The organism is Allobrachymonas chironomi DSM 19884 (assembly GCF_000374625.1).
Lineage (GTDB): Bacteria > Pseudomonadota > Gammaproteobacteria > Burkholderiales > Burkholderiaceae_C > Brachymonas > Brachymonas chironomi.
On record NZ_KB894770.1, the window covers coordinates 1 to 55653 of the forward strand.

The 55653-nt window shown below is 63.4% G+C and carries 56 protein-coding genes and 1 riboswitch (1 of these 57 only partly in view); of the genes, 31 read left to right on the plus strand and 25 right to left on the minus strand.

The features are described from left to right. The 6 genes from C513_RS0107550 to C513_RS0107575 form a co-directional block, all read left to right on the plus strand. A partial coding sequence (locus C513_RS0107550; protein WP_018715440.1) for an integrase core domain-containing protein occupies positions 1 to 238 on the plus strand: 238 nt, incomplete at its 5' end. Between the two features lie 92 nt (positions 239 to 330). Continuing rightward, the gene (locus tag C513_RS0107555) at positions 331 to 651 is read left to right on the plus strand and encodes a heavy metal-binding domain-containing protein (RefSeq protein WP_018715441.1); all 321 of its coding nucleotides are present in this window, start codon (positions 331 to 333) and stop codon (positions 649 to 651) included. Between the two features lie 12 nt (positions 652 to 663). Continuing rightward, positions 664 to 1695 carry an NAD(P)H-dependent flavin oxidoreductase gene (locus C513_RS0107560; protein WP_026320660.1) on the plus strand — a complete coding sequence of 344 codons (1032 nt, stop codon included), beginning with the start codon at positions 664 to 666 and terminating at the stop codon, positions 1693 to 1695. Positions 1696 to 1765: 70 nt separating this feature from the next. Beyond that, positions 1766 to 2182 (plus strand): PaaI family thioesterase, encoded by a 417-nt coding sequence (locus tag C513_RS0107565; protein ID WP_018715443.1) that lies wholly within the window; start codon positions 1766 to 1768, stop codon positions 2180 to 2182. Positions 2183 to 2232: 50 nt separating this feature from the next. After that, positions 2233 to 2802 (plus strand): class I SAM-dependent methyltransferase, encoded by a 570-nt coding sequence (locus C513_RS0107570; RefSeq protein ID WP_033394958.1) that lies wholly within the window; start codon positions 2233 to 2235, stop codon positions 2800 to 2802. A gap of 9 nt (positions 2803 to 2811) precedes the next feature. Then, complete coding sequence (locus C513_RS0107575) at positions 2812 to 3144, plus strand: YnfA family protein (RefSeq protein ID WP_018715445.1); 333 nt, start codon at positions 2812 to 2814, stop codon at positions 3142 to 3144. Positions 3145 to 3148: 4 nt separating this feature from the next. Here C513_RS0107575 and C513_RS0107580 read toward each other — a convergent pair whose 3' ends face one another. From C513_RS0107580 to thiC, 4 genes are all read right to left on the minus strand, one after another. Continuing rightward, positions 3149 to 4342: an FAD-dependent oxidoreductase gene (locus tag C513_RS0107580; RefSeq protein ID WP_018715446.1), complete on the minus strand. Its 1194-nt coding sequence runs from the start codon at positions 4340 to 4342 to the stop codon at positions 3149 to 3151. A gap of 137 nt (positions 4343 to 4479) precedes the next feature. Further along, positions 4480 to 4830: a carboxymuconolactone decarboxylase family protein gene (locus tag C513_RS0107585; protein ID WP_018715447.1), complete on the minus strand. Its 351-nt coding sequence runs from the start codon at positions 4828 to 4830 to the stop codon at positions 4480 to 4482. Positions 4831 to 4853: 23 nt separating this feature from the next. Then, a complete protein-coding gene (locus tag C513_RS0107590) occupies positions 4854 to 5048 on the minus strand; it encodes a YgaP family membrane protein (RefSeq protein ID WP_018715448.1) in 195 nt (64 codons plus the stop codon). 88 nt (positions 5049 to 5136) lie between these two features. Next, positions 5137 to 7029 carry a phosphomethylpyrimidine synthase ThiC gene (gene thiC / locus C513_RS0107595; protein WP_018715449.1) on the minus strand — a complete coding sequence of 631 codons (1893 nt, stop codon included), beginning with the start codon at positions 7027 to 7029 and terminating at the stop codon, positions 5137 to 5139. A gap of 78 nt (positions 7030 to 7107) precedes the next feature. Beyond that, positions 7108 to 7228, minus strand: a riboswitch (TPP riboswitch). 154 nt (positions 7229 to 7382) lie between these two features. Between thiC and thiS the strand changes: the two genes are divergently transcribed. The 4 genes from thiS to C513_RS12975 all read left to right on the plus strand — a co-directional run bounded on the left by thiS (position 7383) and on the right by C513_RS12975 (position 9685). Then, positions 7383 to 7631 (plus strand): sulfur carrier protein ThiS, encoded by a 249-nt coding sequence (gene thiS, locus C513_RS0107600; RefSeq protein ID WP_018715450.1) that lies wholly within the window; start codon positions 7383 to 7385, stop codon positions 7629 to 7631. Positions 7632 to 7634: 3 nt separating this feature from the next. Next, on the plus strand, positions 7635 to 8420 hold the full coding sequence (locus tag C513_RS0107605) for a thiazole synthase (protein WP_018715451.1): 786 nt from the start codon (positions 7635 to 7637) through the stop codon (positions 8418 to 8420). Positions 8421 to 8464: 44 nt separating this feature from the next. Then, positions 8465 to 9034 carry a transcription elongation factor GreB gene (gene greB, locus C513_RS0107610; RefSeq protein ID WP_018715452.1) on the plus strand — a complete coding sequence of 190 codons (570 nt, stop codon included), beginning with the start codon at positions 8465 to 8467 and terminating at the stop codon, positions 9032 to 9034. Positions 9035 to 9202: 168 nt separating this feature from the next. After that, positions 9203 to 9685, plus strand: coding sequence for a hypothetical protein (locus C513_RS12975; protein WP_018715453.1), 483 nt, complete (start codon positions 9203 to 9205; stop codon positions 9683 to 9685). A 56-nt stretch (positions 9686 to 9741) separates the two neighbouring features. On the opposite strand, the gene C513_RS12980 is transcribed toward C513_RS12975, so the two are convergent. The 4 genes from C513_RS12980 to C513_RS0107635 all read right to left on the minus strand — a co-directional run bounded on the left by C513_RS12980 (position 9742) and on the right by C513_RS0107635 (position 13930). Next, the gene (locus C513_RS12980; protein ID WP_018715454.1) at positions 9742 to 11952 is read right to left on the minus strand and encodes a RelA/SpoT family protein; all 2211 of its coding nucleotides are present in this window, start codon (positions 11950 to 11952) and stop codon (positions 9742 to 9744) included. Between the two features lie 177 nt (positions 11953 to 12129). Continuing rightward, a complete protein-coding gene (rpoZ, locus tag C513_RS0107625) occupies positions 12130 to 12333 on the minus strand; it encodes a DNA-directed RNA polymerase subunit omega (protein WP_018715455.1) in 204 nt (67 codons plus the stop codon). Between the two features lie 7 nt (positions 12334 to 12340). Then, the gene (gmk, locus tag C513_RS0107630; protein WP_018715456.1) at positions 12341 to 12979 is read right to left on the minus strand and encodes a guanylate kinase; all 639 of its coding nucleotides are present in this window, start codon (positions 12977 to 12979) and stop codon (positions 12341 to 12343) included. A gap of 15 nt (positions 12980 to 12994) precedes the next feature. Continuing rightward, positions 12995 to 13930 carry a YicC/YloC family endoribonuclease gene (locus tag C513_RS0107635; protein ID WP_026320664.1) on the minus strand — a complete coding sequence of 312 codons (936 nt, stop codon included), beginning with the start codon at positions 13928 to 13930 and terminating at the stop codon, positions 12995 to 12997. Between the two features lie 123 nt (positions 13931 to 14053). On the opposite strand from C513_RS0107635, the gene rph reads away from it, so the two are divergent. Genes rph through hemW form a run of 3 tightly spaced genes read left to right on the plus strand, consistent with a single transcriptional unit; the run spans position 14054 to position 16638 of the window. Further along, positions 14054 to 14785, plus strand: coding sequence for a ribonuclease PH (gene rph / locus C513_RS0107640; RefSeq protein ID WP_026320665.1), 732 nt, complete (start codon positions 14054 to 14056; stop codon positions 14783 to 14785). A 6-nt stretch (positions 14786 to 14791) separates the two neighbouring features. Then, complete coding sequence (gene rdgB, locus C513_RS0107645; RefSeq protein WP_018715459.1) at positions 14792 to 15409, plus strand: RdgB/HAM1 family non-canonical purine NTP pyrophosphatase; 618 nt, start codon at positions 14792 to 14794, stop codon at positions 15407 to 15409. Then, positions 15409 to 16638 (plus strand): radical SAM family heme chaperone HemW, encoded by a 1230-nt coding sequence (gene hemW, locus C513_RS0107650; RefSeq protein ID WP_018715460.1) that lies wholly within the window; start codon positions 15409 to 15411, stop codon positions 16636 to 16638. The genes rdgB and hemW overlap by 1 nt, the downstream gene beginning before the upstream one ends. Before the next feature lie 12 nt (positions 16639 to 16650). Here the strand turns inward: hemW and C513_RS0107655 are convergent, their stop codons facing one another. Both C513_RS0107655 and C513_RS0107660 read right to left on the minus strand, forming a co-directional pair. After that, a complete protein-coding gene (locus C513_RS0107655) occupies positions 16651 to 17133 on the minus strand; it encodes a Fur family transcriptional regulator (RefSeq protein WP_018715461.1) in 483 nt (160 codons plus the stop codon). Positions 17134 to 17201: 68 nt separating this feature from the next. After that, positions 17202 to 18353, minus strand: coding sequence for a GNAT family N-acetyltransferase (locus C513_RS0107660; protein ID WP_018715462.1), 1152 nt, complete (start codon positions 18351 to 18353; stop codon positions 17202 to 17204). Between the two features lie 213 nt (positions 18354 to 18566). Between C513_RS0107660 and C513_RS0107665 the strand changes: the two genes are divergently transcribed. From C513_RS0107665 to C513_RS0107680, 4 genes are all read left to right on the plus strand, one after another. Continuing rightward, entirely contained in the window at positions 18567 to 19988 is a 1422-nt protein-coding gene (locus C513_RS0107665) for a DUF2868 domain-containing protein (RefSeq protein ID WP_018715463.1), read from the plus strand. Beyond that, positions 19985 to 21499, plus strand: a complete 1515-nt coding sequence (locus tag C513_RS12985; protein WP_018715464.1) for a GTPase/DUF3482 domain-containing protein — start codon at positions 19985 to 19987, stop codon at positions 21497 to 21499. Before C513_RS0107665 ends, C513_RS12985 begins: the two co-directional genes overlap by 4 nt. A 68-nt stretch (positions 21500 to 21567) precedes the next feature. Further along, a complete protein-coding gene (locus C513_RS0107675; RefSeq protein ID WP_018715465.1) occupies positions 21568 to 23283 on the plus strand; it encodes an NAD+ synthase in 1716 nt (571 codons plus the stop codon). A gap of 91 nt (positions 23284 to 23374) precedes the next feature. Continuing rightward, positions 23375 to 23713 carry a P-II family nitrogen regulator gene (locus C513_RS0107680; RefSeq protein ID WP_018715466.1) on the plus strand — a complete coding sequence of 113 codons (339 nt, stop codon included), beginning with the start codon at positions 23375 to 23377 and terminating at the stop codon, positions 23711 to 23713. A gap of 6 nt (positions 23714 to 23719) precedes the next feature. Here C513_RS0107680 and C513_RS0107685 read toward each other — a convergent pair whose 3' ends face one another. Genes C513_RS0107685 through C513_RS0107695 form a run of 3 tightly spaced genes read right to left on the minus strand, consistent with a single transcriptional unit; the run spans position 23720 to position 25311 of the window. Further along, positions 23720 to 24319 carry an LOG family protein gene (locus tag C513_RS0107685; protein ID WP_018715467.1) on the minus strand — a complete coding sequence of 200 codons (600 nt, stop codon included), beginning with the start codon at positions 24317 to 24319 and terminating at the stop codon, positions 23720 to 23722. Between the two features lie 12 nt (positions 24320 to 24331). Continuing rightward, positions 24332 to 24751 (minus strand): diacylglycerol kinase, encoded by a 420-nt coding sequence (locus tag C513_RS0107690; RefSeq protein WP_018715468.1) that lies wholly within the window; start codon positions 24749 to 24751, stop codon positions 24332 to 24334. Continuing rightward, positions 24748 to 25311, minus strand: a complete 564-nt coding sequence (locus C513_RS0107695) for an RDD family protein (protein WP_018715469.1) — start codon at positions 25309 to 25311, stop codon at positions 24748 to 24750. The genes C513_RS0107690 and C513_RS0107695 overlap by 4 nt, the downstream gene beginning before the upstream one ends. 337 nt (positions 25312 to 25648) lie before the next feature. Here C513_RS0107695 and C513_RS0107700 point away from each other — a divergent pair, with 337 nt between their 5' ends. The 7 genes from C513_RS0107700 (at position 25649) to C513_RS14605 (ending at position 34829) form a co-directional block, all read left to right on the plus strand. After that, positions 25649 to 27421, plus strand: coding sequence for an acetolactate synthase 3 catalytic subunit (locus C513_RS0107700; RefSeq protein WP_026320669.1), 1773 nt, complete (start codon positions 25649 to 25651; stop codon positions 27419 to 27421). 111 nt (positions 27422 to 27532) lie between these two features. After that, the gene (gene ilvN / locus C513_RS0107705) at positions 27533 to 28024 is read left to right on the plus strand and encodes an acetolactate synthase small subunit (RefSeq protein WP_018715471.1); all 492 of its coding nucleotides are present in this window, start codon (positions 27533 to 27535) and stop codon (positions 28022 to 28024) included. 51 nt (positions 28025 to 28075) lie between these two features. Next, positions 28076 to 29092 (plus strand): ketol-acid reductoisomerase, encoded by a 1017-nt coding sequence (ilvC, locus tag C513_RS0107710; RefSeq protein ID WP_018715472.1) that lies wholly within the window; start codon positions 28076 to 28078, stop codon positions 29090 to 29092. A 148-nt stretch (positions 29093 to 29240) separates the two neighbouring features. Next, positions 29241 to 29882 (plus strand): phosphatidylserine decarboxylase, encoded by a 642-nt coding sequence (locus C513_RS0107715; protein WP_026320670.1) that lies wholly within the window; start codon positions 29241 to 29243, stop codon positions 29880 to 29882. Positions 29883 to 29937: 55 nt separating this feature from the next. Continuing rightward, positions 29938 to 30822 carry a CDP-diacylglycerol--serine O-phosphatidyltransferase gene (gene pssA / locus C513_RS0107720; protein ID WP_018715474.1) on the plus strand — a complete coding sequence of 295 codons (885 nt, stop codon included), beginning with the start codon at positions 29938 to 29940 and terminating at the stop codon, positions 30820 to 30822. Between the two features lie 214 nt (positions 30823 to 31036). Further along, a complete protein-coding gene (locus C513_RS0107725; RefSeq protein WP_018715475.1) occupies positions 31037 to 32578 on the plus strand; it encodes a 2-isopropylmalate synthase in 1542 nt (513 codons plus the stop codon). A 1105-nt stretch (positions 32579 to 33683) separates the two neighbouring features. Continuing rightward, a complete protein-coding gene (locus tag C513_RS14605; protein WP_026320671.1) occupies positions 33684 to 34829 on the plus strand; it encodes a D-alanyl-D-alanine carboxypeptidase family protein in 1146 nt (381 codons plus the stop codon). Positions 34830 to 34910: 81 nt separating this feature from the next. Here the strand turns inward: C513_RS14605 and C513_RS0107735 are convergent, their stop codons facing one another. Together C513_RS0107735 and C513_RS0107740 are read right to left on the minus strand one after the other, a co-directional pair. Next, positions 34911 to 35702, minus strand: a complete 792-nt coding sequence (locus C513_RS0107735; RefSeq protein WP_018715477.1) for an IclR family transcriptional regulator — start codon at positions 35700 to 35702, stop codon at positions 34911 to 34913. Between the two features lie 82 nt (positions 35703 to 35784). Beyond that, on the minus strand, positions 35785 to 36543 hold the full coding sequence (locus tag C513_RS0107740; protein ID WP_026320673.1) for an arginyltransferase: 759 nt from the start codon (positions 36541 to 36543) through the stop codon (positions 35785 to 35787). A gap of 57 nt (positions 36544 to 36600) precedes the next feature. Here C513_RS0107740 and ung point away from each other — a divergent pair, with 57 nt between their 5' ends. Beyond that, a complete protein-coding gene (ung, locus tag C513_RS0107745; RefSeq protein WP_076342724.1) occupies positions 36601 to 37299 on the plus strand; it encodes a uracil-DNA glycosylase in 699 nt (232 codons plus the stop codon). Positions 37300 to 37391: 92 nt separating this feature from the next. Here ung and aat read toward each other — a convergent pair whose 3' ends face one another. From aat to C513_RS0107780, 7 genes are all read right to left on the minus strand, one after another. Then, entirely contained in the window at positions 37392 to 38183 is a 792-nt protein-coding gene (aat, locus tag C513_RS0107750) for a leucyl/phenylalanyl-tRNA--protein transferase (protein ID WP_018715480.1), read from the minus strand. A gap of 88 nt (positions 38184 to 38271) precedes the next feature. After that, complete coding sequence (locus C513_RS0107755) at positions 38272 to 40248, minus strand: peptidase U32 family protein (RefSeq protein ID WP_018715481.1); 1977 nt, start codon at positions 40246 to 40248, stop codon at positions 38272 to 38274. Between the two features lie 82 nt (positions 40249 to 40330). Next, complete coding sequence (locus C513_RS0107760; protein ID WP_018715482.1) at positions 40331 to 41122, minus strand: peptidylprolyl isomerase; 792 nt, start codon at positions 41120 to 41122, stop codon at positions 40331 to 40333. Between the two features lie 21 nt (positions 41123 to 41143). Next, on the minus strand, positions 41144 to 41419 hold the full coding sequence (locus tag C513_RS0107765) for a BolA family protein (RefSeq protein ID WP_018715483.1): 276 nt from the start codon (positions 41417 to 41419) through the stop codon (positions 41144 to 41146). Further along, on the minus strand, positions 41416 to 41958 hold the full coding sequence (locus tag C513_RS0107770) for a septation protein A (RefSeq protein ID WP_018715484.1): 543 nt from the start codon (positions 41956 to 41958) through the stop codon (positions 41416 to 41418). Before C513_RS0107770 ends, C513_RS0107765 begins: the two co-directional genes overlap by 4 nt. 81 nt (positions 41959 to 42039) lie before the next feature. Beyond that, on the minus strand, positions 42040 to 42483 hold the full coding sequence (msrB, locus tag C513_RS0107775) for a peptide-methionine (R)-S-oxide reductase MsrB (RefSeq protein WP_018715485.1): 444 nt from the start codon (positions 42481 to 42483) through the stop codon (positions 42040 to 42042). 73 nt (positions 42484 to 42556) lie between these two features. After that, complete coding sequence (locus C513_RS0107780; RefSeq protein WP_033394967.1) at positions 42557 to 44035, minus strand: protein adenylyltransferase SelO; 1479 nt, start codon at positions 44033 to 44035, stop codon at positions 42557 to 42559. 109 nt (positions 44036 to 44144) lie between these two features. Between C513_RS0107780 and C513_RS0107785 the strand changes: the two genes are divergently transcribed. After that, positions 44145 to 45770, plus strand: coding sequence for a 3-(methylthio)propionyl-CoA ligase (locus C513_RS0107785; RefSeq protein ID WP_018715487.1), 1626 nt, complete (start codon positions 44145 to 44147; stop codon positions 45768 to 45770). 98 nt (positions 45771 to 45868) lie between these two features. On the opposite strand, the gene C513_RS12990 is transcribed toward C513_RS0107785, so the two are convergent. Beyond that, on the minus strand, positions 45869 to 46459 hold the full coding sequence (locus tag C513_RS12990; protein WP_018715488.1) for a hypothetical protein: 591 nt from the start codon (positions 46457 to 46459) through the stop codon (positions 45869 to 45871). 194 nt (positions 46460 to 46653) lie between these two features. After that, positions 46654 to 47412 (minus strand): 3-hydroxyacyl-CoA dehydrogenase, encoded by a 759-nt coding sequence (locus C513_RS0107795; protein WP_018715489.1) that lies wholly within the window; start codon positions 47410 to 47412, stop codon positions 46654 to 46656. Between the two features lie 147 nt (positions 47413 to 47559). On the opposite strand from C513_RS0107795, the gene C513_RS0107800 reads away from it, so the two are divergent. Then, positions 47560 to 48489 (plus strand): patatin-like phospholipase family protein, encoded by a 930-nt coding sequence (locus tag C513_RS0107800; RefSeq protein ID WP_018715490.1) that lies wholly within the window; start codon positions 47560 to 47562, stop codon positions 48487 to 48489. Between the two features lie 195 nt (positions 48490 to 48684). On the opposite strand, the gene C513_RS0107805 is transcribed toward C513_RS0107800, so the two are convergent. Next, positions 48685 to 49254: a C40 family peptidase gene (locus tag C513_RS0107805; protein WP_018715491.1), complete on the minus strand. Its 570-nt coding sequence runs from the start codon at positions 49252 to 49254 to the stop codon at positions 48685 to 48687. Between the two features lie 275 nt (positions 49255 to 49529). On the opposite strand from C513_RS0107805, the gene C513_RS0107810 reads away from it, so the two are divergent. The 4 genes from C513_RS0107810 to odhB all read left to right on the plus strand — a co-directional run. Further along, positions 49530 to 50138: an isochorismatase family protein gene (locus tag C513_RS0107810; protein ID WP_018715492.1), complete on the plus strand. Its 609-nt coding sequence runs from the start codon at positions 49530 to 49532 to the stop codon at positions 50136 to 50138. 122 nt (positions 50139 to 50260) lie between these two features. Continuing rightward, complete coding sequence (locus tag C513_RS0107815) at positions 50261 to 52207, plus strand: propionate--CoA ligase (protein WP_018715493.1); 1947 nt, start codon at positions 50261 to 50263, stop codon at positions 52205 to 52207. A gap of 248 nt (positions 52208 to 52455) precedes the next feature. After that, positions 52456 to 55329: a 2-oxoglutarate dehydrogenase E1 component gene (locus C513_RS0107820; protein ID WP_018715494.1), complete on the plus strand. Its 2874-nt coding sequence runs from the start codon at positions 52456 to 52458 to the stop codon at positions 55327 to 55329. Between the two features lie 56 nt (positions 55330 to 55385). Further along, positions 55386 to 55653: the start of a 2-oxoglutarate dehydrogenase complex dihydrolipoyllysine-residue succinyltransferase gene (odhB, locus tag C513_RS0107825; RefSeq protein WP_018715495.1), read on the plus strand. Its footprint extends 950 nt past the window's final position; only the first 268 of its 1218 coding nucleotides appear in the window; the start codon lies at positions 55386 to 55388; its stop codon lies off the right edge, out of view.

A 55653-nucleotide genomic window follows, 5' to 3' on the forward strand; every position in this document is an offset into this window, starting at 1 on the left:
CAGCTACGACAACGCGCTGGCCGAGACCATCAACGGGCTATACAAGGCCGAACTGATTCATCGCCGGGGCCCCTGGAAGACCAGGGAAGCCGTGGAACTGGCGACCCTGCAATGGGTGCACTGGTTCAACCACGTCCGACTGCTCACGCCGATCGGGGGTATCCCGCCGGCAGAAGCTGAGGCAAACTACTGGAGGCAACTTGCCGACAGCAACACCTTGGCAGAGGTGTCCACTTAAACCAACCAGCCTCCTCGAAACCCGGGGCGGTTCAGGTCAACCTGCCCGGTTATAGTGCTCCCATCACCCACCCCGAAACAAGGAGCAGCCACATGATCGTGACCACCACCCCCAGCATCGAAGGCAAGCGCATCACCCGCTACTGCGGCGTGGTGGCCGGCGAGGCCATTCTCGGTGCCAACGTGTTCAAGGACCTGTTTGCCGGCCTGCGCGACATTGTTGGAGGCCGCTCCGGCATGTACGAGCGTGAGCTGCAGAAGGCGCGTGACATTGCCATGCTGGAATTGCAGCAGAATGCCCAGGCGCTGGGGGCCAACGCCGTGGTCGGCATCGATCTGGATTATGAGGTGCTGGGGCAGGGCAATGGCATGCTGATGGTGTCTGCCAGCGGAACGGCGGTGGTGGTGGAGTAAGCGGGAAGCATCATGTCCATACCCTTCCTGCCAGAGCTTCAGCTCCCCATCATCCAGGCTCCCATGGCCGGCGTCCAGGGCAGTGCCCTGGCCATAGCCGTGTCCAACGCGGGCGGTCTGGGCTCGCTGCCGTGCGCCATGCTCGGCGCAGAGGCACTGCAGCAGGAGCTGGACACCATTCGCCGCCAGACCGATCGCCCGGTCAACCTGAATTTTTTCAGCCACCAGATGCCGGTGCCGGACCCCGCGCGGGCGCGGGCCTGGCAGGGGCTGTTCGGTCGCTACTACCGTGAGCTGGACGTGGAACCCGCAGCAGGCGGGCCCTTGCGCCGGCCGTTTGACCAGGCCACGGCCGATATCGTCTGTGCCTGGCGGCCGCAAGTGGTGAGCTTCCACTTCGGCCTGCCCGATACTGGCCTGCTGGAGCAGGTGCGCAGTTGCGGCGCAAAAATCCTGTCCTCGGCCACCACGGTAGAGGAAGCGCTATGGCTGGAAGCACAAGGCGTAGATGCCATCATCGCGCAAGGCGTGGAGGCGGGAGGGCATCGCGGCATGTTCCTGAGCGATGACATCACGACCCAGATCGGCACCATGGCGTTGCTGCCACAGGTGCTGGATGCCGTGCGGGTACCGGTGATTGCCGCCGGCGGCATTGCCGATGCCCGCGGCGTGAAAGCCGCGCTGGACATGGGTGCGGCGGCGGTGCAGCTGGGCACGGCCTATCTGCTGTGTCCCGAAGCCAGCACCAGCGCACTGCACCGCGCCGCGCTGCAAAGTCCGCTGGCCCGCCATACCGTGCTGACCAATATCTTTTCGGGCCGGCCGGCGCGCGGCATGGTCAACCGCATGGTGCGTGATTTGGGGCCCATGAACCCGCTGGCGCCAGCCTTTCCGCTCGCTACCGCCGCTTCGGCACCGCTGCGTACCAGGGCCGAAAGCCAGGGCAGCCACGATTTCACGCCGCTGTGGTCGGGCCAGAATGCCAGTGCTTGCAAGCCGATTCCTGCTGCCGAGCTGACGCGGGAACTGGTCAGCCTGCTGTAGTGGAAAATCAGGAGTCGCGTTGACGTAAGAGGCAACTAGCATGGGAGCTTTTGACCAACCCGCATCCGCCATGAACCCGATCGAACAGCGTATTGCCGACAGCTTCCAGAAACAGGGCCTGATGACCACACTCGGTGCCGAACTGGTGCTGGTACGCGAGGGCGAAGTCCATATTGCCATGCCCTACAGCAAGCACCTGTCGCAGCAGCAGGGCTTTATCCACGCTGGCGCCGTGACCAGCATCGTGGACAGTGCCTGTGGCTACGCCGGCCTGACCAAGGCTCCCGAAGGCTGCGAAGTGGTCACCGCCGAATTCAAGATCAACCTGCTGCGCCCGGCCATCGGCGACCGCTTTGTGGCCATTGGCAAAGTGCAGAATGCCGGCAAGATGCTCACTGTCTGCACCGGCGAAGTGCATGCGTTTACCGGTGATACCAGCAAGGTGGTGGCATTGATGCAGGCGACCATCGTGAACGTCAAGGTCTGAGGCCGCGCACGGGTACAGTAGAGGCTTGTCATCCACTCCCGCTGATCGCCATGCCCCATGCCACTTCCCAGGTTTCGCCCTGGATTCGCCGTTTCACCCCGCTGATACCTGCTGGCAGCAGCGTACTTGATCTGGCCTGTGGTCGTGGCCGCCACATGCAGTGGCTCGCCAGCCAGGGCCATGCCGTGCTGGGCGTGGACCGTGATGCCGAGGCGCTGCAAAGCGCGCAGCAGTGGGGCCAGACCCTGCACGCTGATCTGGAAGAGGGCAGCCCCTGGCCCTTGCCGGGGCGGCAGTTTGCCGCTGTGGTGGTGACCAACTACCTGTGGCGGCCCTTGTTTCCCGCTCTGCTGGCCAGCGTGCAGCCGGGCGGGGTGCTGTTGTACGAAACCTTTGCCCACGGTAACGCCAGCGTGGGTCGTCCATCCAGTCCGGATTTCCTGTTGCAGCCCGGAGAGTTGCTGCAGGTGCTGCGCGAGGCCGGCCCGGAATGGCGCGTGGTGGCCTATGAGGATGGTTTTCTGTCCGAGCCGGAGCGCTTTGTACAGCGCGTGGCTGCGGTACGGGAAGAGTCGCAGCAGGAGCCGGTGCGCTACCCCTTGCAGGCCGATGTCGCCTGAGGGCTGGTCATGGAGTTTCTGAAAACCCTGGGCCTGTTTGCCGCCACCGCCGTGGTAGAAATCGTTGGCTGCTATCTGCCCTGGCTCTGGCTGCGCCAGGGGCATACCGCCTGGCTGCTGTTGCCGGCCGCCTTGAGCCTGGCACTTTTTGCCTGGCTGCTGACGTTGCATCCGCAAGCCTCTGGCCGTGTCTATGCAGCCTATGGTGGCGTTTACATCAGTGTGGCGCTGCTCTGGCTGTGGCAGGTCGACGGCATCCGACCGGCATGGACAGACTGGGCGGGTATCGGCCTGTGTCTGGCTGGCATGCTGGTGATCATGTTCGGGCCGCGTACGGCCTGAGTCGTCAGCGGCTGGTTGCCATGTCGCTGGCCTGCAGCGCGTTTTCCACCAGCGCTGGCGCAATCAGCCAGCCATGGCGGAACAGGCCATTGATGCGGGTCAGGCCATCGGTCACCTGGATCAGCGGCATGTTGTCCGGCAGGGCCGGGCGCAGATTGCTTTCCGTATGGATCACGCGGGCTTCGGTCAGCTCGGGCAGCACCGCATGCGCTGCTGCGAGCAGTTCCACCGTGCTGCGCAGGCTGACCGGGCTGCGGTCTTCGCTCTCGATTTCGCTGGCACCCACCACGATCAGGTCGCCGGGGCGCGGCACCACATAGACGCGGTGGCGCGGGTGCATCAGGCGCACCGGGCGGTGCAGTTCCACACCCGGGGCATGCAGCCAGAACACCTCGCCACGCACGCCGCGCGTGCGCTGGTCGGGCAGGGCGCTGTCGGCCGGCAGCGGCTGGACAAAGTGCGCATCGGCTGTGCCCGTGTTGCCTGTGCCGCGGTTGTCCTCACGTGCGCCCAGTCCGCGCACGTCAAATACCCAGTCAAAGCGTTCGCCATCGATCTGGTGCGCATCGATCTGGTGCGCTGTTGTACCCCAGCGGAAATCCGCTCCCAGCGCGGCGGCCGCATGGGCCAGACCCAGCAGCGCCTCGACGGTATGGATCTGTCCTTCCTGCTTCAGCATCCAGCCGCGCAGCTGGCGGGCAATGCCTGGCTCCAGCGCCTGCAGCTCGGCGGCAGTCAGCGGCGTGGCCAGTGGCGTCTGCTGACCGGCGGGCGCCTTGCTCTGCAGCCCGCCCAGCATGCGCTGCGCCGCGCCCATGTCGGTGCCGTGCGCCAGCAGCAGGCTGCCGCGTTGTGCAAAAAAGACAGATTGTCCGTGCGTAGCCAGCTGCTCCACCACCTGTTGCCACAGGCGGATGCTGCGCCAACCCAGATCGGCCAGCGCCCAGTTGGCACACTCCAGCTCGGCCAGCGGGCTCAGCATGCCGGCGGCGGTAAAGCCTGCCGCACGTGGCTGGTCGTAGTCCGGTGCCGGTCCGCAGGCCGGGTCGAATACCGTGACCTGATGGCCAGCAGCGGCCAGCTGCCAGGCCAGCAGCCGTCCCAGTACGCCGGCCCCGGCAATGCCGATGCGCGCAGGTACCTGCAGCGTGGCGGAAGAGGAGGCGGCGGACAGCGGGGCGGTGTGATTCGTTTGCATGCCGGGGATTATCCCAAGCAGGATGCGCCGCGTCTTGTCCAAGGGCAAGAAAACACCACGCCAGCCATAAAAAACGGCCTGCGGGCAACAGCACCGCAGGCCGGAATGCTCGCAGACTAAGCTGCCAGCAGAGGGGATCAAGCCTGAGCCGTGAATTCCTTGTAGGCGGCCAGCGCGTTGGATGCGTACATCAGGGACGGGCCGCCGCCCATGTAGACGCACATGCCCAGCGTTTCCTCGATTTCCGGCAGCGTGGCACCCAGGCGCACCAGCGCCTTCATGTGGAAGCCGATGCAGGCATCGCAGTGCGAGGCCACGCCGAGTGCCAGCGCGATCAGTTCCTTCTGCTTTTCGCTCAGGGCACCGTCACGCGTGGCGGCAGCGGCCATCTCGTTGAATGCCTTCATCAGGTCCGGCTGGTCGGCACGCATGGTGGCCAGGCCGGCCGAGATGTCCTTGATATGGCTCTTGTACTCGGGGATGCTCATGGGGGACCTCCTGGATGACCGGATTACTTCTTCATCGGGCAGGTGTTGGCGCCGATCAGCTTGTAGGCCGGGCAGAAGCGGAACAGGCCGGTCAGCAGCGGCAGCAGGCCAATCCAGGCCCAGTTGCTGCCGACATAGCCCAGCAGCTGGGGCGCACCCAGGATCAGGGCCAGACCAACCACGATGCGCAGGATGCGATCAATACCACCGACGTTCATAGCGTTCTCCTAGAAGGGAAATAATTTATCAAAGTATATAGTAAAAGCCACAAAAAAGGCAGGTGGGTTGCACCTGCCTTGCGACTTATCAGCCTTGCTGGGCGTCTACCGGTACGTAGATCTCGCCGCCACCGGCCTTGAACTCGGCACTCTTTTCGGCCATGCCTTTTTCCTGTTCTTCCTTCAGGGCGGCGTAATCGCGCACTTCCTGGGAAATCTTCATGCTGCAGAACTTGGGACCGCACATGGAGCAGAAGTGCGCCACCTTGCTGCTGTCCTTGGGCAGCGTCTCGTCGTGGAAGGCGAGTGCCGTATCCGGGTCCAGGCTCAGGTTGAACTGGTCCATCCAGCGGAATTCGAAGCGTGCCTTGCTGATCGCCGAGTCGCGCGCGCGGGCACCCGGATGGCCCTTGGCCAGATCGGAGGCGTGCGCGGCAATCTTGTAGGCGATGATGCCCTGCTTCACGTCATTGCGGTCCGGCAGGCCCAGGTGCTCCTTGGGCGTTACGTAGCACAGCATGGCGGTGCCCATCCAGCCGATCATCGCCGCGCCAATCGCGCTGGTGATGTGATCGTAGCCCGGCGCAATGTCGATCGTCAGCGGGCCCAGGGTGTAGAAGGGCGCCTCGTGGCAATGCTTGAGCTGCTCTTCCATGTTGGCCTGGATCATGTGCATCGGCACGTGGCCCGGGCCTTCGATCATGGTCTGCACGTCGTGCTTCCAGGCGATCTGCGTCAGCTCGCCCAGCGTGCGCAGTTCGGCAAACTGCGCTTCGTCGTTGGCGTCGTCGTTGGAGCCGGGGCGCAGGCCGTCGCCCAGGCTGAAGCTCACGTCATAGGCCTTCATGATCTCGCAGATCTCTTCGAAATGCGTGTACAGGAAGTTTTCCTTGTGGTGGGCAATGCACCACTTGGCCAGGATAGAGCCGCCGCGGCTGACAATGCCGGTACGGCGATTCGCCGTCAGGTGGATATAGGGCAGGCGCACGCCGGCGTGGATGGTGAAGTAGTCCACGCCTTGTTCAGCCTGCTCGATCAGCACATCGCGGTAGATGTCCCAGGTCAGGTCTTCGGCAATGCCGCCGACCTTTTCCAGCGCCTGGTAGATCGGCACGGTACCGATCGGCACCGGGCTGTTGCGGATGATCCAGTCCCGCGTGGTGTGGATGTTCTTGCCGGTGGACAGGTCCATCACGGTGTCGGCACCCCAGCGGATCGACCAGACCAGCTTCTCCACTTCTTCCTCGATGCTGGAAGTCACGGCGGAGTTGCCGATGTTGGCGTTGATCTTGGTCAGGAAGTTGCGGCCGATGATCATCGGCTCGATTTCCGGGTGGTTGATGTTGGCCGGGATGATGGCGCGGCCACGGGCCACCTCGTCACGCACGAATTCGGGCGTGATGATCTTCGGGATGCTGGCACCCAGGCCGTTGCCCTTCAGGCGCATTTCGCGGTTCAGGTCGGACTGGTACTCGGCCATCCACTCGCGCTTGCCGTTTTCGCGGATCGCGATGAATTCCATCTCGGGCGTGATGATGCCCTGGCGCGCATAGTGCATCTGCGTCACGTTGCCGCCGGCCTTGGCGCGGCGCGGCTGGCGCTGCAGTGCCGCGGCTTCACGGCGCAGCACCTCGATGCGCTCGGCATCGCGTTCGTCCAGCTTGCCGCCATCGTCCAGGATGTGGTGCAGGCGGCCTTCGTAGCTTTCGGTGTCGCCACGGGCCTCGATCCACTGCTGGCGCAGCGCCGGCAGGCCGTGGCGCACGTCGATCTGCGCCTGCGGGTCGGTGTAGGGGCCGGAGGTGTCGTAGACGGTGACGAGCTCGCCATTGGTCAGCGCGATTTCGCGCATGGGCACGGCCACGCCGGGTTGCTGGCCGGCCTGCAGGACCTTGCGCGAGGCAGGCAGCGGGTCACGCGTCAGGGTGAGCAGCTGGTTCAGGTCTGCCGGGGGCTGGGGGATGGTATCGGGCGCGTTCATGGCGGGTCTCCAGAGGGTAAAACAGTGCTCCGGAGGGCTGGCCAGATGTTCGCGCGGGGCGCGCCTTGCCAAGGCAAGGGGAGGGCAGCTTGCTCTTCTTACGCCGGTATGAGCCGGGTCAAGTTCGCGGGTTCGGCCTGTCAGCCATCTCAGCCTGCCTATCGGTATCAGCGATAGGCACACACCCCGGAGCAGATGTGCCATTGTAGGCAGATTCCATCGGCCGGTCATAGCTGGGGCTATCCCCCAGCCCGGCGCGCTTGCTTTTGCCGCTATTGCCCCCATGCCATGGGTATTGCCTGCCAGTCTTGCGGCTGGCGCTATCATTCGCTTTTGCCTACAGGATTCCCTGCATGACTGCCCCTTCCCTGTCCCCCCAGATTCCGGATGCCGCTGCCACGTTGCAGCTGCAGCTCAATGGCGAGCCGCTCAGCCTGCCGGCCGGCAGCACGCTGCAGGACCTGCTGCTGGCGCGCGGGCTGGATCCGGCCAGTCACGCCACTGCCGTCAACGGCAGCTTCGTGGCACGCGATGCGCGCCCGGCACACCTCCTGCAGCCCGGCGATGCCGTGACCTGCTTCCAGGCGATTGTGGGAGGTTGAGCCATGAGCTGGCAGATAGGCGATGTGACGCTGGAAAGCCGTTTTTTCCTGGGTAGCGCCGGCTACCCATCCCCCGAAGTGCTGCGCCAGTCGATCCTGGCATCGGGCGCACAGGTAGTGACGCTGGGGCTGCGCCGCCAGCTCGGCATTGACCGCAATGCCCAGTCCGACAACGGCTTTGTCGATGTCGTGCGCAGCACCGGCGTGCATCTGCTGCCGAATACCGCCGGTTGCCGCAGCGCGCGCGAGGCTGTCACGCTGGCGATGATGTCGCGCGAACTGCTGGGCACGCACTGGATCAAGCTCGAGGTGATTGGCGACGAGCAGACGCTGCAACCCGATCCCTGGGAGCTGGTGCAGGCGGCCGAGGAGCTGGTGCGCAATGGTTTCGAAGTCTTCCCGTACTGCACCGATGATCTGGTCAGCTGCCAGCGCCTGCTCGACGTCGGCTGCCGCATCCTGATGCCCTGGGGCGCGCCGATCGGTTCCGGCCAGGGCCTGATCAACCCCTGGGCCTTGCGCACGCTGCGTGCACGCTTGCCGGATGTACCGCTGGTGGTCGATGCCGGCATCGGCGCTCCTTCGCACGCCGCGCAGGCGATGGAACTGGGCTACGACGCCGTGCTGCTCAACTCCGCCGTGGCGCAGGCACATGACCCGGTGAAGATGGCGGCTGGCTTCCGCGACGCGGTGGCCGCAGGCCGTGCCGGCTTCGAGGCTGGCATCATCCAGCCGCAAGCCATGGCGGTGGCCAGCACGCCAGTAACCGGTCGTCCTTTCATTCTTTGATCCTGATCGGGATGAATGGTTGATTTGACGGACTATTGATAGACATGAGCAAGGCTTTCACGCGCGAAACCGATCGCGACGACGATGACGACCAGGACGATGCGCTGCCAGCGTTGCCGGCCGGCATCAAGAACTACATGACGCCGCAAGGCTATGCCCGGCTACGAGCCGAACTGATGCAGCTGATCGACGAAGAGCGCCCGAAGGTCGTCGATATCGTGCACTGGGCCGCGAGCAATGGCGACCGCTCGGAAAACGGCGATTACCTCTATGGCAAGAAGCGCCTGCGCGAGATCGACCGTCGCATCCGTTTCCTGACGCGCCGGCTCGAACGTGCCGAAGTGGCCGATCCCAGCGTGCACCATGGTGGTGACCAGGTGTTCTTTGGCGCCACCGTCACCTATGCGGATGAAGAGGGCGCAGAAAACACCATCACCATCCTCGGCGTGGACGAGGTCGACAACCTGCAGGGCCAGGTCAGCTGGGTAGCGCCGATCGCACGCGCCTTGTTGCGTGCCCGCGTGGGTGACAGCGTGCAGTTGCGCACGCCGGCTGGCGTGCAGGAGATCGAGGTGATCGACGTGCAGTATCCGGCCCCGGCCGCGGAAACGTGAACTGCGCCCCCAATCTGCAAGTGCAGGTTACGCAGCCGCGTGTCCGCTGGGGCTGCTGTTGCATCTGCTTGCAGCCCCGGCGCTGTCCGTGCCATAGTCAGGGCAATGCCAGCCGTTGGTAACGACTGGCATCGTCATATCCATATGTTGTAGAAAGGTGATTTTGTGATGAACGCTCCCGTCCGCTTCCTGCTGCCCGCCCTGATGGCCGCCGTGCTGGCCGCCTGTGGACAGAACACTTCCGGCACGGCTCCGGCAGCTTCGGCCCCGGCAGAGGCGGCCTCCGTGCCGGCTTCTGCCGCCGTGGATACCGCCAGCAGCCCGTTGAGCGCAGCCTCGGAAGCCGAACTGCATGTCGGCTCCGACGATCTGCCCAGCATCCTGGAGCTGTCCAGCCAGGATGGCGACAAGCTGACGCTGCAGCTGATCACGGTCCACGACGAACAGCTCAAGGATGAGCAGCACTTTGCCAAACTGCAGAAAAGCGATGGCACCGAGATCGAGCTGAGCAAGGTGGCTGAAGAAAACGGCCTGCCGGTCTATTCCGGCGAAAAGGACAAGAAGGTCTTTGTCATCACCGGCCTGGGCGATGACCGCTATCAAGTGGTGGAAGACGAAGGCAAGCCGGTGATTTACAGCCCGAGCCGCTGATCCGGGCGCGGCTGACAACCGGCTGGCGCGGTACCGTCCTGGCGCTGTCAGCAGTGTCAGGCCGACTTCACCCGCGTAGCCCGGATCGTCGCCGGCAGCCGGCGCACGGCACGCATCACGCGCGCCAGGTGCACGCGGTCGCGCACCTGCAGGATCAGGCGCAAGTCCATTACTTCCTGTTGGATGTCGTCGGACATGCTGATATAGACGATGTTGGCATCGGCCTGGGCAATGGCGCTGGTTACGTTGGCCACCGAGCCGACGCGGTTGTGGATGGTCACCGTGATGGCGGTCAGGAAGCGCTGCGGCAGGTGCTCGGCCCATTCGACCTGGACGAAGCGCTCGCTGTCCTTGACCTGCAGGCGCTTGCCGTTCGGGCATTCGGCAGTGTGCACCACCAGACCTTCGCCGCGACTCAGGTAGCCGACGATATCGTCGCCCGGCAGCGGGTGACAGCAGGAGGCGTACTGCACGGATGATTTCTCGCTGCCGTCCAGCGTGATCACCTGCTGCAGCATCGGGTCTTCGCCGCCAAAGCGCTGCATGCTCATCAGCACCGCATCGGGGCGCTCGCCCAGTTCTGTCATCAGCTGCGCCAAGTGCTTGGCCACCACGCTGGTGATGCGCTTGCCCTGGCCAATATCGATCAGCAGCTCGTCCAGGCTCTTGGTGTTGGCCTGTTGCAGCACCTTGTCCCAGACATCCTGCTGTGTGGCCGGCTCGGGCAGATGCTCCAGGCCCTCGGCACGGTAGGCCTGCTGCAGCAGGCGCAGACCAAGCGAACGTGCTTCTTCGCGTGACTGCACTTTCAGGTGGTTGCGGATGCGCGAACGCGCACGCGCCGTGCGCACAAAACTCAGCCAGGCCGGGTTCGGCTTGGAGCCTTCCTCGGTATGCACTTCCACGCGGTCGCCGCTGACCAGTTCGGTGCGCAGCGGAGCCTCACGGTTGTTGATGGTGCAGGAGACGGCCTGGTCACCCACATCGCTGTGGATGGCATAGGCAAAATCGATCACGGTGGCACCACGCGGCAGTGACATGATGCGGTTCTTGGGCGTGAACACGAACACGTCGTCGGGCAGCACGTTCAGGCGCACGTGGTCCAGGAATTCATGCGAATCCAGCGTTTCTTTCTGGATATCGAGCAGGTTCTTCAGCCAGTTGGCCGGTTTGCCGGCCGCCTTGTCCTGCTGTGCCTGGGCTGCCTGCTCCGGGCTCTTGTACTGCCAGTGCGCGGCGACGCCGGTTTCGGCCACCAGGTGCATCGCTTCGGTGCGCATCTGGAATTCGATATGCACGCCGGCCGGGCCGACCAGGGTGGTATGCAGCGACTGATAGCCGTTGTCCTTGGGGATCGCGATGAAATCCTTCAGGCGCTGCGGCATCGGCTTGTAGAGTGAATGCAGGATGCCGAGCGCCAGGTAGCAGTCGGAGTTGGTCGGCACGATGATGCGGAAACCGAAGATGTCGTAAAGCTGGGCAAAGCTCTGCTTTTTCTTGTCCATCTTGCGGTAGATGGACAGGATGGTTTTCTCGCGCGTGAAGATGCGGGCATTCAGGCCGGCAGCGGCAAAGGCGGCTTCCACCGTACCTTGCACTTCCTGCACCAGATGGCGGCGGCGGCTGCGTGCGCGCTCGATCGCCTTGCTCAGCGTGCGGTAGCGCCAGGGATGCAGGTACTTGAAGGAGAGGTCTTCCAGCTCGCGGTAGGTGTTGTTCAGGCCCATGCGGTTGGCAATGGGCGCGTAGATTTCCAGTGTCTCGGTGGCGATGCGCATCTGCGCGTCACGCTTCATGTCGTCCATGGTGCGCATGTTGTGCGTGCGGTCGGCCAGCTTGATCAGGATCACGCGCACATCGTCGGCCATGGCCAGCAGCATCTTGCGGAAGGATTCGGCCTGGTTTTCCTGACGGCTGCTGAACTGCAGCTTGTCCAGCTTGGTCACGCCATCCACCAGATGCGCCACGGAGGCGTTGAAATCCTCGGTGATCTGGATCTTGGTGACACCGCAGTCTTCCATGGTGTCGTGCAGCAGGGCAGCCATCAGCGTGCTGGAATCGAGCTTCCACTCGGCGCACAGCGCGGCCACCGCGATCGGGTGGGTGATGTAGGGCTCGCCACTCTTGCGCGTCACGCCCAGGTGGGCCTGGTCGGCGAACTTGTAGGCATTACGAACCTGTACCACCTCATCGGGTGGCAGGTAATCCAGTTTCTCGAGCAGGCCGGCAAAGCTGGCGGCAGAGGCAATTTCAGCAGGCGAATTCATGGTGTCTCGGCTCACGATTTTTCAGCGTAGGCAGGACATTCCATGTTAACCGAGATGTTACCTGACTGTCATGAAGCTCAGGGTTAACCGAATGGAATGTTGCGCTGCAGCATATTTTCAACGGGCGCAAAAAAGGCATCTCAGCGGATGCCTTGTGGTGCGTCGGACCTGAGGGGATCAGGTCGGCACTTTCTTGAGCATTTCCAGGCCCACGTGGCCGTCGGCGATTTCACGCAGGGCGGTCACGGCCGGCTTGTTGCGGCTTTCGAGCTTGGCGGCGTGGCCCTGGCTCAGCATGCGGGCGCGGTAGGTGGCGGCCAGTACCAGCTGGAAACGGTTGGGGATTTTCTCGAGGCTGTCCTCGGCGGTGATGCGTGCCATGAAGCGATTACTCCGGATCGGTGATGTGCAGGGCGGCGAAGGTATCAGCCTTGGCGCGGCGCTGCGAAGCGTACTTGAGTCGCTGGGCGTGCACGATGGTCTTGAGATCAAAAAGTGCACGCTCGAACAATTCGTTGATTATAACGTAATCGAAAGATTTCGCCTGCGCCAGTTCGGTGCGCGCATTGAGCAGGCGCTGCTCGATGGTGTCGGTGCTGTCTTCGCCCCGGCGTTCCAGGCGGGCGCGCAATTCTTCCCAGCTGGGCGGCATGACAAAAACCAGCACCGCCTGCGGGAAGATCTGCTTGACCTGCAGGGCGCCCTGGTAGTCGATTTCGAGCAGGGCATCTTCGCCCTTGGCCAGACGGTCGATCACGGCCTGGCGCGAGGTGCCGTAGCGGTTGCCATGCACTTGCGCCCATTCCAGGAACTGGCCATCGGCAGCCATTTGCGCGAAGCGTTCGGTATCGACAAAGTGGTATTCGCGGCCATCCACTTCCTGACCGCGCGGGGCGCGCGTGGTGTGGGAAATGGAGGCGCGCACGCCACTGTCCACTTCCATCAGGGCGCGTACCAGGCTGGACTTGCCGGCCCCGCTGGGGGCGGCTACCACATAGAGATTGCCGGGGAAATCTGTGTTCTGCATGTCGGGGTTCGGAAATTACTCGATGTTCTGTACCTGCTCGCGCATCTGCTCGACCAGCACCTTCATGTCCATGGCAATGCGCGAGGTCTCGCTGGAGGCGGACTTGGAGCCCAGGGTATTGGCTTCGCGGTGCAGCTCCTGGATCAGGAAATCCAGGCGCTTGCCGAGTTCGCCGCCTTTTTTCAGCAGCTCCTCGATGGTGTCCAGGTGCGATTGCAGGCGGGTCAGCTCTTCGGCCACATCGATGCGCAGGGCAAAGGCGGCGGCTTCGGCCAGGGCACGGTCCTGGGCGGCATCGCGTGAGACGCTGCTGGCATTGTTGCCGGCCTGCAGCGCGTCCTTCCACTTGTCGAGGAAGCGCTGGCGCTGGGCTTCGACCACCTGCGGAATCAGGGGTTCGGCTTCGGCAGCGAGCAGGCGCAGTTGCTGCACGCGCTGCAGCAGGCTGTCGGCCAGCTGCCGGCCTTCGGTTTCGCGCGCTTCACGCAGTTGCTCCAGCAACTGGTCGGCTGCCTGCTGGACCCAGGGGCGCAGCTCGGCTTCGGGCAGGCTGGACTGGGAGGCCGGGCTCAGGCGCAGCACATCGGCCACGCTCAGCGGGGTGGCATCGGGCAGCCAGTTGCGGATGCTGTCCTGGGCGCTGGCCAGTTTCTGCAGCAGCAGTGCACCAGGTACCTGCAGCTGGTCGGGCAGGGCACCGGTGCGCTCCAGGCTGGCGCGCAATTCGACCTTGCCGCGACGCAGCTGCTTTTGCAGCTGTTCGCGCAGGGTGTTTTCATAGGGACGCAGCTCGTCCGGCAGGCGGAAGTGCAGATCCAGGAAGCGGCTGTTGACCGAGCGCACTTCGAGGCTCAGGCGCCAGGGGGAGGGGGGAGTCTCACCGTTGTCGGCAGGCGGTGTGCTCGGTGTGGATTGCAGGCTGGCGTAACCTGTCATGCTGTAAACTGGCATGGAATATCTCTCTGGCAGGGGAGGGCCTGACCATATGGCCGGCAATGGTGCAGTATATACGGCAGCATCGCCCGCCGGCTGGCTCCTGCTCCTGCCCGTCCCGCTTTTTCTCCGCATTGATCCATGACACATACTGCTTCCCGTCCTGCAGGTCGTACCCCTGACCAGCTGCGCCCGGTGCGCATCACGCGCCACTTCACCATGCACGCCGAAGGCTCGGTGCTGGTGGAATTTGGTAATACCAAGGTGCTGTGCACCGCCAGTGTGGAAGAAAAGGTGCCGCCGTTCCGTCGCGGCAGCGGCGAAGGCTGGGTCACGGCCGAGTACGGCATGCTGCCGCGTTCCACCCACACGCGTTCCGATCGCGAAGCGGCGCGTGGCAAGCAGTCCGGTCGTACCCAGGAAATCCAGCGCCTGATTGGTCGCTCGTTGCGTGCCGTGTTCGACCTGGCCAAGCTGGGTGAACGCAGCATCGTGCTGGATTGTGACGTGCTGCAGGCCGATGGCGGCACGCGCACGGCAGCCATCACCGGAGCCTATGTGGCCGCCTGCGATGCCGTCAACAGCCTGATCCGCAGCGGCAAGCTGAGCACCAGCCCGGTGATCGAGGCGGTGGCGGCCGTATCGGTTGGCGTGGTCGGCGGTGTGCCGATGCTGGACCTGGAATACGTGGAAGACGTGGCCTGCGATACCGACATGAACGTGGTCATGACCGGTGCCGGCCGCTTCATCGAGGTGCAGGGGACGGCCGAAGGCGCGCCCTTCAGCCGCGCCGAGCTGGACCAGCTGCTGGCCCTGGCCGAAAAGGGCATTCTGGAATTGCAAGCGCTGCAGGCGCAGGCGCTGGCGGAGTAAGCCGGCATGAAAATCGTTCTGGCCTCCAACAACCAGGGCAAGTTGGCCGAGCTGCAGGCGCTGTTTGGCGAGCTCGGGGTGGAGCTGGTGCCGCAGGCGGCGCTGGGCATTCCCGAAGCCGAGGAGCCTTATCACACCTTTCTGGAAAACGCCCTGACCAAGGCGCGCCATGCCAGCCGGCACAGCGGCCTGCCGGCCATTGCCGACGATGCCGGCCTGTGCGTCGATGCCTTCGAGGGCCAACCCGGCGTGCAGACGGCGTATTACGCCACGCAGTTCGGCTACGCCAAGAGCGATGAGAACAATGTGCGTGCGCTGCTGGAGCAGATGCAGGGGGTCGACCAGCGCCGCGCCGCCATGGTCAGCACGCTGGTGGCGGTGCGTTCGCCCGATGACCCGGAACCGCTGGTGGCCGTAGGTCGCGTGGTGGGCGAGATTGCGCGCGAGCCCATGGGCGAGGAAGGCTTTGGTTTTGATCCGGTGATGTGGATTCCGGCGCTGGGCAAGACGCTGGCCCAGGTCACGCCCGAACACAAGAACCGGCTCAGCCACCGTGGCCAGTCCTCACGCAAGATGCTGGAATTGCTGCGTGAATCCTGGCTGTCCGACAGCCGCGACGCCTGATGAGCAGCATCCCGCCCATCCTGAGCGAGGCCGGCCAGGGCTTGCCCGCCGTGCAGGACTACCTGCGCCCGGGCAGCCTGCAGCTGGGCAGCCAGCCGCCGCTGAGCCTGTACGTGCATCTGCCCTGGTGCCTGAAGAAATGCCCGTATTGCGATTTCAACTCGCACGGTCTGCAGGGCGAGCTGCCCGAAGCGGAATACAGTGCTGCCCTGCTGGCAGACCTGCAGCAGTCGCTGCCCCTGATCTGGGGCCGGCGCGTGGAAAGCATTTTTTTTGGCGGCGGCACGCCCAGCCTGTTTTCACCGGAGGCGCTGGCCACGTTGATCAGCCAGTTTCGTGCGCTGCTGCCCTTGTCGCCGATGTGCGAGATCACGCTGGAAGCGAATCCCGGCACGTTCGAGCGGGAGCGCTTTGCTGCCTTTGCGCAGGCTGGCGTGACGCGCCTGTCGATCGGGGTGCAGAGCTTTCAGGACCGCTATCTGCAGGTGCTGGGCCGGGTACATGACCGCGCCCAGGCACTGGCCGCGGTCGAGGAGGCTGCGCGCAGTTTTGCTACCTTCAACCTGGACCTGATGTACGCCTTGCCCGGGCAGAGCCTGGCCGAGCTGGAGCAGGATTTGCAGCAGGCGCTGGCGTTTGCGCCGCCGCACATCAGCATCTACCACCTGACGGTGGAGCCGAACACCTATTTCGCCAAGTACCCGCCGGCCGGTCTGCCGGATGACGACCTGGCCTACGCCATGCTGGACCTGCTGAGCGAGCGCACGGCGCAGGCCGGCATGCAGCGCTATGAGGTATCGGCCTATGCCAGGCCTGGCCATGGCTGTGTGCACAATCGCAATTACTGGGAGTTTGGCGACTATCTCGGCATCGGGGCCGGCGCACATGGCAAGCTGAGTTTTCCGCATCGCGTGGTACGCCAGGTGCGCGTGCGCGATCCGGGCCGCTACATGCAGCTGGCGCAGCAGGGTACGCCGGTGGCGCAGCAACACGAGGTGGCGCGCGAGGATCTGCCTTTCGAGTACATGCTGAATGCCTTGCGTCTGCGTGACGGCTTTGCCCTGGCCGATTTCAGCGCCCGGACCGGCCTGCCGCTGACGGTGATCCAGGCCCCGCTGGAAGAGGCCGAGCGCCGTGGCTGGATCGAACGTGATCTGGCGCGTGTCTGGCCGACCGTACAGGGTTTTGATTTTCTCAGTGACCTGCAGGAGCTGTTCCTGCCGGATTGAGCCACGCCGTGCTCAGGGCTTGTGGCTGTCTTCTTCGCAGTCGTGGCACAGGCCGTGCACGGACAGCGTGATGTCGGTGCTGTGCAGGCCTTTCTGCTGCAGCCGGGCATTGAGCTGTTCCAGCAGCGCCGGCAGCTGCGGATCGTCCGGCAGCGCGGTCAGCGAATGGCATTGTTCGCATTCAAAAAAACCCGATGGTGCCGATTGCGCCAGCGTGAAATGGGCCGTGCGGCCGCTGTCCTGGATGCGTGTCAGCAGGCCGGCCTGCATCAATCGGTCCAGCACTCGGTACAGCGTGACACGGTCCACCGGCTGGCCACTGCCATCGGTCTGCAGGGCCTGCATGATGGATTCGTGCGAGCCCGGAGCACTGCTGGCCTCCAGCAGCAGCAGCACGCGCAGCACATCACGCGTGGCACGCAGGCCGCGCGCGCGCACCAGCTCGGCCCAGCGCGTGGCGGGCGGCAGATGGGAGGTGGCGGAGGGGCTACTCATGGTGCAGTGCTGGAATCGGCGGGCTGGCGGTGCCAGCCCCACATGTCCGAACTATAGCAAAAGCGCTGTCAGCTGCCTGCCTTGCGCAAGGGGCTGCGCAGGGCCAGCTCCTGCAGGTAATCCTGCATGCCCAGGCTTTCGCGATCGAGAAAGCGCTGGACCGCATCGGCAAACGCCGGGTGTGCCAGCCAGTGTGCACTGGCGGTCGGGCAGGGCAGCAGGGCGCGGGCCATCTTGTGTTCGCCCTGGGCACCGCCTTCAAAGCGTTGCACACCATGGGCGATACACCACTGCAGCGGCTGGTAGTAGCAGGCATCGAAATGCAGGCAATCGACCCGCCGCAGTGCGCCCCAGTAGCGGCCATAGGCTACCTGCGGCTGGCCGGCGGCATCCAGCTGCAGGCCGATCAGGCTGCAGGCGATCGGCTGGCCGTGCTGCTCGGCGATGAACAGCAGCCAGTGCTCCGGCATGGCCTGTGCCATGGCGGCGAAGAACTCCGGTGTCAGATAGGGGGCGTTGCCGTGCTCCAGATAGGTGCGCTCGTAGCAATGGTAGAAGAACTGCCAGTCCTGCGGCGCGATGTCGCGTCCGCGCGCCCAGCGGAAGCAGACGCCGGCCTGTGTCACCTTGCGCTGCTCGGCGCGGATTTTCTTGCGCTTGTCCTGCGTCAGGCTGGCGAGGAAATCGTCAAAGCTGTGCCAGTCGGTGGCATCCGGCTGCAGCTGGCTGCGGTTCTGCCAGTGGAACTGCACGCCATCACGCAGCATCAGGCCCTGTGTTGCAGCGCAGGCCAGATCGGCCTCGTCGCCCAGCAGCAGGTGCAGGCTGGAGAGCGCGTTGTCATCGGCCCAGGCCACGGCCAGCTGCAGCAGGGCCTGACGCCAGGCGTCGGACCGGGCAAGCAGACGGCTGCCAGGCACCGGCGTGAACGGCACGCCGATCACCGCCTTGGGGTAGTAGTCCAGACCGTGTTCGGCATAGGCGCGCGCCCAGGCCCAATCGAATACGTATTCGCCGTAGGAGTGCGACTTGAGATAGAGCGGGCAGGCCGCCATCAGCTGCCCGTGCTGCCACAGCGCCAGGAATTGCGCTTGCCAGCCGCTGTCTGCCACGGCGCTGCCGCTGGCGTGCAGGGCCTGCAGATAGGCATGGCGCATGAAGGGCGTGGGCGCGGCCTGGCAGGCCAGCAGCGCATCCCAGTCGGCAGCCGGAATCTGCATCGGAGCCGATGCCAGCTGCAGTCGCAACGCACCCTGGCACGCGGTCAGCGCTGACAGGGCGGCGGTTGTTTGTGCGCCATAATTGGCCAGAGAGGGTCCGGTTGCCAAGGCATCCGCCGGCCTGATGGAAGCTTGCTGCTGATTCGACATGGCCCCAATTATCCGATTCCCCCACTTGCCAATGCCCGGACAGGGTCTTGCCGGAGTGCAGCCATGAGCCTGCCGCATTCCCGTTTGCAACAGTTCAGCACCGCGCAGGCGATCCAGCTGCTGGAAGCACAAGGACCGCTCGATGATGCCCAGGCCCTGCGGCAGGCCCATGAGCAAAGCACCGATCGCAGTACGCGCGTGCTCTGGCGCGCCTGGCTGCTGGGCGAGCGCCTGGGGCTGCCCCAGGCCTGGCAGCACTGGCGCAGCACGGCAGGCTGGGTCATGCTGGGGCTGGCCTTGCTGATGTTGCTGTCGTCCTGGGGGGCGGCGCAGACCGTGCTGGGGCAGGGGCGCAGCATCAATGCCGTGGCGGCTTTCGTGACCCTGCTCGGGCCGCATCTGCTGATGCTGCTGTTCTGGTTATTGGGGCTGGTACTGTTGCGCAAGCCGCAAGGCGGGGCGCTGCTGGGCACGTTGGCCATGCAGCTGACGGCACGCCTGCCGCTGCAGCGCGGCCCGCAGGCGCTGGCGTTGTTCCAGGGCCTGACTCGCACGCTGCAGCAGCAGCGCATCGGCACCTGGTTCTACGGCGCCATCAGCCACGGCATCTGGGTGCTGTGCTTCGTGCTCATGCTGCTGGCGCTCTGGTTCGGCTTTTCCTTTCACGCCTACCGCCTGAGCTGGGAGACCACCATCCTCAGCGATGACTTTTTCCGCGGCTTCGTCCATCTCACCGGCTGGCTGCCATCGCAGCTCGGTTTTCCGCTGCCCGATGCCGCTGCGGTACATGCCGCCGGTCTGGGCGAGGGCGGCGACCAGCGTGCCTGGGCCTGGTGGCTGATGGGCTGCGTGCTGGTCTATGGCCTGACTCCGCGGCTGCTGCTGGCGTTGCTCTGCCTGCTGGCCTGGCGCTGGGCGCAGTCGCGTCTGCAGGTGGATGCGGGCGATCCTTATGTACGCCGCCTGCTGGCGCGTTTTGAGGCGCTGGACCCGCCACCGCAAGTGCTCGATCCGGAGCGTGCCGCGCCGGCGCAGCCGTCGCCTTACACGCACAACCCGGCTGCCGCACCCGGAGCCCCGGCACTGATCGGTTTTGAACTGCCGCCCGACACGCCCTGGCCGCCAGCCGGCATGCCGCCGGAAGACCGCTTCTGGCACCAGAATGTGAGTGGTAGCAGCGCGGAGCGCAGCGCCTTGTTGCAACAGGTGCATGCGCTGCATCCCGCGCGGCTGCTGTTGGCCGTCTGGGCCGGCAGCAGTCCGGACCGGGGCACGGCGCGCCTGCTGCGCGATCTGCAGGCTGCCAGCGGTGCCAGTTTGGCGCTCTGGCTGCAAGGCCCGCAGGCCGTCGATGTTCCGGCGCAGCAACGCTGGCAGCAATGGCTGCAGACCAGCGGGCTGCAGGCATCGCTCTGGCTGCAGGACGATCAGGCACTGGCCTGGTTGCGCGACGATGCTGTGGCCCCTTCAGGAGATGCCCCATGAAACAGCCCCTGCACATCGCTGTCGTCGGCCATACCAATGCCGGCAAGACCTCGCTGCTGCGCACGCTGACGCGGCAGGTGAGCTTTGGCGAAGTCTCGGACCGGCCCGGCACCACGCGCCACACTGAAAGCATCGAGTTGCGCGTGGATGGCGTAGCCGCCGTGTGTTTCTACGACACGCCGGGGCTGGAAGATTCCGTGGCACTGCTCGATTACCTGAACACCCAGCCCGGCCAGAGCCGCCCCGACAAGGTGCGCGCCTTTCTGCAGGGCCCGGAGGCGCGTGGCGTGTTCGAGCAGGAGGCCAAGGTCTTGCGCACCCTGCTGGAGCAGGCCGATGCCGCCATGTACGTGATCGACACGCGTGAAGCGGTGCTGCCCAAGCACCGCGCCGAGTGTGAAATCCTGACCTGGTGCGCCCGTCCGGTGATGCCGGTGCTCAACTTTGTGGCCTCGCCCGACAGCCGCGAGCAGGCCTGGCGGCAGGCCATGCTCGATGCGAATCTGCATGTGCAGATCGCCTTCGATGCAGTGGCACCCTTTATCGGGGCGGAACGACGCCTGTACGGCGATCTGGCCACACTGCTGAATCCGCATCGTGACCAGCTGCTGGACATCGTTGCCTGGCTGGAGCAGGAACAGGCGGCGCGGCGTCAGGCCGGCTGCCGTGCCGTGGCCGATACCCTGATCGATCTGGCCGCCATGCGCCGCGTCATCACCGCCGAGGACCATGCCGACAGCGCGCGCCAGCAAGCCCATGTGCGCGATTTCCGCGAGGCCGTGCTGGCCCGCGCACGTCGCAGCGTGGATGAGCTGCTGGCCATCCAGGCCTTCCGTCCGGACGATGCCGAACTCGCCAGCCTGCCCGGCCTGCAGGGCCGCTGGGAAGACGACCTGTTCAATCCCGAAGTGCTGAAGGAGGCCGGCAAGAAGCTCGGCATGGGCGCTGCGGTGGGGGCCGGCATCGGTGCCGTGGCCGATGTGGCGCTGGCCGGCCTGTCCTTTGGTACCGGCACCACGCTGGGCGCAACCCTCGGTGGCCTGGCCAGCCAGGGCTGGCGACCGTTGTGGCGCAAGATCGACAACCGCATGCAGGGCGTGCACGAGCTGACGCTGGAAGACCCGGTGCTGCTGGTGCTGACCGATCAGCTGCTGCGCCTGCTGCTGGCGCTGGAACAACGCGGCCATGCGGCCGTGGACAAGCTGCGACTTGCCGATGACGCTGCCGGCGAGGGCAAACTGGCGCATCGCCTGTCCGGCGTCATCGAGGCACTGGCTCCGGCGCGCGGTCACCCCGAATGGGAGCAGGCCGGCACGGGCTGGTCCCTGTCGGCGCTCAAGGAGCAGGCGCAGGAGCGCCTGTCCGATGCACTCAACCCCTTCCACGCCGTGCGTGCCGAATTTGGTCGCCTGGGCGACTGGATGCCGTTTGGTTCCGGCGGCGATCGTGCCGAATGCCTGGCCGAGGTCAGCCAGGCCTTGCGCCAGGTGCTGCCCAGTCCGGGGCGCTGAAGCCGTCAACGTCCTGGTTCATAATGCCGCATCGGCCTGTGTGCCCTGACTTTTCCTGTTTGCCTGCCATGTCGCTATCGCTCTGTGTTGCCCAGCTCAATCCCACGGTCGGAGATTTTTCCGGCAATGTCCAACGCATCGTCGAGGCGGCACGCCAGGCCCATGCACAGGGGGCGCAGCTGGTGTTGACCGGCGAAATGTCGGTCTGCGGCTACTCCCCGGCCGACCTGTGGCAGCGTCCCGCCTTTGTCCAGGCCTGCGAAGCGGCGGTCGATGCCATCGCCGCCCAGCTGGCAGATCTGGACGACCTCACCGTGGTGGTTGGCCACGCCAGCGGCAACACCGATGTCCGTACGCGCTCGGTCAGCGTGCCGCAGCATACCAATGTGGTGACCGTGTTGCGGGCTGGCCAGCGCCTGGCCAGCTACGCCAAGCAGAAGCTGCCCAACTATCAGGTGTTTGACGAGTTGCGCTACTTTGTACCCGGTACCGACAGCTGCGTGATCGAAGTGCAGGGCGTGCGCGTCGGCCTCATCATCTGCGAAGACAGCTGGTTTGACGAGCCGGCGCAGCAGACGGTCGCCGCCGGCGCCGATCTGGTGGCCGTGCTCAACGCCTCGCCGTACCACATGGGCAAGTCGCGCGATCGTGAAAAGCGCATCGCCAGCCTGGCCGCGCTGGTGCAGCGTCCGGTCATCTATGCCCACATCACCGGAGGCCACGATGAAGTCGTCTTCGATGGCGGCTCCTTTGCCATGCAGGCCGACGGCAGCCTGGCCGGTCGCGCCGCCAGCTTTGCCGAAGACAACTGGCTGGTGCAGGTACAGGGGCAGGGCGATCAGCTGCAGCTGTCTGCCAGCACGGTGCCAGCCCATGAGCGCGATGGCCAGATCGGCCTGCCGCCGTACCAGTACGGCTACAGCAACGCCGAGGTCTGGCAGGCGCTGGTCATGGGCACGCGCGATTACGTGCACAAAAGCGGTTTCCGCGATGTCGTGATCGGCCTGTCTGGCGGCATGGATTCGGCACTGGTACTGGCGATTGCCGTTGATGCGCTGGGCGCGGACCATGTGCGCACCGTCATGATGCCCTCGCCCTATACCGCCGATATTTCCCTGATCGATGCGCGCGACATGGCCGAGCGCGTCGGCGTGCGCTACGACGAGCTGCTGATCCAGGACACTTTCGAACAGTTCCGCAGTACGCTGGCGCCGCTGTTCGAGGGCCGTGCGGAAGACACCACCGAAGAGAACATCCAGGCGCGCGTGCGCGGCACGCTGCTGATGGCGCTGTCCAACAAGTTCGGCAGCCTGGTGCTGACCACCGGCAACAAGAGCGAGCTTTCCACTGGCTACTGCACGCTCTACGGCGACATGGCTGGCGGCTTTGCCCCGATCAAGGACGTGCTCAAGACCCAGGTATTTGCACTGGCGCGCTGGCGCAATGCCCACGATCCCTTCGGCACCGGCAGCAACCCGATTCCGGAGCGCATCATCACGCGTCCGCCCAGCGCCGAACTGCGCCCGGACCAGACCGACCAGGACAGCCTGCCGCCCTACGAGGAGCTGGACGCCATCGTCATGCGCTACATGGAAAACGATGTGCCGGTCGCCGAATTGCTGGCGCAGGGCCTGCCAGCCGAAGCAGTCGACAAGGTCACGCGCCTGATCCGCATCAGCGAGTACAAGCGCCAGCAGGCCGCCATCGGCGTGCGCATTTCGCATCGCAGCTACGGCAAGGACTGGCGCTACCCGCTGGTCAACCGTTTCCGCGAAGCAGTTTGAGTCGCAACAAGCCCACAACGCATTTCTGGACACAGGTTTTTGTTGCACAATTGGAACAGCAACCACTTACCCTACAGCAGGAGCACTTTTCATGAAACAGATCACCGCCATCATCAAGCCCTTCAAGCTGGATGAAGTCCGTGAGGCGCTGGCCGAATGCGGTGTCAACGGCCTGACCGTCACCGAGGTCAAGGGCTTTGGCCGCCAGAAGGGCCATACCGAGCTTTACCGTGGTGCCGAATACGTGGTCGACTTCCTGCCCAAGGTCAAGGTCGAGGTAGTGGTGCGTAGCGAAGACGTTGATGCCTGCGTCGATGCCATCGTGCAATCTGCCCGTACCGGCAAGATCGGCGACGGCAAGATCTTCGTCAGCCCGGTCGAGCGCATCGTGCGTATCCGCACCGGCGAAGAAGACGATATCGCCGTCTGATTCCGCTCAGTTCCGTACCAGATACTCCAGCGTCGGCACCACTTCGGTGCCGATGTGGATCATGTCCATCTGGTAGGGCTTCATGAAGCCGGCCGCCACCGAGCCCTGTAAAAAGGTCAGCAGGTGGTCGTAGTAGCCTGCCGTGTTCAGCACGGCAACCGGCTTGTCGTGGTAGCCCAGCTGCTTCCAGGTCCAGGCTTCAAACAGTTCCTCGAAGGTACCGATACCGCCTGCCAGCGCCAGGAAGGCGGTGCAGCGTTCGGCCATCATGTGCTTGCGCTGGTGCATCGTCTCCACGATGTGCAGCTCGGTACAGGCGTGATGCGCCCACTCGCGTTCCACCAGCGCCTTCGGGATCACGCCCACCACGCGCCCACCGGCCTGCAGGGCGGCATCGGCAACGACGCCCATCAGGCCGTTATGGCCACCGCCATACACCAGCTGGCCACCATGGCGCGCGATCCAGGTACCGACGTCGCGGGCGGCATCGGCAAAGCGTTCGTCCGTGCCGGGTTGCGAGGCGCAGTAGACACAGACCGAAAAGCGCGGATCCGGTTCGGCAAACAGGCCGTGTACGCCGGGGGCAGGGTCAGGGCGATCCGTCATGACAGTCTCCGCTCAGAATTGTTGCGCAAAATGCACCCACAGCATGGTGACCCAGGTCACCGCACACAGCAGGGTGCTCAGGAAGACGGCGGCGCTGCCAAAGTCCTTGGCCATCTTGGCCAGCGGATGCAGTTCCAGGCTGGTGTGGTCAATCGCGCATTCGATGCCGCTGTTGAGTAGCTCCACAATCATCATCAGCACCAGCACCGTGGACAGCACCACGGTTTCCAGCCAGGTACGCCCCAGCAGAATCGCCAGCGGAATGCCGATCACGGTCAGCGTCAGTTCCTGGCGAAAGGCCGGGGATTCACAGACAGCGGCGCGCAGGCCGGCCCAGGAATATTGCGTGGCGTGCCAGAGCCGGCTCAGGCCGCGTCGCCTTTTCTGCGGAATAACGGCCTCCTGGGCCTTGCGGATATCCTGTTCGATCATAGTTGCCACCATTTGCGCTCCCGCTCGGCACGCGCCGCCGGCTTGCGATACACCAGCCGGGTACCGGCCAGCAGATCATGGACAAACTGCCGGCCCGGCATCAGCAGGCTGAGCAGGGCCCAGAAAATCACCCAGCACACCAGCAGCAGTGTCGCCAGGCCCAGATGTTCGGTCCAGTGGCTGCTGAACGACAGCAGCAGCAGCGGTGGCAGGAACCAGATCCAGCCCAGCACGTAGCGCAGGCAGGCGCGCCCCAGCGTGAGCGGCCGGCCGGTCTTGTCCAGCATGCGGATATGCCAGGTCTTCATCGCCAGCGTATGGCCCTTGATCCAGAAAAACACGAAGTACAGACCCAGCAACAGGAACATGAACAGCTGCTGCCAGTGGCGATTCTCCAGCGCATGGCGTGTTCCAGTGGCGACGGAAAACAGGAAACCGCCCAGGAAGATCACGCCGAACAGCAGGATGCCCTCATACATCCAGCAGGCCATGCGGCGGCCCAGGCCGGGTGTGATCAGGGAGGTGTCGGTAGCGGGTGAAGTAGGCGGCTTGGTGCTCATGCGGTCTCTGGTAAACAGGCGTACGCCGGCCGTGGCCGACGGTCAACCCGGAAGTATATCGGCAGCCTGCCACAGGATGCTGACAGATTGTTCCGGCCCGGTTTGTGGCAAAGTGCAGCAAAAAGTCGACGAAACGCACGGGGACTTGTAAAATGCCGTGTTTTGCAGCGCAACAATGCGATAATCTCCCAGTACACAACATATACGGCAAACGGGTCACTGCCCGGCGCGTTACAAAAGCGCCCATGGCTTTGGCCTCAAGTCTTGAAGCCATCCCACAAGGGTGAGCCAAGAGGCACCCAAGGTTTTTCTGCAAGAAATTCGCAAAGGTTCATCAATGGAAACTACCAATACTCTCTCTGCTGCCAGCGCAGCCAAGCCTGCTCGCGCGCCCATGCTCATGGGCGCCGAAATCCTCGTCAAGTGCCTGGAAGCCGAAGGTGTCAAGCACCTGTGGGGCTATCCCGGCGGCGCAGTCCTCTATATCTACGATGCCCTGTACAAGCAGGACTCCATCCAGCACGTGCTGGTGCGTCACGAACAGGCCGCCGTACACGCGGCTGACGGTTTTGCCCGTGCCACCGGCGAAGTCGGCGTGGCCCTGGTCACGTCCGGCCCCGGTGCCACCAACGCGGTAACCGGCATTGCCACGGCCTACATGGACAGCATCCCGATGGTGATCATCACCGGCCAGGTCGGCACGGCTGCCATCGGTTACGACGCTTTCCAGGAATGTGACACCGTGGGCATCACGCGCCCGGTGGTCAAGCACAACTTCCTGGTCAAGGATCCCAAGGACATCGTCAGCACCATGAAGCGCGCCTTCCACATCGCGCGCAGCGGCCGTCCCGGTCCGGTGGTGGTGGACATCCCCAAGGACGTCTCGTTCCAGAAAGTCGCCTGGCACGGCTACCCCGAAACCATCACCATGCGCTCCTACAACCCGGTGCGCAAGGGCCATGGTGGCCAGATCCGCAAGGCGCTGCAGCTGCTGCTCAATGCCAGGCGTCCCTACATCTACAGCGGTGGTGGCGCGCTGCTGGGCAATGCCTGCAATGAGCTACGTGCCCTGACCGACAAGCTCGGTGCTCCCTGCACCAGCACGCTGATGGGCCTGGGTGCCTTCCGCGCCGACGATCCGAAATTCCTGGGCATGCTGGGCATGCACGGTACGGTCGAGGCCAACAACGCCATGCAGAACTGTGACGTGCTGCTGGCCGTGGGTGCCCGTTTTGACGACCGCGTGATAGGCAACCCCAAGCACTTTGCCCAGAACGATCGCAAGATCATCCACATCGATATCGATCCCTCCGTGATCTCCAAGCGCGTGAAGGTCGATGTGCCGATCGTGGGCGACGTGAAGGATGTGCTGAACGAGCTGCTGAACGCCCTGGACGAGTCCGAGACCAAGCCGGACCACAAGGCGCTCGAGCCCTGGTGGGAAACCGTCAACAAGTGGCGCAAGACCGATTGCCTGGCCTATGACCGCGACAACAAGGACGTGATCAAGCCGCAGAAAGTGGTCGAGACCCTGTGGAACCTGACCAAGGACGATGATGTCTACGTCACGTCCGACGTCGGCCAGCACCAGATGTGGGCGGCCCAGTTCTACAAGTTCAACGAGCCGCGTCGCTGGATCAACTCCGGTGGCCTGGGCACCATGGGCGTGGGCGTTCCCTACGCCATGGGCATCAAGCTGGCCAAGCCGCAGGCCGACGTGTATTGCATCACCGGCGAAGGCTCGGTGCAGATGAACATCCAGGAACTGTCCACCATCCTGCAGTACGACACGCCGATCAAGATCTGTTCGCTGAACAACCGCTACCTGGGCATGGTGCGCCAGTGGCAGGAAATCGAATATTCCGGCCGCTACAGCCACAGCTACATGGATGCGCTGCCCAACTTCGTCAAGCTGGCCGAGGCCTATGGCCACGTGGGCCTGCTGATCGAGGACCCGCGCGACGTCGAGGGTGCACTGATCGAGGCGCGCAAGCTGAAGAACCGCACCGTGTTCCTGGACTTCCGTACCGATCCCACCGAGAACGTGTTCCCGATGGTGCAGGCCGGCAAGGGCATCACCGAAATGCTGCTGGGCTCCGACGAGCTCTGATCATCCACCCCCAAGATTGAATCTATTGTCCGCCAAGCCCGCGCATTACCGTGCGCGGGGGAGGGCGGCGAAAGCAGTGGCTTTCGCGCTGACGAAAAGAGGAAAGACATCATGAAACACATCATCGCCATCCTGCTGGAAAACGAAGCCGGTGCCCTGTCGCGAGTGGTCGGCCTGTTCTCGGCCCGCGGCTACAACATCGAGAGCCTGACCGTGGCTCCGACTGAAGACGAAAGCCTGTCGCGCATGACCATCGAGACCTCCGGTTCCGATGACGTGATCGAGCAGATCACCAAGCACCTGAACCGCCTGATCGAAGTCGTGAAGGTGGTGGACCTGACCGAAGGTGCCTACATCGAGCGCGAGCTGATGATGGTCAAGGTGCGTGCCGTGGGCAAGGAACGCGAGGAACTCAAGCGCCTGTCCGACATCTTCCGCGGCCACATCATCGACGTGACCGACAAGAGCTATACCATCGAGCTGACCGGCGACCAGGCCAAGAATGATGCCTTCCTGAACGCCATCGACCGTGGCGCGATCCTGGAAACCGTGCGTACCGGCGCCAGCGGCGTTGGCCGTGGCGAACGTATCCTGCGCGTGTAAACTGCAGCCCGATTCCGTTTTTTATTCCCCCTATACCTACTGGAGATACTCATGAAAGTTTTCTACGACAAGGACTGTGACCTGTCCCTGATCAAGGGCAAGACCGTTGCCATCATCGGCTACGGCAGCCAGGGCCATGCCCACGCGCAAAACCTGAACGACAGCGGCGTCAAGGTCGTGGTCGGCCTGCGCAAGGGTGGCGCTTCCTGGAGCAAGGTCGAACAGGCCGGCCTGAACGTGATGGAAGTGGACGAGGCTGTCAAGGCTGCCGACCTGGTCATGATCCTGCTGCCCGACGAGAACATCCCCGAGGTGTACAACAACAACGTCGCTCCCAATATCAAGCAGGGCGCCACGCTGGCATTTGCCCACGGCTTCAACGTGCACTACAACCAGGTCGTGCCGCGTGCTGACCTGGACGTGATCATGGTTGCTCCCAAGGGCCCGGGCCACACCGTGCGTTCCGAGTACCTGAAGGGCGGCGGCGTGCCGTCCCTGATCGCCATCTACCAGGACAAGTCCGGCAAGGCACGTGACCTGGCGCTGTCCTATGCCATGGCCAACGGCGGCGGCAAGGGCGGCATCATCGAGACCAACTTCAAGGAAGAGACCGAGACCGACCTGTTCGGCGAGCAGGCCGTGCTGTGCGGTGGCGCCGTCGAGCTGGTGAAGATGGGCTTTGAGACCCTGACCGAAGCTGGCTACGCTCCGGAAATGGCCTACTTCGAGTGCCTGCACGAGCTGAAGCTGATCGTGGACCTGATGTACGAAGGCGGCATCGCCAACATGAACTACTCCATCTCCAACAACGCGGAGTATGGCGAGTACGTGACCGGCCCCGAAGTCATCAACGAAGAGTCCCGCAAGGCCATGCGCGCTGCACTGAAGCGCATCCAGGACGGCGAATATGCCAAGATGTTCATCAGCGAAGGTCGCCTGAACTATCCCAGCATGACGGCCCGTCGCCGCCAGAACGCCGAGCACCAGATCGAGGTGGTCGGTAACCAGCTGCGCGCCATGATGCCCTGGATTGCCAAGAACAAGCTGGTCGACCAGAGCAAGAACTGATTGCCAGCCGGCAGGACACGGCCTGGCCGTGTCACAATCGCTGCTGAGCCTGCCGCGCAAGTGGCAGGTCTGGCGGCCCAGCAAAAGCCACCACGGTGGCTTTTGCCGTTTCTGGCGCTCCCCGCAGCGCATGACCCCTGTATACGACATGAACAAGCACTATCCCCATCCCATCCTGGCCCGCGAAGGCTGGCCCTTCATCGCCGGCAGCATCATCGTGGCACTGCTGCTGCATGTGTTCTTCAGTGGCTGGGTGGCCCTGCCGTTCTGGATCATCGCGCTGTTCGTGGTCCAGTTCTTCCGTGACCCGGCACGTCCGATTCCGCAGCAGGCGAATGCCGTGCTGTCGCCTGCCGATGGCCGCATCGTCAAGGTCGAGAAGGTGCGTGATCCTTACGCCGACCGTGATGCGCTGCTGATCAGCGTGTTCATGAACGTGTTCAACGTGCACAGCAACCGCGCCGCAGTTGATGGCACGGTGACCAAGGTGCAGTATTTCCCTGGTTCCTTCGTCAACGCGGACCTGGACAAGGCCTCCACCGAAAACGAGCGCAATGCCGTGGTGATCGACAGCAACGGCACCACCGTGACGCTGGTGCAGGTGGCGGGTCTGGTGGCGCGTCGCATCCTGTGCTACGTCAAGCCCGGCGAGGTGCTGACGCGCGGCCAGCGCTACGGCTTTATCCGCTTTGGTTCACGCGTGGACGTCTACCTGCCGCTGACGGCACAGCCGCAGGTCGCGCCTGGCGACAAGGTGTCTGCCACCACCACGATTCTGGCAGTGCTGTAAGATGCCATGACCGCCCCGTGCCAGCCGGGCAGGGGGCTTTTCCCGCAGGAATCGCATGCAATCCGACGATCACGATATCGATACCCCACCCACCAGCGCGCCGGCGCGCAAGACGCCGCGCAAGGGCATTTACGTGCTGCCCAACCTGTTCACGCTGGCGGCGCTGTTTGGCGGCTTCTATGCCATCGTCATGGCGATCAACGGCCGCTTTGACCTGGCTACTATCGGCGTGTTCGCTGCCATGGTGCTGGACAGCCTGGACGGCCGCGTGGCACGCTTGACCAACACCCAGAGCGCCTTTGGCGAGCAGATGGATTCGCTGTCCGACATGGTCAGCTTTGGTGCGGCGCCGGCGCTGATTGCCTACCTGTGGGCACTGCAGCCGCTCGGCCGCTGGGGGTGGATTGCCGCCTTCATCTACTGTTCCTGTGCCGCGCTGCGCCTGGCGCGTTTCAATGTCAACACCGGCGTGGTCGACAAGCGCTTCTTCCAGGGCCTGCCGTCGCCGGCCGCGGCCGCACTGGTCACCGGCTTCATCTGGCTGACCAACGAGATGATCACGGCGCACCGCGATGTGCCCTGGTTCAAGGCTTTTCTGGAGCTGTTCATTCGCCGCGGTGAGGATCTGGTGCGCGGCGACCTGTCCTGGGTCATGTTTGCCATCACGCTGTTTGCCGGCCTGACCATGGTCACCAACGTGCCGTACTACAGCTTCAAGGACTTTGGCGGCCGCCGCAGCGTCCCCTTTGTCTGGGTCGTGCTGCTGGTACTGCTGATTGCCCTGATCAATATCGAACCGCCGACCATGCTGTTCCTGCTGTTCGTGGCCTATTCGATCAGCGGTTATGGGCTGTATGTCTGGCGCAAGTCGCGCGGCCAGTACGTGAGCATCGTCGCCACCTCGACCGACGAGCCCGATGAAAAAGGCCTGCACCAATAAACGGGCTTTCATATTCTGTGCTACAGTAAAACCCATGAAAAGCTTTGCGATCTCCCTACTACTGGCCAACGTCCAACGGGCGGGGTAAGTAGCACGCGCAAAAACCTTTCAGCACAGGCCCGTTTGCACCCGCAGCGGGCCTTTTCGTTGGTGTCGTCACGGGTGCTGAACCGACCGTTCCATCCTTACCGCATACCAACCCAAGGAAAACACCATGTCCGACAAGCTCATCATTTTCGATACCACCTTGCGTGACGGCGAACAGTCGCCCGGCGCTTCCATGACCCGTGACGAGAAGATCCGCATTGCGCGCCAGCTGGAGCGCCTGCGCGTGGACGTGATCGAGGCCGGCTTTGCCGCCAGCTCCAACGGTGATTTCGAGTGCATCCAGGCCATCGCCAACACCATCAAGGATTCCACCGTCTGTTCGCTGGCGCGCGCCAATGACCGCGACATCAGCCGTGCGGCCGAAGCGCTCAAGGGCAGTGACCGTGCGCGTATCCACACCTTTATCGCCACCAGCCCGCTGCACATGGAGATGAAGCTGCGCATGACGCCGGAAGAGGTGCTGGAGCAGGCACGCCGCTCGGTGCGCTTTGCCCGCAACCTGGTAGCCGATGTCGAGTTCAGCGCCGAAGACGGCTACCGCAGCGACATGGACTTCCTGGTGCGCGTGTGCGAGGCGGTGATCAACGAGGGTGCTACCACCATCAATATTCCCGATACCGTGGGTTACGCCGTGCCCGAGCTGTATGGCAACTTCATCAAGACGCTGCGCGAGCGCGTGCCGAACAGTGACAAAGCGATCTGGAGCGTGCACTGTCACGATGACCTCGGCATGTCGGTGGCCAACAGCCTGGCCGGCGTGGCCATTGGCGGCGCACGCCAGGTCGAGTGCACCATCAACGGCCTGGGCGAGCGCGCCGGCAACTGCTCGCTCGAGGAAATCGTGATGGCGGTGAAGACGCGCAAGGACTATTTCAACCTGGAAGTCGGCATCGACACCCAGCAGATCGTTGCGGCCAGCCGACTGGTCAGCCAGATCACCGGCTTTGTCGTGCAGCCGAACAAGGCGGTGGTTGGTGCCAACGCCTTTGCCCACGCCAGCGGCATCCACCAGGACGGCGTGCTCAAGGCGCGCGACACCTACGAAATCATGCGTGCCGAAGATGTGGGATGGAGCGCCAACAAGATCGTGCTGGGCAAGCTCAGTGGCCGCAATGCCTTCAAGCAGCGCCTGGAAGAACTCGGTATCCAGCTCGAGAGCGAGGACGAGATCAACAAGGCCTTTGCCAAGTTCAAGGAACTGGCCGACCGCAAGAGCGAGATTTTCGACGAGGACATCATTGCGCTGGTGGGCGACGAATCCGTGACCGGCGACAAGGAGTACTACGGCCTGGTGTCGCTGTCGCAAAGCAGCGTGATGGGTGCCCAGCCGCAGGCGGAAGTGGTGTTTACCGTGGGCGACCAGCAGGTCACCGGCAATTCCACCGGCAACGGCCCGGTCGATGCCTCGCTCAAGGCCATCGAGTCGCATGTGAACAGCGGTGCCGAAATGGTGCTGTATTCGGTCAATGCCATCAGCGGCAATACCGAAAGCCAGGGCGAAGTGACGGTGCGCCTGCAGCAGGCCGGCCGTATTGTCAACGGTGTGGGTGCCGACCCGGATATCGTGGTGGCATCGGCCAAGGCCTATATCAGTGCGCTGAACAAGCTGCACAGCAAGGTCGAGCGCGTCCACGCACAAGGCGTCTGATGCCCGGCTAGCATTGCCCATACAACGGCCTGTCTGCGGACAGGCCGTTGTTGTTTATGCGGGCGCGTTGCAATTGCCTGCAGTTGTTACACAAGCGGTCGCAACAGGCGTATAAATAGAGCTTGTCAGGTTTCTGAAAGACCATGTTCGCCAAATATTACAAATTAATGCTGTCTTAAGTTCATTTCCCAAGTCGTTGATATTGCGCCGGTTTTTATAGGGTGTAAACTTCTGTCATCGACGATCGGAAATCATTTCAAGGAAGTACATCATGTCCAATCGCTCCCAATTTGCGCAAAAAGGCTTTTTGACATTCCTTTCACAAGGTGCCTTGTGCGTAAGCGTGGCCTGTGCCACGCTGGCGCTGCCGGCACATGCCGCCAAGCCGGACGCCAAGGCCAAGCCGGCTGCGGCCAGCGCCAAGAAAACCAGCGTAGCCGCCAAGAGCAATGACAACAAGGCTGCCGCCAAGGCCGCACCCAAGGCAGAACGCGTTGCCAAGGGCAAGGCTGACAAGGATGAGGGCAAGGCCAGTACCCGCGTAGCCAAGGCTGGCAAGGACGACAAGGCCGCTACCACCAAGGTAGCCGCACGTGCCGCCAAGGATGACAAGGCTGAAATCCCGGTCAAGGGCAAGGCCGCCACGGCCGAGCGTGCCTCCACCCGCAAGGGCGTGCGTCAGGCAGACGACAAGCTGGTGCTGCAGGTGCGTTATGCCGCAGGTGGCGTGAGCAAGGGCACGGCCGTGAAAGAGCCGGAGGTTCGCGCCGGCAAGGGCGCCAAGACTGCGGCAACTACAGAGCGCCCGGCACGTCGCCTGGGCAAGGCCGAGCGCCTGAAGGCTGAACGCGAAGCGCGTCTGGAAGCCGAAGAACTGGCGCGCAAGCAGGCCATCGAGGCTGAGCGTGAAAAGCGTGTGGCCGAAGCTGCGCGCCTGGAGCGCCAGCGCGAACTGGACCGTCAGCGCGAGGTAGAGCGCCAGAAGCGACTGGCAGCGGCTGCCAAGGCCAAGCGCGACAACGAGCTGGAACAGGACCGCATTGCCACGTTGCTGGCCGAGCGCAACTCCAGGGTGCGTGAGGTAGGCGCGCCGGCTCCTGCCGTAGTGGCTGCGCCAGCAGCCGCCAGTGTGATCGCTCCGGCTGCCGTGCTGGCCGCCGCCAGCGCAGCACCAGCCCTGTCGCTGGTGCCGAGCCAGCCGGTCGCGGCCCGCCCGGTGGCAGCTCCGGCGGTGACTTACACCAGTACCCGCGTAGCCGCTTCGGCCGTGGTAGCAGCAGCGCCGGCACCGGCACCGATCGTGGTGGCGCCGGCTCCTGCACCGGTACGTACGCTGGTAGCCGCAGCCCCGGCACGCGTGCAACCCGAACAGAACCATTTCGTGCGCGTTTCCGTGCCGCAGCGTGATACCCTGGGCCGTATTGGTGGCCTGGGCAATGACAGCATGATGTCGCCCGCCGGCCTGCATTCCAGCGTGGCGTTCGTGATGGACCAGCAGACCGGCGAGGTGCTGCTGAACAAAAATGGCCGCATGGTGAGTTCGATTGCCTCCATCACCAAGCTGATGACGGCCGTGGTCATCATGGACGCCAACCTGTCCATGGACGAGCGCATCACCATCACCTATGACGACGTGGACCGCCTGAAAGGCAGCAGCTCGCGTCTGGCCGTAGGTACCACGCTGACACGCCAGGAGCTGTTGCACCTGACACTGATGTCTTCCGAGAACCGTGCGGCGCATGCACTGGGTCGTACCTATCCGGGTGGCATGAGCGAATTCGTGCGTACCATGAACATGCGCGCCATGATGCTGGGCATGAACGACACGCGTTATGTCGAGCCGACTGGCCTGAACAGCGCCAATCGCTCCAGCGCCCGTGACCTGGCGCTGCTGACCAAGGTCGCCTACAGCTATCCGCTGATCCGCAACTACACCACCTATCCGGGTGCCGAGTTTGCCGTCAATGGCCGCTCCACCCGTTTCAACAACACCAACCGCCTGGTGCACAGCGTCAACTGGGACATCGGCCTGCAGAAGACCGGTTTCATTTCCGAGGCGGGCCGTTGCGTGGTGATGCAGAGCAATATCAATGGCCGCAACGTGCTGATCGTGCTGATGGATTCCTCCTCCAGCAACAAGCGCGTGGAAGATGCCGAGGCGATCCGCAACTTCGTGGAAGCCAAGTCGCGCGGTAGCCGTGGCTTTGGTTCCACCATCGCTTCGCGCGGCGCGGTGGACATGGCTTACTGAAGCCGGTAGCCAGCACACAAGACAAAGGCGGGTTCGGATGGACCCGCCTTTTTCGTGGGCGCCCTGAAAGGCGTGCCGTAGTCAGGGGCGATAGCCCATGTTGTGCGATATCTCGTCGGCCGCTGTCTGCAGCTTGTCGACCCAGCCTTCATCGATGCGGTTGGCCGGGGCCGAGATTGACAAGCCGGCAATCAGGCTGCCCTGGTCGTTGTAGATGCCGGCGGCCATGCAGCGCACGCCCAGCTCCAGCTCCTCGTTGTCGCGTGCCAGGCCGGTCTGGCGCACCTGTTGCAGCTCACGTTCCAGCTGCGGCAGCTGGGTGATGCTGTTGCGCGTCTGGCCACGCAGCCCGGTGCGGGTGGCATAGGCACGCACGCGCTGGGCGTCGTCGCGCGACAGAAACAGCTTGCCGGTGGAGGTGAGGTGCAGCGGTGCGTGGGCACCAATGGCGCGTACCACCTGCATGCCGGAACGCTCGCTGTAGGCGCGCTCGATGTAGACGATTTCATCCCCCTGGCGCACGCTCAGGTTGATTGGCTGCTGGATCTGGCGATGCAGCTCGCGCATGACGCGCAGCGCGGCATCGCGCACGCTGATGCGCGCCTTGACCAGGTTGCCCAGTTCCAGCAGGTGCATGCCCAGGCGGTAGCTGCCGGTATCGGGGCGGTCCACAAAGCCGCCGATCACCAGATCATTCAGGATGCGGTGGGCGGTACTGGGGTGCAGGCCGGAGCGTTCGCTGATTCCCTTGAGGCTGAGCGGCTCGTCGCGTTCGGCCAGAATGTCGAGCAGCACGAACATGCGTTGCAGCACCTGGATGCTGATGTCGGCATACTTGTCGGAATCGCTCGGGGAAGGGATGGTTGCTTGCATGTGAATGGTGAAAACGGGAAGCCGTGTTTGCTGCAACTGCAGCAAACCATCATTCTACAATATGAAAAGCGGGGCTGCTGTTTCAGGCGCGAGACTGGAAGAGCGGGGTCTTGCAGTTCTCGTAACGCATCCAGCGTTCATCGATGCGCAGTTCAAATGGACGGTAGCGGATCTTGTAGCGCATCTTGTCCGACTGCTCGATCCAGTAACCCAGATAGACGTAACGGCGTCGTGTGCGGCGTGCCAATTCGATCTGCCAGAGGATGGCATAGGTGCCGTAGGAGGCACCGGCGTCATCTGCGTAGAAGGTGTAGACGGCCGACAGGGCATGTGGCGTGACATCTATGATGGAGACGATCTTGAGCACGCCATCCAGCCGGAATTCGACCAGCATGCTTTCCAGCGGACTTTCCAGCAGGAAGTTGTTGTAGTCCTCCGGGGTGTTGTCGTCCATGCCACCGCCGTTGTGGCGTACCCGCTGGTAGCGGCAATACAGCGCGTAATGCTCGTCGGTATAGTCGAGTGGCAGCAGCCTGGTGGTCAGATCGCCATGCTGGCGCAGGGCGCGACGCTGGCTGCGATCAGGCCGGAAGGCCTGTACCGGAATGCGCATGGGCACACAAGCCTGGCAGTCGTGGCAGGCGGTGCGGTAGGTGGTGACACCGCTGCGCCGGAAACCCTGCTCCAGCAGGGCATCGTAGTTGCAGGAATCGACTTTCTGGATCGGTACCACCACCTGTGAACGGGCTTCCTGTCCGGGCAGATAACCGCATGCGTAGCTGGCTGTGGAGCGCAGCTGGAACAGGTGTTGTTGCATGGGATGCGGACTGTGGTCAGACATGAGGTAATGGTAGCGCATGTCATGGAATGGTGGTAATCAGGTTTTCCATGACGTATGATGCTGGCGCATGAAAAACCCCTGCATAGGAGATTGGTTTTGCACACCTGGACCGAAGCCATTGGCGCAGAAAAGCAGCAGCCCTATTTCACCGATTTGTGGGCGCGCTTGCGCCAGGCGCGGCAGCAGGGGGTGGTGATCTACCCGCCGGCCGACGAGGTGTTCAGCGCGTTCTCGCTGACGCCGTTTGATGCCGTGAACGTGGTGATTCTGGGTCAGGACCCTTACCACGGCGCGGGGCAGGCGCATGGCCTGGCGTTTTCGGTCAAGCCGGGGATTGGCATTCCGCCTTCGTTGCAGAACATCTACAAGGAACTGGCGAACGATATTCCCGGTTTTGTCATGCCGCAGCACGGCTTTCTGCAGCGCTGGGCGGAGCAGGGCGTGCTGCTGCTGAACACGGTGCTGACGGTGCAGGCGGGTCAGGCGCACTCGCATGCCAGCTGGGGGTGGGAGACATTTACCGATCGCGTGGTGGCGCAGCTGAACCAGGGCCGTGACGGACTGGTGTTCATGCTGTGGGGGAGCCATGCCCAGCGCAAGGGAGCCATGATTGACCGGCAGCGGCATCTGGTGCTCAAGGCGCCGCATCCCTCACCGCTATCGGCCTATCGCGGCTTCTTTGGTTGCGGACACTTTTCGAAGGCGAATGACTGGCTGCAGCAGCATGGGCAGTCGCCGGTGGATTGGCAGGTGTGAAGCTACGCCACTTGAAGAACAATCCATAACACCATGATATTCAATGGAATTCATGACTTCATGTAAAACATGAAGTTCTATCGTCGAAAAATTCAGGTGAAGTATTCGATATCGTTCGTATCTTTATGATATTGATGGATATCAAGCCCCAGTAGCTGCCAGTTTTCAGGGTCTGCCTGCCAGCGCATGGCAGACAGCTGTTGCTGGCGCTGGATCGAGCGGATAAAGTCAGCGCGCGGGATCGGTTGGGCTCCCAGACTGGCCAGGTGGGATGTTTCCTGCTGGCAGTCGATCATCTCCACTCCATGGCGGCGGCACAGGGCCACCAGTGCCGCCAGCGCGATTTTGCTGGCATCCGGCACACGCGTGAACATGCTTTCGCCATAAACGGCGCGGCCCAGTGCCACAGCGAACAAGCCGCCCGCCAGCTCGCCGTCGATCCAGGTTTCCACGCTGTGCGCCAGGCCGCGCCGGTGCAACTCGCCGTAGGCTGCGCGGATGTCGTCGGTGATCCAGGTGCCATCCTGGTCAGTGCGTGGACCGGCACAGGCCAGCATCACGTCATCAAAACAGCTGTCAATGCGGATTTCGCAGCCGGGCGTCTGCAGAAAGCGCTGCAAGGTCTTGCGCAGGGACTTGTGCAGGCGAAAGTGTTCCGGGCGCAGCACCATGCGCGGATCGGTGCTCCACCAGAGTATCGGCTGATCATCGCAGTACCAGGGGAAGATGCCCTGGGCATAGGCCATTTGCAGGGTGTCGGCGTCCAGCACACCGCCGGCGGCCAGCAGGCCGGGGTGGGGGGTGCTGCCGTCCAGCGCCTGCGAGGGTGGCGGAAAGGGCTGGTGCGGGGCCAGCCGGGGAATGGTGTTGCGGGGAGTGGACATGACAGTTGGCTCGAAGCTTGTCATCTTACGACCATGTGCAGCGTTTCTTGCCGGCAGGCGTTCAGCCGGCAAGGCCGGATGCAGTCGTTCAGCTCTTGTAGAAACGCACCGGCACTTCCAGCGTCGCCCGGTCTGCGGCCGGTACCACGCCACGCTTTTTGATGTGCGGCTGCAGCTTGCCCATCACGTGCATTTCGCAGGGCTTGCAGTCGAACTTGAGCGTGTAGATCTCATCCTCGTGCGTGATGGTGAGCGGCTCGGCACGTACCTGACCCTGCACGCCTTTCACGCCCTTGGCCTGCTTGGGGCACATGCTGAGCGAGTAGCGTACGCAGTGCTTGGTGATCATCAGCGGCACTTCGGCTTCCTCCTCGTGCGCTTCGTAAGCCGAAGCAATGACTTGCACGCCGTGCCTGGCGTAAAAATCACGTGCCTGGTGGTTGAAGACGTTGGCCAGATAGGTGAGGGTGTCTTCCGGGAACTGCGCCGGCGGTTCAACCGGGGCGGCACGCTGCGGTCGCTCGTAGCCCTGCAGGCGCGCTTCATCCAGCGCCTCGATGGCGGCACGGCGCAGTGCGTTCAGCTGCGAGGCCGGAATGAACCAGGGCTGTGCCGTGGCAATATCCACCGATTCGGCCTGGTAGCAGGTGGCTCCCAGTTTGGCCAGGTGTTCTTCCAGTGTTTGCTGGCCACGCGCCGGATCGCGGGCTGGCTCCTTGCGGCAGGCCAGCGTGGCGCTGCCGGCATGGCCTTCGGCATCGATCAGTTGCAGATGTACGCCATCATCGTTGTCTTCCAGACGGATCCAGACGCCGATGCGGCGTTCCGCACTCGGGCGCTCCAGCGTACGCACCCAGTCCATGTCGCGGTTGCGGTTGATGATGGTGTCCGGGCGCAGGTCGCGCAGGCTGGCGATCGGGTCCTTGGGAAAGACGCGCCAGTGGCCAGCCTGGCCGAGCGCTTCGGCACGGTTGATCTGCAGGCCGACCAGGTTGTTGCGCAGATCGTGGTAGCACAGGCCGTCACCGTTGTGCAGCACGCTGGCGGTGTCGTCCGTCATCAGGTCCACGCTGTCGGCGTTGACCTTGCGCACGTAGCCAATCGGGCGGCCGGGGTTTTTCGGGCTGTCGAAGGCGCCGATGGTCTGCTGGCGGCCATGGGTGAAGTAGTCGGTGCTGCCGCGGTTGAAGTTCTGTCCGGGATCGGGCGTGAAGCTGAACTGGCACTGGCCGCTGCTGCCCGGAGCCAGCTCGGGGCGTTGTTCCAGAATGCCATCGAGCAGGCTGCGGTAATGGGCGGTGATGTTCTTCACATAGCCCATGTCCTTGTAGCGGCCCTCGATCTTGAAGCTGCGGATGCCGGCATCGATCAACGCTTCCAGATTGGCGCTCTGGTCGTTGTCTTTCATGGACAGCACGTGCTTGTCCTTGGCGACGATGCGGTTCTGGCTGTCGGTCACTTGCCAGGGCAGGCGGCAGGCCTGGCTGCAGTCGCCGCGGTTGGCACTGCGACCGGTGCTGGCGTGGCTGATATAGCACTGCCCGCTGTAGGCCACGCACAGCGCGCCGTGAATGAAATGTTCCAGATTGCAGCGTGCCGGATCGGTGGCCGCGCGGAGGGCGGCGATCTGCTCCAGATCGAGCTCGCGAGCCAGCACGATCTGGCTGAAGCCGACATCCTGCAGAAAACGGGCCTTTTCCGGCGTGCGGATATCGGTTTGCGTGCTGGCATGCAGCTGGAGCGGCGGCAGGTCAAGCTGCAGCAGGCCCATGTCCTGGATGATCAGGGCATCGATACCGGCCTCGTACAGCTGCCAGATCTGGCGTCGCACCGGTTCCAGCTCGTCGTCACGCAGGATGGTGTTTTGCGTGACAAAGATGCGCGCATGGTAGCGGTGGGCAAATTCCGCCAGCCGCGCAATGTCCGGCACGCTGTTGGCAGCGTTGACACGTGCGCCGTAGGCGGGCCCGCCGATGTAGACGGCATCGGCACCGTGGCGGATCGCCTCGATGCCGATATCGGCGTCGCGGGCAGGGCTGAGCAGTTCGAGCTGGTGCGGAAGCATGGCGGATCAGTACGGAAAAAAGTCAAAAGGGCGAACCGCCATGGTAGCGATTCGCCCGGAAAATGCCAGCAGGGGCGCGTGCTTAACGGATGCGCGCCTGGTCGATGATGGCTTGCTGCATGGCCTGGACCTTGTCCTGCTCCAGCTTTTCGGCCAGCATGCCCTTGACCTGTTCGAACGGCGGCAGGTTTTGCGCTGCACGCACGCCGTCCAGGCGGATCAGGTGGTAGCCGAACTGGGTCTTCACCGGCTGGCTGGTTTCGCCTTGCTTGAGGGCTTGGAGGGCGCTGGTGAACTCGGGCACGTAGGCCGCGCCCGGGGCCCAGCCCAGATCGCCGCCGAGCACGCCGGAGGCCATGTCCTTGGATTTGCTGCGCGCCAGGTCTTCAAAGCGCGCGCCCTTGGCCAGCTCGGCCTGTACCGCTTTGGCTTCTTCCTCGGTTTCGAGCAGGATGTGGTGCGAGCGGTATTCCTTCTGGTCGCCGACGGCGCGGTCATATTCGGCCTTGATGTCGGCATCGCTTACCGGGTTCTGCTTCAGGTAGTCTTCGGCCAGCAGGTTGACCAGGATGGAGTCGCGCGCGTTGTCCATCTGGGTGGCGAATTCGGGCGTCAGGTTCAGGCCACGTGCCTCGGCCGCCTGCACCAGGGCGGCGTCCTCGATCAGCTGCTTGCGCACATTGGCTTCCATCTCGGGCGGTACCGGCTGGCCCGAGCGTGCTGCTTCGGCGCGCACCAGGTTCATCACGCCTTCGAGCTTGGCTGTCGGCACCGGCTTGCCGTTGACGATGGCAAGGTTTTGCGCCAGCACGGCGGTGGCCGTCACGGCCATGGCGATGCCGGTGAGGGAGTAGAGGACTTTTTTCTTGATCATGGAGGGCTCGGGAAGAGGGAATCAGTCTTTCAGGATGTCGATGGCCAGCGCATGCAGGCCGGCGTCGATTTCCTGTTGCAGTGCATCATACACAAGGCGGTGGCAGGCCACACGCGTCTTGCCGGCAAAGGCCGGCGCAGCGATGCGCACGCGGAAATGGGTACCGTAACCGAGGCCGTTGGCGCCGGCATGACCGGCATGCTGGCCGGATTCGTCCACGACTTCCAGGCGCGTGGGTTGCAGGGCTTGCTCCAGCTTCTGCTGCAGGAGGTCGGCGGTGGGAATGGCGGTGGTCATTCGGTTTCCTTGTCTTTCCAGTGTCGGGCGATGTACAGGCCCTGGCCAATCACGAACAGGATTGGGAAGATGTAGCCCCAGAGCTTGAAATCAACCCATTGCTCGGTGGTGAAGAAGCGCGGGCTGGCAAACACGGCGTTGATGGCGGCCATGAAGAGGCAGTAGCCGATCCAGGCAATGGTCAGGCGATGCCAGACCGGCTGCGGCAGCAGCATCTGCGATCCCAGCAGCATCTGCAGCACATTCTTGCGCATGCCCCACAGCGCAACGCCCAGGGCGATTGCCATGGCGGTATAGAGCACCGTGGGCTTCCACTTGATGAAGCTGTCATCGCGCAGGATCAGGGTCAGTGCACCAAAGATCAGGATCAGTGCCAGTGTCGCCTTCTGCATGGTGTTGAGCTGGCGGTCCATGGCATAGATGATGGCCATCTGCGCCGTTGTGGCAGCCATCAGCACGCCGGTGGCAGTGTAGATATCCCCCAGCTTGTAGGCGATGAAGAACAGGATGATCGGGATGAAGTCCAGCAGTTGTCTCATGGGCGATGCGCAAAAGCGGCCGCATGCAGCGGCCAAACCGCTATTCTCGCCGATCCGGCGATCATCCTGCAGACGAAAGGGTTACGGATGGTAGTCCGGATCCGTATCGTCGGGCTCGGCCGGAACAAAGTCGAGCGAGGCCGAGTTGATGCAGTAGCGGTCGCCCGTGGGGGCCGGGCCATCGGGAAAGACGTGGCCGAGGTGCGAGCCGCAGTTGCTGCACAGCACTTCCTCGCGGATCATGCCGTGGCTGGTGTCGCGGCGCGTCACCACGGCATCGGCGCTGAGCGGCTGGTAGTAGCTCGGCCAGCCACAGCCGGCATCAAACTTGGTCTGGCTGGCAAACAGCGGCTGGTCGCAGCAGATGCAGCGGTAGACGCCATCGGCATAGTGGTCGGCATAGACGCCGGTAAAGGCGTGTTCGGTGGCGGCTTCGCGCGTGACCTGGTAGGCGACCGGTTCGGCGTTCTTGCTGGCGAGTACCGCTTCCCATTCGATCGGGGTTTTCTTGACGGGGAAATCCATGCTTGCCTCCTTGTGATGTTGTTGTGGTGCAGTGTAGGCCGAATTGCGTGCCGGGTGTGTCAGACAGGGCCGCTCATGAGGAGCAGCTGATGGCCAGCTGGCCGGCCCATGCGGGTGGCAGTGCGGCATAGGCGCTGTCATCCCAGCGCGCATCGTAGGGGTGGGTGCAGGCTTCCAGCAAATCGCGCACGCCCTGGTCATCGCCTTGTTCGGCGCGTTCGATGGCAAGCTGGCACAGGTGGTTGCGCGGCACCACGGCGGGGTTGCTGCGCAGCATTTGCCTGCCGGCATCGGGCAGGGCATGCTGTTGCAGCAGTGTCTGGTAGTGTGCCAGCCAGGTCTGCAGTGCGGCGCGGTCCGGGCACAGGGCCAGCACCGCTTCAAAGTCCTGCGCGCCGGCATCCACGGCCAACGACAGACGCCGCCAGAACGCGGTCAGATCAATGCGATGGGCTTGCATCCATTGTTGCAGCTGCAGTCCGGCATCATGCAGGGGGGCATCGGCCTGCAGGCCGAGTTTGGCGGCCATGCGCTGCGCCAGCGCATCGGCATGCTGCTGCGCAAAGCCATCCAGCGCTTGTCGGGTGGCATTCACCTCGCCAATCAGCGGCAGCAGCGCCTGGCCCAGGGCGTACAGATTCCACAGCGCCACATCGGGCTGCTGGCCGTAGGCGTAGCGGCCATGGCTGTCGCTGTGGTTGCAGATGTGGTTGGCATCGAAACCGTCCATGAACTGGTAGGGGCCGTAGTCAATCGTCAGGCCGAGGATGCTCATGTTGTCGGTATTCATCACGCCGTGGCAGAAGCCGATCGCCTGCCAGTCGGCCAGCAGCGTGGCGGTGCGACGGGTCACTGCCTGCAGCAGTGCGGCGTAGGGGGAGCCGCTGGCCGAGCGGCAATCCGGGTAGAAGGAATCGATCACGTAATCGGCCAGCTGGCGCAGTTCGCTGTCCTTCTGGCGGGCGGCAAAGTGCTCGAAATGGCCAAAGCGCACAAAGCTGGGGGCAAAGCGCGTGACGATGGCCGCCTGTTCCACGCGCTCGCGGTAGACCGGCAGCGGCGAGGCGCTCAGGCACAGCGCGCGCGTGGTCGGAGTGCCGAGCGCCTGCATGGCTTCGGAGGCGATGAATTCGCGGATCGACGAGCGCAGCACGGCACGGCCATCGCCCATGCGCGAGTAGGGCGTGAGGCCGCTGCCCTTGAGCTGGATTTCCTGCAGCTGGCCACTGGCATCGGGCAGGGCGCCCAGCGTCAGTGCCCGGCCATCACCCAGTTGGCCGGCCCAGACGCCAAACTGGTGGCCGCTATAGACGCTGGCCCAGGTCTGGCTGCCGGAGGGCAGCGCATTGCCGCTGAACAGCTGCAGCGCCTGCTCGCCCTGCAGCCAGGCCGGGTCCAGGCCCAGATCCGCGATCGCCTGCGGGCTGTGCGCGACCCAGCGCGGGTCGGGTACCGGCACCGGCGGCAGCTTGCTGACAAAGGCATCGCCCAGCGCGGCCAGGCCGGGTTGCCACTGTGGTTCGTGCGGGAGGGAAGGGGAATCGGCTTGCATGCCAGCATTGTGCGGCAGAGTGGCATGTCCCTGTTGCAGCAGGGATTGCCGGGGCAGAAATTGCGGCACAATGGCATGAGACCATGACCACACCACAAGGAGATAACCCATGCTAGGCCAGATGCAGGTTCAGCCGCTGCTGATTTCTTCCCTGATCGAATTTGCCGCTGCCAATCACGGCGATACCGAGATCGTGTCGCGCCGGGTGGAAGGCGACATCCATCGCTATACCTGGGCTGATGCAGCTGCACGGTCGCGCCAGCTGGCCAATGCACTGGATGCGCTGGGGCTGGGTAGCGATGCCCGCGTCGGCACGCTGGCCTGGAACGGCTACCGTCACCTGGAGCTGTACTACGGTGTCAGCGGTACCGGCCGCGTGGTGCATACCATCAACCCGCGCCTGCACCACGAGCAAATGGCCTGGATCGTCAACGATGCTGGTGACGAGGCGTTGTTCTTCGAAATCAACTTCCTGCATCTGGCGCAGCAGATCCAGCCGCTGTGCCCGGGTGTGAAGCACTGGGTCATGCTGTGTGACGATGACCGTCTGCCGGCCGACAGCGGCATTCCCGGCCTGGTCAGCTATGAAAGCCTGATCCGCCACCGCAATGCCTCGTACGATTGGCCCGTGTTTGACGAGAACACGGCAGCCGGCCTCTGCTACACCAGCGGCACGACCGGCAATCCCAAGGGCGTGCTGTATTCCCACCGCTCCAATATCCTGCACGCCTACGCGGCAGTCATGCCCGATGCCATGTGCCTGAGCGCGCGTGATGTGGCGATGCCGGTGGTGCCCATGTTCCACGTCAATGCCTGGGGCACGCCGTACAGCACGGCCATGGTCGGTTGCAAGGTGGTGTTTCCCGGCCCCAATCTCGATGGCAAATCGCTGTTTGAACTGATCGATACCGAGAAAGTGACCTTTGCCGCCGGTGTGCCCACGATCTGGCAGATGCTGCTGATGCACGTGCAGTCCAACGGGTTGGAGTTTCCGCATCTCCAGCGCACCGTGATTGGCGGCTCGGCCTGCCCGCCGGCCATGATCGACACCTTTGAACAGCTGGGCGTGACGGTCATCCATGCCTGGGGCATGACCGAGCTGTCGCCACTGGGTGCCCTGAGTACGCTCAAGTCCAAGCACGACAGCCTGCCCGAGGCCGAGCAGAAGAAGCTGCTGGCCAAGCAGGGTCGCTCCATGTACGGTGTCGAGCTCAAGATTGTCGATGCCGACGGCCAGGAACGTCCGCATGATGGCGTGGCCTATGGCAACCTGATGGCACGTGGCAACTGGGTGGTGGATCGCTACTATGGCTACCCCGAGTCTGCGCTGAATGAAGGCGGCTGGTTCCATACCGGTGACGTGGCCACCATCGATGCCGATGGCTACATGCAGATCACCGACCGCAGCAAGGACGTGATCAAGTCCGGCGGTGAATGGATCAGCTCCATCGATATCGAGAACATTGCCATGGGGCACCCGGCTGTCGCCATGGCGGCGTGCGTCGGCATGCCGCACCCCAAGTGGGATGAGCGTCCGGTGGTGGTGGTCGCACTCAAGCCGGGCCAGAAAGTCACGCGCGAGGAGCTGCTGGCTTATTACGATGGTCGCATCGCCAAGTGGCAGACACCGGACGATGTGGTGTTCGTGGACGAGATCCCGCTGGGTTCCACCGGCAAGATGCTGAAGAACAAGGTGCGCGATCTGCTGGGCGACTACAAGCTGCCCGGACTGTAAGCGGCGGGCGCTCGCAAGGGCGTGCCAGTTCGCACCAGACACAACGGCCATGCATTGCTGCATGGCCGTTGTTGTTTCAGGGCAGGGAAGGGGCTGGCTTAGTCGCGGCCGCGTCCGTTGTGGCCGTTACCGTTGCCGCCCTTGCCGTTACCCTGATGGGCCAGGTGCTTGCCGCGCCGGTCATCGTCACGTTTCCAGTGCTTGCCACGTCGGTCGTCATCGCGATCCCAGTCGCGCTGGCCCTTGGGGTGCAGGTTGGCATTGCCGTTGTAGTACTTGCCCTTGCCGTAATGGCCATAGGCGTTGCCGTTGTTGCCGGACTTGGCCTTGGCACGTGGCGAGTTGGCGTTGACGAAGTACACCGGGCGGTTGCAGCTGTCGTAGCGCTTGCAGTAGCGTTTCCAGTCCTTGCGGTGCACATCCGGCACATACAGGTAGATGGGTTCGTTGACGTAGCGCGTGCGCGTGATCACGCGCGGGCTGCTGTAGTACACCGGCGGTGCCACGCGGCCATCGCCAATCACGATCTGGCCATACACGCCATGGGTCAGCGGTGCGCCCACGGTGATGTTGTTGTACCAGGGGTTGACGGATACGGCCACCTGAGCCTGGGCTGCTCCGGTGGCGGCCAGGCCCCCCAGGGCCAGGGCCATGCCCAGCAGGGCCTTGTACATCTTGCGGTTCAGCATGGCATGCCTCCTTTGGGGTCAGTCGTCGTTGTCGTCTTTGTCATCGTATGGAATCCTGCAATCTGTCAGGATGCATTGTGTGCCTTGGCAGGCCGCGCACAGCCAAGGCTGTAACAAAAGAAAGCCGGCTCCAGTTGCAACCAGGCCGGCTTTTACGCTTGCGGACAATTGTTACGTCCGCTGATGGCGGGGCATCAACGCATGCCCATGCGGATGGCACCGTCCAGACGGATCACCTCGCCGTTGAGCATGTCGTTGTCCAGGATGTGCTTGACCAGCTTGGCATAGTCATCCGGACGGCCCAGACGGCTCGGGAAGGGCACGCTGGCAGCCAGCGAATCCTGCACTTCCTGCGGCATGCCGAACAGCATGGGCGTGCCCATGATGCCCGGGGCAATCGTCATGTTGCGCACGCCGTTGCGTGCTAGGTCACGTGCTACCGGCAGCGTCATGCCGATCACGCCCCCCTTGGAGGAGGCATAGGCCACCTGACCGATCTGGCCTTCGTAGCCGGCAATGGAAGCAGTGGAGATCATCACGCCCCGTTCGCCGGTCGGCTCGGGCTCGTTCTTGCACATGGCGGTGGCGGCCAGGCGGATCATGTTGAAGGAGCCGATCAGGTTTACCGTAATCACTTTCTGGAACAGCTCCAGGCTGTGCGGGCCGTTCTTGCCCACCGTTTTTTCGGCGGGGGCAATGCCGGCGCAGTTCACCAGACCGACCAGCTTGCCCAGACCGGTGGCGGTATCGACCACCTTCTGACCATCGGCCTCGTCAGCCACGTTGGCCTTGACGAACACGCCGCCCAGTTCAGCGGCCACAGCCTGGCCTCGTTCCTCGTTCATGTCGGCGATCACGACCTTGCCGCCTTCGGCTGCCAGCATGCGTGCCGTGCCCTCACCCAGACCCGATGCGCCGCCGGTAACGATAAAAACCTTGCCCTTGATCTCCATGCTGTGCTCCTTGCGATTGACGTTTACGTTAAGGTAATTTCCAATTGTAGTGCGACAGGACGCTATCCATGCTATTTTCTGCGCCTTGCCGCTGATTGTGCCTGATTCCTGTGCATCATCGGGGCAACAGAAATACAGGAGAACGCCATGCCGCGCATGCCCGGAAAAACCACGTTGCTGGCCAGTTGTCTGCTGGCCGGCCTGATGACGCTGACCGGCTGTACCATCACCTCGCCGCAGGTGGTGCACAAGGAGCCGGCCACGGCCTCTGTCACGAGCAAACCGGCGGCAATGCGCAAGCCGGTACTGGCACTGGCGTTGGGTGGTGGTGCGGCGCGCGGCTTTGCCCATGTGGGCGCGCTGCAGGCACTTGATGCGGCCGGCATCCGGCCCGATATCGTGGTCGGCACCTCGGCCGGCAGCGTGGTCGGAGCGATCTACGCCAGCGGCTTGCGCGGCGATGCCTTGCGCCAGGCCGCCGAAAACGTCGAGCAGACCTCCATCACCGATTGGCAATTGCCGTTGTTCAACCGCGGCGTGTTGCGCGGTGTCTCGCTGGAGCGTTTCATCAATCAGCAGGTCGGCAACCGCAACATCCAGTCCATGCCGATCAGGCTGGGCATTGTGGCCACTGATCTGCAGTCGGGCGAGGGCATCCTGTTCCGCAGTGGCAATACCGGCCAGGCGGTACGTGCTTCCAGCGCCGTGCCCGGCGTGTTCGAGCCGGTGCGTATCGGCAACCGCGATTACGTCGATGGTGGTCTGGTGGCCCCGGTGCCGGTACTGTACGCGCGCCAGATGGGGGCCGATGTGGTGGTAGCCATCGATATCAGCAGCAAGCCGGGTGATGCCGCCACTACCGGCCAGCTGCAGGTGCTGATGCAGACCTTCACCATCATGGGCAAGACCATCAGCAAGTTCGAGCTGACCCAGGCCGATGTCGTGTTGCGGCCGCAACTGGCCGGCATGTCGTCGGCCGATTTCAGCAACCGCCAGAAATCGATCGAAGCCGGGCGGGCGGCGATGCAGCAGGCGCTGCCGAAGATTCGGGCGGTGCTGGAGACGGCTGCCAGATAGATCGCTCTTGCAGCGCCACCATGATGTGCATTGCATGTGGTGGCGCAGTCAGTCCAGACGCATGACACTGCGCGGGTTCATGCTTCGCTGAAAATGCAAACGCCCGATGCGGTGCATCGGGCGTCATTGGCAGCAACTGCAGGAGCAGCTCGTCAAATTGTGGTGTCAACCCAGGACGGGTCGAGGCTGACGAAATCAGTTCAGGCTTTCGGCCACGCGGATCGCGGCCTTGGCATCAAAGCTGGCACCATTGTTGTCCACCACGCGGCGGGCGCCATTGAAGCGGCTGTTCCAGTAGCTGATGTCCATGCTCTCTACACGCACACGGGCACCGGAGCGCGGGGCGTGGATGAACTTGCCATCACCAACATAGATGCCAACGTGGCTGAAGGCGCGCTTCATGGTATTGAAGAACACCAGGTCGCCCGGGCGCAGGTCCGACCTGGCGATCACCTGCGTGGCTGCTGCCTGATCGGCAGCACGGCGCGGCAGGATCTTGCCAAAAGTCTTTTCGTAGGTGGCACGCACCAGACCGCTGCAGTCAAAACCGGTTTCGGCGGAGTTGCCGCCATAACGGTAGGGCACGCCAATAAAGCCCATGGCGGTGCTGACGAGGTCGGAGGCGGTATCGCGGACGTTCTGGCCGAACTGGTTCACCATGCTGGCGCGTTCGTTCAGGAAGTTGTCGATGTCGTTGCCTTGGGGAGCTGCCTGTGCAGCAACGCTGCCCAGGCCCAGGAGAAAAGTGATTGCCAATTTCTTCATGGGTAGCGATTTTAGCCCGGTTGTAGTCCATGTCCGACGCCCTTGTAGGAGCGCGGGCGCTTTTTCCGCTGTTTTTTGTTACGAAACTCGGAAAAAGTCTGAAACAAAACTGACAAACACTGTTTTCTGCCAGTTTGGCGTCAGAAACCCCTGTTTTGGCTTGCGATAACGACAGATAGCGCGACAAGCCATGCCGGGGACCAACCCTGTGCCGGCAGCAGGGCAATCCGTTCCATAATGCACTATCCCCCTGTAAATGAATGGAGAACCAGCCCATGCTGATGACTGCAGAAGAATCCCAACTGGTACTTGTGGATTACCAGGAAAAACTCATGCCCTATATCCACGAAGCGGACAAGGCGCTGGCCAATGCCGTTCTGCTGGGCAAGGTGGCCAGGATCCTGCAGGTGCCAACCTGGGGCACCGAGGAAAACCCGGCCAAGCTCGGCCCCAACCACCCCTCGGTGCGCGAGTTGTGTGACAAGACCCTGTCCAAGATGTACTTCAACGCCTGCGATGACGGCCTGGCCGATGCGCTGCGTCCGCCGGCACGCCAGCCCGCAGGCAATGCACGCAGCCTGCCCAAGCACCTGCAAAAGGCGATTGCCGCTTCTTCCACCCCCGAGCGCAACAGCATCGTGATTGCCGGCTGCGAGGCCCATGTCTGCCTGATGCAGACGGCGCTCGGCCTGCTCGAAAACGATTTCGACGTCTGGGTCGTGACGGATGCCTGCAGCTCACGTAGCGAGCGCAACCGCGATGCCGGCTTCGACCGTCTGGCCACCGCCGGTGCCGAGCTGGTGACCACCGAAATGGTTGCCTTCGAATGGCTGCGCACAGCCGAACACCCGGCCTTCCGCGAGGTGCTCTCACTGGTCAAGTAAGGGGCTCCGGATTGGTGTCAATCCCTATGCGAATGTAAGCATTTGCCTCAGGCTTTTGGCAGATAATCATGAACCAGCCGTGCAAGCGGGTAAAAGAAAATAGGTAGACACAAGGAGCACACATGCAAACTTATGAGGAATTTCACCAGAAGTCCCTGTCGGAACGCGAGGCCTTCTGGGCCGAACAGGCCAAGCGCATTCACTGGGAAACGCCGCCCCAGCAGATCTGCGACTACAGCAATCCCCCGTTTGCCCGCTGGTTCGTGGGTGGTCGTACCAACCTGTGCTACAACGCGGTCGATCGCCACGCGCTGCAGCGTCCCGACGATGCAGCCCTGATCGCTGTCTCCACCGAAACCAACACCGAGAAGACCTACAGCTTCTCCGAGCTGCAGCGCGAAGTCGAGCGCATGGCCGCCAGCCTGCAGGAGCTGGGTGTGGAGCAGGGCGATCGCGTACTGATCTACATGCCCATGATTGCCGAAGCCTGCTTCGCCATGCTGGCCTGTACCCGCATCGGAGCCATCCACTCCGTGGTGTTTGGCGGCTTTGCGTCCGGCTCCCTGTCCACCCGTATCGATGATGCCCAACCCAAGGTCATCATCAGCGCCGATGGCGGTTCGCGCGGGGCCAAACCGGTGCCGTACAAGCCGCTGCTTGACGAGGCGATCCACCTGGCCACGCACAAGCCTGCAGCCGTGCTGCTGGTCGATCGTGGCCTGACACCGATGCAGCTGGTCGAGGGCCGTGACGTGCTGTGGAGCGAGCTGCGCACGCGCCACATGGACGCCCAGGTGCCCTGTGTCTGGCTCGATGCCACCGCGCCCAGCTATACCCTGTACACCAGCGGCACCACCGGCAAGCCCAAGGGCGTGCAGCGGGATACCGGCGGCTATGCCGTGGCCCTGGCCACCAGCATCCCCTACATCTATGGCGGTGCGCCTGGCGAAACCTTCTTCTCCACTTCCGACATCGGCTGGGTGGTGGGCCACAGCTACATCATCTACGGCCCGCTGGTCGGTGGCATGGCCACCATCATGTACGAAGGCCTGCCGACGCAGGGCTTCGACCATCAGCCCGATGGCGGCATCTGGTGGCGCCTGGTGGCCAAGTACAAGGTCTCCGTCATGTTCAGCGCTCCCACGGCGATCCGCGTACTCAAGAAGCAGGATCCGGCGCATCTGACGGCACACGACCTGTCCAGCCTCAAGGCACTGTTCCTGGCTGGCGAGCCGCTCGACGAGCCTACCGCCAAGTGGATCTCCTACGGTCTCAACGGCAAGCCGATCATCGACAACTACTGGCAGACCGAAACCGGCTGGCCTATCCTCGGCATTGCCAATGGCATTGACGGCGTGGAAAAGAACCAGCCGCGCTTCGGCAGCCCCGGCTTCCCCATGTACGGCTACAACGTCCGCCTGGTGGATGAGAGCACCGGCCTGGCGGTCGAAGGCGGTGACGCCAAGGGCGTGCTGGTGGCCGAGGGCCCGCTGCCTCCCGGCTGCCTGCAGACCGTCTGGGGTGACGACAAGCGTTTCGTCAGCACCTACTGGAACAAGATGGAAGATCCGGCATCCGGGGAAGGCCGCTGGGTCTACAGCACCTACGACTGGGCACGCCGTGATGCCGATGGCTACTACTTCATCCTGGGCCGTACCGATGACGTGATCAACGTTGCCGGTCACCGCCTCGGCACGCGTGAGATCGAGGAAAGCATTTCTGCTCACCCGAACGTGGCGGAAACCGCCGTGGTCGGTGTGGCCGATGACGTCAAGGGCCAGGTGGCACTGGCCTTCGTCACGGCCAAGTCCGCCGAAGGTCTCGATACCCCGGAAGGCCTGAAGAAGATGGAGCAGGAAATCATGCGCCAGGTCGACAGCGATCTGGGTGCGGTGGCCCGTCCGGCGCGCGTCATGATCGTGACGGCGCTGCCCAAGACGCGCAGCGGCAAGCTGCTGCGCCGCGCCCTGCAGGCCGTTGCCGAAGGCCGTGATCCCGGCGACCTGACGACCATCGACGATCCGTCCTCCCTGCTCAATATCAAGGGCATGGTCGACGCAGGCAAGTAACAGCACACCAACCGTCTTTCACCCACTAGTGAAAGACGGTTTTTCTTGCTGTACTCCCATACACGTTCCAAAGACCTTCCAGGACAAATGGTGGCACAATACCGGCTGGTAAAGAAAGTGCTCATGCGCAAGCCTTGCGTCATGCCCACTTTCTACCCAGCCGCGTCCACCATCCGGTTCAGCCGTGCCGTGGAAGGTTGAATTAACCAGCTAATGCGCCCTACAGGGGCGTGGAGGTAAGCGCAAAAATGAGCGATTCATCGATCTACCAGAGCTATAGCTCGAATACCCATCTGTTCGGCGGCGACGTGCCCTATGTCGAAGAGATGTATGAAAACTACTTGGCCAATCCCGGCAGCGTGCCGGAGGACTGGCGCCAGTATTTCGACAACCTGCAGCACCAGCCTGCGGCCGATGGCAGCAATGCACGCGATGTACCGCACCAGCCGGTAATCGCCGCTTTTGCCGAGCGCGCGAAGCAGGGCGGCACCCAGGTGGTGTACGCCAACCCCGACGTGGAAACCGGTCGCAAGCGCACGGCTGCCCAGCAGCTGATTGCCGCGTATCGCAACTCCGGCGCACGTTGGGCCGATCTGGATCCGCTCAAGCGCAGCGAACGCCCCGAGATCCCCGAGCTGGATCTGGCGTTCTACGATTTCACCGATTCCGATCTGGAAACGGTTTTCAACACCAGCAATACCTTCTTCGGCAAGGAGCGCATGCCGCTGCGCGAACTGCTGAACGCGTTGCGTGAAACCTATTGCAGCACGATTGGTGTGGAATACATGCACACCAACGAATTCGCCGAAAAGCGCTGGTGGCAACAAAAGCTCGAAACTTCCCGCGCCAAGCCGGTGTTCAACGTCGACCAGAAGAAGCGCATCCTCGACCGCCTGACGGCTGCCGAAGGCCTGGAGCGCTTCCTGCACACCAAGTATGTCGGCCAGAAGCGCTTCTCGCTGGAAGGCGGCGAGAGCTTCATCGTCTCCATGGACGAAGTGGTGCGCCAGGCTGGCGCTGCCGGCGTCCAGGAAATCGTGATCGGCATGGCCCACCGTGGTCGTCTGAACGTGCTGGTCAACACGCTGGGCAAGATGCCGCGTGACCTGTTTGCCGAATTCGAGCACACCGCCCCCGAAGACCTGCCGAGTGGTGACGTGAAATACCACCAGGGCTTCAGCTCCGATATCTCCACTGAAGGTGGTCCGGTGCACCTGAGCCTGGCGTTCAACCCGTCCCACCTGGAAATCGTCAACCCCGTGGTGGAAGGCTCCGTGCGTTCCCGCATGGACCGTCGCGATGACCCGCACGGCCAGCAGGTGCTGCCGGTGCTGGTGCACGGCGATGCGGCCTTTGCCGGTCAGGGCGTGGTCATGGAAACGCTGGCGCTGGCCGAAACGCGTGGCTACCACACCGGTGGTACCGTGCACATCGTGATCAACAACCAGATCGGTTTCACCACCTCCGACCCGCGCGACAGCCGTTCCACGCTGTACTGTACCGATGTCGTCAAGATGATGGCCACGCCGGTGCTGCATGTGAACGGTGACGATCCGGAAGCCGTGGCCCTGTGTACGCAATGGGCGATGGAGTACCGTCAGGAGTTCCACAAGGATGTGGTGATCGACATTGTCTGTTTCCGCAAGCTGGGCCACAACGAGCAGGACACTCCCATGCTCACCCAGCCGCTGATGTACACCAAGATCGGCAAGCACCCCGGCACGCGCAGGCTGTACGCCGACAAGCTGACTGCGCAAGGGCTGGGCGACACGCTGGGCGACGACATGGTCAAGGCCTATCGCGCAGCCATGGACGAAGGCCGTCACACGGTAGACCCGGTGCTGAGCAACTTCAAGAGCAAGTTTGCGGTCGACTGGTCTCCCTACCTGAACCAGAAGTGGACCGACGCTTCCGACACCGCCATCCCGCTGACCGAGTGGAAGCGCATCGCCGAGCGCATCACGACCGTACCCGAAGGCTTTAACGTGCACAGCCTGGTCAAGAAGGTTCTTGACGACCGCGCTGCCATGGGCCGCGGCGATATTCCGGTGGACTGGGGCATGGGCGAGCACATGGCCTTTGCCTCGCTGGTGTCCAGCGGCTTCCCGGTGCGCCTGTCAGGCGAGGACTGCGGTCGCGGTACCTTTACCCACCGTCACGCCGTGCTGCACGACCAGCGTCGCGAAAAATACGACGAAGGTACCTACATTCCGCTGCAGAATATTTCTGACAAGCAGGCGCCGTTTGTCGTGATCGACTCCATCCTGTCCGAAGAGGCGGTGCTGGGCTTCGAATACGGCTATGCCTCCAACGATCCGCACACCCTGGTGATCTGGGAAGCCCAGTTCGGCGACTTTGCCAACGGTGCCCAGGTGGTGATCGACCAGTTCATTGCGTCCGGCGAGGTGAAGTGGGGCCGCCTGAACGGTCTGACCCTGATGCTGCCGCACGGCTACGAAGGCCAGGGCCCCGAGCACAGCTCGGCGCGTCTGGAGCGCTTCATGCAGCTGGCGGCCGACGTCAACATGCAGATCGTGCAGCCGACCACGGCCAGCCAGATCTTCCATGTGCTGCGTCGCCAGATGGTGCGCAACCTGCGCAAGCCGCTGATCATCATGACGCCCAAGTCGCTGCTGCGCAACAAGGACGCCACTTCGCCGCTGTCCGAGTTCACCAAGGGCCACTTCCAGACCGTGATCCCCGAGCAGAACGCCGATGTGGCCAAGAAGGCCGACAAGGTCAAGCGCATCGTGCTGTGCTCCGGCAAGGTCTACTACGATCTGGTCAAGAAGCGCGAAGAGCGCGGTGCCGACGATGTCGTCATCATGCGTGTCGAGCAGCTGTACCCGTTCCCGCACAAGGCACTGGCTGCCGAGTTCAAGAAATACCCCAACGTCACCGATGTCGTGTGGTGCCAGGACGAGCCGCAGAACCAGGGCGCCTGGTTCTTCGTGCAGCACCAGATCTTCGAGAACATGTCCCAGGGCCAGAAACTGGGCTATTCCGGTCGCGCTGCCTCTGCCTCTCCGGCGGTGGGTTACGCACACCTGCACCAGGATCAGCAGAAGGCGCTGGTCGAAGGTGCCTTCACCCGCCTGAAAGGTTTTGTGCTGACGCGCTGATGCGCCGTCACAAGCATTTTTCTTACCCCTGAATAGACAACCGAGAGAAGAACATCATGGCTATCGTTGACGTCAAAGTCCCCCAACTGTCCGAATCCGTTGCCGAGGCAACCCTGCTGCAATGGAAGAAAAAGCCCGGTGAAGCCGTGGCAATCGATGAAATCCTGATCGAGGTCGAGACCGACAAGGTGGTGCTGGAAGTGCCCGCACCGTCCGCTGGCGTGCTGACCGAAATCCTCGAGCAGGACGGTGCTACCGTGACGGCCGAACAGCTGATCGCGCGCATCGACTCCGAAGCTGTCGCTGGTGCAGCCGCACCTGCCG

Bases quoted from the DNA above. Each gene is read 5' to 3' on its own strand.
- C513_RS0107725 (WP_018715475.1), top strand. From the start codon at position 31,037: ATGTCCGACAAGCTCATCATTTTCGATACCACCTTGCGTGACGGCGAA.
- hemW (WP_018715460.1), top strand. From the start codon at position 15,409: ATGAGCAGCATCCCGCCCATCCTGAGCGAGGCCGGCCAGGGCTTGCCC.
- C513_RS0107785 (WP_018715487.1), top strand. From the start codon at position 44,145: ATGCTAGGCCAGATGCAGGTTCAGCCGCTGCTGATTTCTTCCCTGATC.
- C513_RS0107560 (WP_026320660.1), top strand. From the start codon at position 664: ATGTCCATACCCTTCCTGCCAGAGCTTCAGCTCCCCATCATCCAGGCT.
- C513_RS0107675 (WP_018715465.1), top strand. From the start codon at position 21,568: ATGTCGCTATCGCTCTGTGTTGCCCAGCTCAATCCCACGGTCGGAGAT.
- aat (WP_018715480.1), bottom strand. From the start codon at position 38,183: ATGTCCACTCCCCGCAACACCATTCCCCGGCTGGCCCCGCACCAGCCC.
- C513_RS0107635 (WP_026320664.1), bottom strand. From the start codon at position 13,930: ATGCCAGTTTACAGCATGACAGGTTACGCCAGCCTGCAATCCACACCG.
- C513_RS0107655 (WP_018715461.1), bottom strand. From the start codon at position 17,133: ATGAGTAGCCCCTCCGCCACCTCCCATCTGCCGCCCGCCACGCGCTGG.
- C513_RS0107570 (WP_033394958.1), top strand. From the start codon at position 2,233: ATGCCCCATGCCACTTCCCAGGTTTCGCCCTGGATTCGCCGTTTCACC.
- C513_RS0107755 (WP_018715481.1), bottom strand. From the start codon at position 40,248: ATGCTTCCGCACCAGCTCGAACTGCTCAGCCCTGCCCGCGACGCCGAT.
- rph (WP_026320665.1), top strand. From the start codon at position 14,054: ATGACACATACTGCTTCCCGTCCTGCAGGTCGTACCCCTGACCAGCTG.
- C513_RS0107820 (WP_018715494.1), top strand. From the start codon at position 52,456: ATGAGCGATTCATCGATCTACCAGAGCTATAGCTCGAATACCCATCTG.
- ilvN (WP_018715471.1), top strand. From the start codon at position 27,533: ATGAAACACATCATCGCCATCCTGCTGGAAAACGAAGCCGGTGCCCTG.
- C513_RS0107680 (WP_018715466.1), top strand. From the start codon at position 23,375: ATGAAACAGATCACCGCCATCATCAAGCCCTTCAAGCTGGATGAAGTC.
- C513_RS0107580 (WP_018715446.1), bottom strand. From the start codon at position 4,342: ATGCAAACGAATCACACCGCCCCGCTGTCCGCCGCCTCCTCTTCCGCC.
- C513_RS0107765 (WP_018715483.1), bottom strand. From the start codon at position 41,419: ATGACCACCGCCATTCCCACCGCCGACCTCCTGCAGCAGAAGCTGGAG.
- C513_RS0107685 (WP_018715467.1), bottom strand. From the start codon at position 24,319: ATGACGGATCGCCCTGACCCTGCCCCCGGCGTACACGGCCTGTTTGCC.
- C513_RS0107565 (WP_018715443.1), top strand. From the start codon at position 1,766: ATGAACCCGATCGAACAGCGTATTGCCGACAGCTTCCAGAAACAGGGC.
- ilvC (WP_018715472.1), top strand. From the start codon at position 28,076: ATGAAAGTTTTCTACGACAAGGACTGTGACCTGTCCCTGATCAAGGGC.
- C513_RS0107795 (WP_018715489.1), bottom strand. From the start codon at position 47,412: ATGGAGATCAAGGGCAAGGTTTTTATCGTTACCGGCGGCGCATCGGGT.
- C513_RS0107740 (WP_026320673.1), bottom strand. From the start codon at position 36,543: ATGTCTGACCACAGTCCGCATCCCATGCAACAACACCTGTTCCAGCTG.
- C513_RS12990 (WP_018715488.1), bottom strand. From the start codon at position 46,459: ATGCTGAACCGCAAGATGTACAAGGCCCTGCTGGGCATGGCCCTGGCC.
- C513_RS0107715 (WP_026320670.1), top strand. From the start codon at position 29,241: ATGAACAAGCACTATCCCCATCCCATCCTGGCCCGCGAAGGCTGGCCC.
- C513_RS0107700 (WP_026320669.1), top strand. From the start codon at position 25,649: ATGGAAACTACCAATACTCTCTCTGCTGCCAGCGCAGCCAAGCCTGCT.
- C513_RS0107760 (WP_018715482.1), bottom strand. From the start codon at position 41,122: ATGATCAAGAAAAAAGTCCTCTACTCCCTCACCGGCATCGCCATGGCC.
- C513_RS0107590 (WP_018715448.1), bottom strand. From the start codon at position 5,048: ATGAACGTCGGTGGTATTGATCGCATCCTGCGCATCGTGGTTGGTCTG.
- pssA (WP_018715474.1), top strand. From the start codon at position 29,938: ATGCAATCCGACGATCACGATATCGATACCCCACCCACCAGCGCGCCG.
- C513_RS0107585 (WP_018715447.1), bottom strand. From the start codon at position 4,830: ATGAGCATCCCCGAGTACAAGAGCCATATCAAGGACATCTCGGCCGGC.
- C513_RS12980 (WP_018715454.1), bottom strand. From the start codon at position 11,952: ATGAATTCGCCTGCTGAAATTGCCTCTGCCGCCAGCTTTGCCGGCCTG.
- C513_RS0107780 (WP_033394967.1), bottom strand. From the start codon at position 44,035: ATGCAAGCCGATTCCCCTTCCCTCCCGCACGAACCACAGTGGCAACCC.
- ung (WP_076342724.1), top strand. From the start codon at position 36,601: ATGCTGGCGCATGAAAAACCCCTGCATAGGAGATTGGTTTTGCACACC.
- greB (WP_018715452.1), top strand. From the start codon at position 8,465: ATGAGCAAGGCTTTCACGCGCGAAACCGATCGCGACGACGATGACGAC.
- C513_RS0107800 (WP_018715490.1), top strand. From the start codon at position 47,560: ATGCCGCGCATGCCCGGAAAAACCACGTTGCTGGCCAGTTGTCTGCTG.
- C513_RS0107815 (WP_018715493.1), top strand. From the start codon at position 50,261: ATGCAAACTTATGAGGAATTTCACCAGAAGTCCCTGTCGGAACGCGAG.
- C513_RS0107575 (WP_018715445.1), top strand. From the start codon at position 2,812: ATGGAGTTTCTGAAAACCCTGGGCCTGTTTGCCGCCACCGCCGTGGTA.
- rdgB (WP_018715459.1), top strand. From the start codon at position 14,792: ATGAAAATCGTTCTGGCCTCCAACAACCAGGGCAAGTTGGCCGAGCTG.
- gmk (WP_018715456.1), bottom strand. From the start codon at position 12,979: ATGCAGAACACAGATTTCCCCGGCAATCTCTATGTGGTAGCCGCCCCC.
- C513_RS12985 (WP_018715464.1), top strand. From the start codon at position 19,985: ATGAAACAGCCCCTGCACATCGCTGTCGTCGGCCATACCAATGCCGGC.
- thiS (WP_018715450.1), top strand. From the start codon at position 7,383: ATGACTGCCCCTTCCCTGTCCCCCCAGATTCCGGATGCCGCTGCCACG.
- C513_RS0107805 (WP_018715491.1), bottom strand. From the start codon at position 49,254: ATGAAGAAATTGGCAATCACTTTTCTCCTGGGCCTGGGCAGCGTTGCT.
- C513_RS0107665 (WP_018715463.1), top strand. From the start codon at position 18,567: ATGAGCCTGCCGCATTCCCGTTTGCAACAGTTCAGCACCGCGCAGGCG.
- C513_RS0107810 (WP_018715492.1), top strand. From the start codon at position 49,530: ATGCTGATGACTGCAGAAGAATCCCAACTGGTACTTGTGGATTACCAG.
- msrB (WP_018715485.1), bottom strand. From the start codon at position 42,483: ATGGATTTCCCCGTCAAGAAAACCCCGATCGAATGGGAAGCGGTACTC.
- C513_RS0107770 (WP_018715484.1), bottom strand. From the start codon at position 41,958: ATGAGACAACTGCTGGACTTCATCCCGATCATCCTGTTCTTCATCGCC.
- C513_RS12975 (WP_018715453.1), top strand. From the start codon at position 9,203: ATGAACGCTCCCGTCCGCTTCCTGCTGCCCGCCCTGATGGCCGCCGTG.
- C513_RS0107735 (WP_018715477.1), bottom strand. From the start codon at position 35,702: ATGCAAGCAACCATCCCTTCCCCGAGCGATTCCGACAAGTATGCCGAC.
- C513_RS0107660 (WP_018715462.1), bottom strand. From the start codon at position 18,353: ATGCAGATTCCGGCTGCCGACTGGGATGCGCTGCTGGCCTGCCAGGCC.
- C513_RS0107690 (WP_018715468.1), bottom strand. From the start codon at position 24,751: ATGATCGAACAGGATATCCGCAAGGCCCAGGAGGCCGTTATTCCGCAG.
- thiC (WP_018715449.1), bottom strand. From the start codon at position 7,029: ATGAACGCGCCCGATACCATCCCCCAGCCCCCGGCAGACCTGAACCAG.
- C513_RS0107695 (WP_018715469.1), bottom strand. From the start codon at position 25,311: ATGAGCACCAAGCCGCCTACTTCACCCGCTACCGACACCTCCCTGATC.
- C513_RS0107605 (WP_018715451.1), top strand. From the start codon at position 7,635: ATGAGCTGGCAGATAGGCGATGTGACGCTGGAAAGCCGTTTTTTCCTG.
- C513_RS0107555 (WP_018715441.1), top strand. From the start codon at position 331: ATGATCGTGACCACCACCCCCAGCATCGAAGGCAAGCGCATCACCCGC.
- rpoZ (WP_018715455.1), bottom strand. From the start codon at position 12,333: ATGGCACGCATCACCGCCGAGGACAGCCTCGAGAAAATCCCCAACCGT.